Consider the following 57,671-nt stretch of genomic DNA (forward strand, 5'->3'; position numbering starts at 1 on the left):
CATTACGAAAATTTCCCTGTTGCCTCGCTCTTGCTTCCTGCCAGGCTCAGACCAGCAGTAAAAACTATCTATGCATTTGCCCGCAGTGCAGATGATATTGCAGATGAAGGCGATGCAAACCCGGAACAAAGACTTAGGCAATTAGCTGAATATGAACATGAACTCGACCGCATAGAAAAAAATACTAGCAGCGAATCACAACTATTCAAGGCACTTGCTGCCATCATCAGCAAATATGACCTGCCTATACAGTGTTTTCGCGATTTACTGTCCGCATTCAAGCAGGATGTTGTTACTACCAGATACGCTGACTTCCCAGACCTTCTTGATTACTGCGCACGCTCTGCCAATCCGGTGGGCAAGCTGATGCTGCACCTGTACGGAGAAGCCAGCGCAAAAAATTTGCAGGATTCAGATGCCATTTGCAGCGCACTACAACTGATTAACTTTTGGCAAGATGTCGCCATAGACTGGCAAAAACAAAGAATTTACTTGCCTCTCGATGACTTGAACCGTTTTGGCATAAGCGAACAACACATATCCAGCGGCATGCAAAATGACGACTGGCGCAATATGATGCGCTTTCAGGTCGCGCGCGCGCGAAATCTGATGCTGTCAGGTAGTGACCTGTCCACCCGACTGCCTGGCAGGCTGGGATGGGAATTGCGTCTTGTGGTCCAGGGCGGACTGCGCATCCTCGAAAAAATCGAGGTCGTCGATGGCAATGTATTTCAGCACAGACCCAAGCTAGGGAAAACAGACTGGCTCAAGATTGCCTGGCGCGCTACTCGCATGTAATTACAAACCACTCTAAAACCGGGCAAACGATTGCTAACGTCATACAGTGTTAAAAAGCCGCTGGAATCTTTAAATCATTCCTGTTTTCGACCAATAGCAATAGGAGATATGCAGGAATGAACTTAAAATCAATCTCTCAATTACGTTAAACAAGCTAGGCCCGACACAACGCTGATCAGAGAACGGACCTGCGATGAATTCTGGAGTCTGAATGCAAACTTGTATATGTCGTTGCACGTTCCTACTATCTTTATTGTCACTGAGCGGCTGCACCGTGATTGCGATAGCTGATGCTGCTGTTTCAACAACTGTCAAAGTCGGCAGTGCCGTAGTGGGAACCGCAGTCGATGTCACCCGTGCAGGTGTGCGGGCTGTTACCAGCAGTGACAGCGAGGACCACAGTGACAAAGCAGACAACAGCAACGATGGCGACTCAAGCAACAGCAATCACAACAAGTAAACCCTGCATTTTGTACGTTAGCCCACTCAATATCATGCCAACAGCATTGCAAATTGCCAAGCACAAACAAGTGCAGAACGCTGCCAAGACAGTACTGGCGCGCCTGGCAAGCATGATCACCGACCATGATACCGAGCAAAGCATTGCAGAAAAAGCCTATGCCATGCTTTGCGAATCGGGTTATCGCGATACCTGGTATCACCAGTGCCCTGCCCTGGTCTTGCTTGGTTCACGTAGTTGCGTCTCCATTTCTGGCAACGACTATCAACCCGGCAAAGAAATGGTCGGAACTTCTAACCTAATCACCGTCGATTTAAGCCCAAGCCATCAAGAATATTGGGGTGACTGTGCCCGCTCATTTGCTGTAGAAAATGGGAGAGTCACCCTTACTCCGCAGTCGCTTGAGTTCCGCAATGGACTTTGTTTTCAACAACACCTGCACGCCCAAATGCTGGAAACAGTGACACCAAAAACCACTTTTGGTCAGTTGTTTGACTGGGCTAATTTGCGCATACGGCAAAATGGTTTCGTGAATCTGGATTACCGCAATAATGTAGGTCATAGCATCGTCACGGATCGCGACGACAGGCAATACATCCAATCAGATAACAGACTGGAATTAGGTGAAATATCCTTTTTTAGCTTTGAACCCTTCATTCGCCTGAAAGGCGGGAAATGGGGTTTCAAACACGAAGGAATTTTTTACTTCAATGAGCAAGGCAAGCTCGAAGAGCTATAAGCCTGCAAACTTAATGTAAGTTGCTTGTTATTTGAGAATGAAAAAGGCTGGGCAGATAAATATCTGCCCAGCCTTTTTTCTTATACTAACTACAGTTAAGTCTTGGCGCAATCGACCACAATATTGGCAGACGCTGCTGGATTAGCGGCATCAACAACACCCGTACCGCCAGTCACCTTACAAGTCTGGCCTGTAGGTTGTGTATCCACGGTGACATTGAAAGGCTTACCAGTCAACCAGCTCCAGCCAAACAAATAATTGCCAGGTGCGCTGACTGCATATTTATCAGCATAGCCATCAACAGTATTCACCAAGGTCAACACTGTTCCTGCAGTCAAACCATTGACCGTAAACTTGACCGGCACCGCAGGCACGCAAGTGACTACTGACGTCAATGCTGCTGGCAAATTGGCATTACTGGCTGTACCAGTGCCGTTGGCAACCGTACAGTATTGTGAAACTGGCGGTAAGCCGACCGAAATTGCGTAAGTCGTTCCACTCACAACAAAATCGGTAAACTTAAAGCTGCCATTCGCAGTGACATTAGCTTTGTATAGATTATTGTTGAGCAAGATCATGGAAGTACCATCAGTCATGCCTGCAACCGTGCCGCCCAAAGGTACATTTGGCGTACAGGTGACAGCAATATTATTGACAGCAGCCTCGCCACTCATTTTGCCGCTACCATTTGCGACTGTGCAATTAACAGAATTTGGCTGCTGAGCAACACTAATGGTGTAATTGCCATTACTAGCTACATTGAATTGGAAAGTGCCATCTGCATACAATGTCTGAAGATAATTACCTTCATTACGCAAGGTAAGAGTATCGCCACTTCCCAAGCCAGTTACTTTTCCGCCCACGGTTGTGTAGACATACCCACCGCATCCGGCGAGAACTATGCCTGCGCCAGCTACCATTGCTGCAAATTTCGATTTATTCAAGATATTCGTCCGGATTGTTAATTTTTTCAAAAGCAGTGCTCGCTCTAAAGAGGCACAGTATAACGCGCCGCCTATTATACGTTCAGTCCTGACCAAGAAGACAGTTCTTCGTTTCGATTACACTATTAGGACTTACGCAAAACCGCCCCAACTGCGTTGCAGCTCCTAGCCGTACTAAAGTACTGTCTTCGTCGCTACGCCTTGTTGGAACAATTTTGCGTAAGTCCTTAATATGTTACGGCAAAATCATCCCTTTCCGATGTTTCAGGTCCTCGCAAAATCAGGAAATCTCATTAATTACCCTAATATCACCCTAATTTACATAAAATTATGTGTGAATATGTCGCTGAACTGTATCAGTTAATAATAAATTCATATTCTCCATGTAAACTGCGACAAACATCTCTTTAGGTGAGTCCCTTACTGATAAAAACTGCGCATGATATTTGTGGGCAGTGCCACAGTTTGTTAACATAGCTACTTTTTTGGCTTTCTCTGCCGCCACTTATTACAAAATCACGCATGTCTCCAGACGAATATTGCCAGCAAAAAGCTGCACAAAGTGGCTCCAGTTTTTACTATAGTTTCCTGTTTTTGCCCCAAGCCAGAAGGCGGGCAATTACCGCGCTGTATGCATTTTGCCGTGAAGTCGATGACGTTGTGGATGAAAGCACGGATGATATGGTGGCCCGTAGCAAGCTCGGGTGGTGGCGCAAGGAAGTCCAGGCCATGCTGGCGAACCAGCCCACACATCCCGTGACGAAGGCTTTGCTGCCGCATATGGCAGATTATCAGCTTGATGGCGCTCACCTGCAGGCGATTATCGATGGCATGGAAATGGACCTCAACCAGACCCGCTATCTCGACTTCAACGCCCTGCAAAAGTATTGCTGGCATGTCGCTGGCGTCGTCGGTATTTTGTCGGCCAGTATTTTTGGCATCACCAATCCGCAAACCCGGGAATTTGCCGAAAAACTGGGACTGGCCTTCCAGATGACCAACATCATCCGCGATGTCGGTGAAGATGCGCGCAAAGGCAGGATTTACCTGCCCGTGAACGAATTACAGCAATTTAATGTCACTGCGGCCGATATTCTGAATGCACGCCACAGCACGCAATTTGAGACTCTGATGCAATTCCAGTATGAGCGTGCGCAAAAACTGTATGAAGATGCCTTTGCCCTGCTGCCACCTGAAGACCGCAAGGCACAAAGAACAGGCTTGATCATGGCAGCGATCTATCGTGCCCTGCTGGTAGAGATACAACGCGATGGTTTCCATGTACTGAATCAGCGTATCTCGTTGACTCCCATACGCAAACTCTGGCTGGCCTGGAAAACCTACGTCCGTGGCTAAAAAAGATGCGCTGAAAAATAAATCTGTCGCCGTTATCGGCGCTGGCTGGGCAGGTTGCGCCGCTGCGTGCGAACTGGCACAACAAGGTGCGCTTGTCACTTTACTCGAATCCAGCCGAAATCTGGGTGGCCGGGCCCGTGGCGTTACGGTGCATGGACGCGAACTCGACAATGGCCAGCATATTTTGCTGGGTGCCTATACCGAGAGTTTGCGCCTGATGCGACTGGTTGGCATCGATACGCAAACTGCCTTGTTGAACTTGCCGCTACAAATGGTCTATCCAGCGCTGGAAGATGGCATGTCATTTATCGCTCCGCGCTTGCCTGCACCGCTACATTTATTGCTGGCACTGATTACCTCCGCTGGCCTGAGCTTCGCTGACAAAATGGCGCTCGCCAGGTTTTCTTCGACCGCACGCTGGATGGGCTGGCGCTTGAATGAAGATTGCAGCGTCATCGAATTACTGGAACGCTTTGATCAAACACCCCGGCTATGCCATTTGATGTGGATACCACTCTGCATTGCCGCCCTGAATACCCCGCCAGAGCGTGCCTCAGCCCAGGTATTTTTAAATGTTTTGCGTGATAGCCTGGGGGCAAACCGCGCAGCTTCTGACATGTTGATACCCCGGCTAGACCTGAGCCGCATCTTTCCGGAAAAGGCGGCTGAATACGTGCGTACACATGGCGGACAAGTTTTGCCAGCGCATACGGCAACAGGTCTTTTGCAAAACGAAAATGGCAAATGGCAAATAGAATTGAAGCAAGCCGAAGCACAAGCGCAGATCTATGATGCTGTCATACTGGCCAGTGATTTTGCCAATGCCGGCAGATTGCTGTCTACATTGCCAGCCAAAGACCAGGTAGCGCCATTAACTGTCATGGGTTACGAGCCCATCACTACCTGTTATTTGCAATATGCGCCAGGCGTGCGACTGCCAAGCCCTATGCTTGCCTTGCTAGACAATGTCGCGCAAAAAAAATGGGGACAATATGTATTTGACCGTGGGCAGCTTCAGCCAGACCAGGCTGGCCTGTTGGCAGTGGTCGTGAGCGTCTCACAAGCTGCGACAGAAATTGACAGAAATGAACTGGCCATGGATATCGCTGCACAGTTGACACAAAGCCTTGGCATGCAGGAACTGGCACAGCCAGTATGGCATCAATGTATTTCGGAAAAGCGCGCCACTTTCAGTTGCACGCCCGGCCTGAACAGGCCAGATAATCAGACAGCTTACTCTGGTCTGTATCTGGCAGGCGATTACACCAAAGGCGATTACCCTGCTACACTGGAAGGTGCAGTACGCAGTGGCATCACAGCCGCCCAGGCTATTGTCAAAGACGTGAAGGCAGCAAAAATCTAATCCTGAATTTCGCTATCAACATCGCGGATTCTGGATAAAGCTTCTTCTATCCTGTCCACACCTATGATGGTCAGGCCTTCGATTTTTTGTTTCGGCGCATTCGATTTCGGGATCATGGCAATGGAAAAGCCCAACTTGGCGGCTTCGCGCAAGCGTTCCTGCCCGCGTGGTGCTGGACGTATTTCTCCCGCCAACCCTACTTCACCAAACACAACCAGGCCGCGCGGCAGGGGTTTATTTCGCATGGAAGAGTTAATCGCCAACAGCACGGCCAGATCGGCCGCTGGTTCGGCAATCTTGACGCCTCCAACAGCATTGATAAAAACATCCTGATCAAAGGCTGCCACACCCGCATGCCTGTGCAACACAGCGAGCAGCATGGCCAGGCGATTTTGCTCCAGACCTACCGACAAACGGCGCGCATTGGGTGCGTGCGAACTGTCGACCAGCGCCTGTATCTCTACCAACAAGGGCCGCGTACCCTCTTGCGTGACCATGACACAGGAGCCGGCCACCTGGGTGTCATGTTGCGACAGGAATAAGGCGGAAGGATTGGATACACCTTTCAAACCTTTTTCAGTCATGGCAAATACACCCAGCTCATTGACAGCACCAAAACGGTTTTTTATAGCGCGCACCAGACGGAAGCTGGAATGGGTATCGCCTTCAAAATACAAGACCGTATCGACGATATGTTCCAGCACACGTGGGCCTGCCAAGGCACCTTCTTTGGTGACATGCCCAACCAGGATCATGGTGATATCCATAGTCTTGGCAACGCGCGTCAACTGGGCTGCGCATTCACGCACTTGAGCGACTGAACCAGGCGCTGAACTAAGGGCGTCAGAGTACATGGTCTGGATAGAATCAATGACCACGACCTGTGGCTTATGTTCGGCCAATGTATTCAGGATTTTTTCCAGTTGTATCTCAGCCTGCAATTGCAAGTCCTTGGCGTCCAGCGACAAGCGCTTGGCGCGCAGCGCAATCTGTGCACCGGACTCTTCGCCACTGACGTACAAGACTTTTTTAATACGCGCAAGGTTGGCCAAGGCCTGCAATAGCAATGTCGACTTACCAATACCTGGGTCACCACCGATCAGCACGACGCCACCAGCGACCAGCCCACCACCAAGCACGCGGTCAAATTCATCTATGCCTGTACCAAAACGCGGTACATCGAGCGCCTCGATTTCAGCCAGGTTCAACACTGGGGCGGATTGTGCCAGCCCCTGGGGTTTGACACTAAAACGATTACCGACTGATTCGACGATGGTTTCGACGAGCGTATTCCACTGTCCACAAGCGGGGCACTGCCCAGCCCATTTATTAACAATACCACCACATTCGGTGCAGGTAAAATTGGTTTTTGCTTTTGCCATGTTCAGACCAGGGAAATTTGCAGGGTTTACAACTTCTGCTCGCATCGATATGCCCGGCAGAAAACACTGATATTTTAACCAGTATTCAGCAAATAGCTTGCCTTATTTCACTAATTCGCCACAATTTTCATGGTATAAAGCTGCCAGAGACATTTCGTAGCAGGTAGACATAGAACATGAATAAAGCATGAAGAGCGGTTTTTACACGATCATGGCGGCGCAGTTTTTTTCTTCGCTGGCCGACAATGCCTTACTGATAGCCGCGATGGCACTGTTGACATTCATGCAATCCCCAGATTGGATGTCACCCCTCTTAAAGTTATTTTTTGTTTTGTCTTACGTCTTGCTGGCTCCGTTTGTTGGTGCCTTTGCCGACTCCCTTCCCAAGGGCAAGGTCATGCTCATCACAAACATGATCAAGGTTTTCGGCTGCGCCCTGATGTTTTTTGATGTGCATCCCCTGCTTGCCTATGCCGTCGTCGGCTTTGGCGCTGCTGCTTACTCGCCTGCCAAATATGGCATCCTCACCGAGCTGCTGCCACCAGAAAAGCTGGTTGCTGCCAATGGCTGGATAGAGGGGCTGACCGTGTCCTCCATTATCTTTGGCACGGTACTTGGTGGTGCACTGGTGAACTCCGACGTGTCTAAGACACTCATCGGCTTTGATTTCCCCTTGATCGACTTTAATATCACTACACCATCAGAAGCAGCTCTTTGCGTGATCACCGCCTGCTATGCAGCGGCAGCGTTATTCAATATGCGCATCCCTGATACAGGTGCACGCTACAAGCATCAGCAGCGCAACCCCATCAAACTGGTCACTGAATTTGCAGAATGCGTAACCATCCTGTGGAAAGATAAACTGGGTCAAATCACCCTGGGTGTTACTACTCTGCTATGGGGCACGGCGGCAACCCTGCAATTTATCGTACTAAAATGGGCAGAAAAATCTCTGCACATGACGCTGGACAAGGCTGCAATCCTGCAAGGTGTGGTCGCTATCGGTGTAGCCGTGGGTGCAGTCGCCGCAGCCCGTTATGTACCCTTGAAAAAATCCCTGAATGTCATGCCACTGGGTGTCGCCATGGGTCTGGTGGTCATCACAATGATTTTTGTGCACTCGCTCTGGGTTGCTTACCCATTGCTGATCCTGGTTGGCGCTTTGGCTGGATTCTTTGTGGTCCCTATGAATGCCCTGCTACAGCATCGCGGTCACGTGCTGATGAGCGCAGGACATTCGATTTCCGTCCAGAATTTCAACGAGAATCTGTCTGTTCTGACCATGCTGGCCATCTATACCTTACTGAATACCCTAGAGATAGACATCATGGTGATTATCGTGCTGTTTGGCCTGTTTGTGTCCAGCACCATTTATGGCGTCATGCGCAAGCACGCTGCCAATCAGCGCGAACATGACTCACTGGCATTGATAGGCGAACACAAGCATTGAACAGTGGGGGGCGTCGATGAGTCGCTCTTTTCGAGACACACGCGAGGTCTTATTGTGCGCGCTTGACCTTGACAGCGTCCGCACGCACAAACCAGTCATCCGGCAGCACCATACCCCGGCGGTATTCTTGCATCACTGCCAGACCATGCTGATCTTCCTGCATCAGCGCCAGCATGAGCGGTGTATTGGCGCTGGCAAAATAAGCCTGCATGCTATTGAGGATAGTATCTTTATCTTGCGTTGTACCCTCGCCTACCTGTGCAGGAGCCAGCCAATCCAGCCTATCCAATAGCAAGGCATGCTCAAAGTCTAGCGCTCGCACTTCTGATTGCGTCCATATCGCACCACGGTAATGATCCTGCGCCAAACCAGCCAGATGGCCATGCACAGGAATGAAGGTATCAACTATTTCTTCATCACGATAGAACAACCAGCCCAAGACCAATGCCTGCGCACTTTGCACAGCTTGCGGCAAGACTTGTTGCGCTAATGGATGCCTGGATAACTGCAATTGCTGGTCTATGATCTTGTGCAACTTCGCACCCAGACTGTCTGCCAGATTAGGGCCGAGATAGTCATACAAATCCGGTGGTGTCGCTACATCAGCATGATACAAATAGAATTTTGTCGCCAGTTCCAGATGTTGCAAGCCAGTTGCAGTCTGCAATAGAAAATCAAATTCACCTATCGTACTGGCACCCTTGTTATGCACCTGCAAGCCATGTGCATACAGCAAGCCATGGGCACGCAGATAGAATCCATAGAGCCGTTCTGCATACAGACCCAGGCGGCGTGAAGGATGTTGCTGTAACAGAAGGAGCAAGGGAGCAGGATCGCGATCAAGCTCAGCCAGCCAATCCGGCACTGCCTGCCTATTTGTGTAAGCTGCCGTTGCAAGCGTACCGTGCCAGAGAGGATCATGCTCATCCAGCAAACCCGGCGCGGTCAACATCCATGCCAGCACCCTTACATGCGGGTTATGGAGATGCTGCCACTGCCGATGAAATGCAATTTGTGCGCTCTCCATGTACGTCAACTTGCTGGCAGTGCTTTGATGGCCAGGCACAAATCTGCCCAGGCTTTGGCCTTGTCCGCTGGTTTGCGCAAGAGATAGGCAGGATGGTAGGTCGCCACTACAGGCACACCCTTGAATTGATGCAACTTGCCGCGCAATTGCCCTACTGGCGTTTCCAGATCCATGCCCAATAAGGACACTGCCGCAGTTTTACCAAGCGCCACGATGATTTGTGGTTTGATCAAGTCTATTTGTCTGTGCAAGTATGGCAGGCAAGCAGCTATCTCATCTGCGCTTGGTGGCCTGTCCTTGCCTTGTGCATCAGTAGGACGGCATTTAACGATATTGGCGATATAGCTTTGCTCTCCGCGAGGTACACCAAGCGACTTGAGCATATTGTCGAGCAACTGCCCAGCTGCACCAACAAAAGGCAAACCTTGCAGATTCTCGTTATAGCCAGGCCCCTCACCAACAAACAGCCATTTAGCCTGTTTGTCACCTGTGCCAAATACGGCTTTTTTTCTTCCCTCACACAAACCGCACTGACGACAGTTTTCCACCATGGGCTGCAATGCATCCCATGACAGCCTGGCAACCGCAGGTTCCTGAGCGATTTGCGCGATCTCATTTGCAGGCAGCACCCAGTCGCCTGGCTCCGGCATGCGTTCAAAAGCTTGCACTACCGGCTGGACTTTTGGCAGGTTCTTGGGCGGCACTACCTCAGGCTCTGACCAGGCTTTACTTACAGCCGGCGCAAGATTTGTTATTGCAGGCTCTGGAGCGTGTACAGCGACGGGCTCAGTTTGAATTTCTAAAGTGGCATGAGGCAGCACTGGCTCGGCATCCCGCAATAACCACAAGGGGCCCAAGCCTAGTTCGTGCAAGGCCCTTTGCCTGTTATAAGCATCAAAAATCTGCATCAACGCGTCCTCCGCATCACTATTGCATCTTCGCGCTGATTATCGTGCGCCGGGTAATACCCTTTACGCACTCCGATGGCCGCAAATCCTGCGCCCTCATAGACAGAAATGGCACGCACATTGCTGCGCCTCACCTCCAGCAAAATCGAAGAATAGGCTTGCTCATTGGTGTAGGCAAACAACTTGCCCATTAATAATTTTGCATAACCTTGCCCCTGGTATGACAGGTCCACAGCAAAATTAAGCAGATGCAATTCATCAAGTATCGGCATAACGACAAAGTAGGCAAACAAATCCAGTTCGACATTCCTGAAACCATAAGCTTCATAGCCACTGGAAAGAGAATCAGCAAAATTGCCGCGCGACCAAGGATGAGTGTACACCTGCTCTTCTATGCGCAGCATACGGTCAACATCGGCAAAGCCAAGCTTACAATAATGTGGTGTGATTAATTTCAATTCCATAATCAGGTCCATCAGCCTGCCGCTTTGCCAGCCTGAAGTTTGACTTGCTCACGCTCAGCCGTGGTCAGGGCGATCTTATTACGCAAGTACAGAGGTTGTGCCTGGTCAGCGGGCAAACCATGACCAGCAGCGAAATCCAGACGACCGAGTATGCCGACCTGCTTTGCATGCGGCATGCACGGCAAACTTCGATATCTCGCCTGCACAGCTTCAGGCAAAACCAGGCCATTCCCCAGCACCAATAGTGGATTCTCCAGGGTAATGGCAGCCAATGCCGCGTCCAATCTTGCCAAAGCAGGTGCACTTACCTCTGCCCACCCTGTTTCGTCATAGCAATATTGCGCCCAATACACTTCATTCATGCGCGCATCGAGTATGCAGACATACTCATTGCCAGTGACCTCTTCGCGCGCAGCTTCAGCCATGGCCAGCAAACTTACCACCGGCACGACTGGCAAATCAGCCCCGTAGGCCAGGCCCTGCACAATGCCGCAAGCTGTACGTATTCCGGTAAAAGCGCCTGGCCCGCAACCAAAAGCGATGGCATCACAATCCTGCAGGCGCACTCCGGCCTCCACAAGCAAGGCCTGTATCGCCGGCAAAATGCCCTGGGAATGTGTTTGTACGCCACTCAGTTCGCGGACAAAGAGCCCACCGTCAGCCAATATGGCTGCAGTGGCGACTTCCGTGGAAGTTTCAATTGCTAAAATTCTGGTCATACCCATATTTTACCGTGTTCCAACCGTTTCACGACTGGCTCTTTGCTTTACCTTACACCCTGAACCATCACTTCGTTTAAAATTGCATGATGAACTCGACAATGAATACCGAAGACATTTCCTCAGTAAAGGCTGACCTGGCAAAGAAAGACTGGCTGATCGCCTGTCTGTGCGCCGCCTGGTGTGACACCTGCAATTTCTACAGATCGTCCTTTGATGATCTGATGAGCAAGCATCCAGACAAATGCTTTGCCTGGATAGACATAGAAGACCAGGCGCATCTGGTTGATGAAGTGGATATAGAAAATTTTCCGACCATCCTGATCCAGCATCGCGATCAAGTCATTTTCCTGGGTACAGTCTTGCCAGACGCAAGCCAGTTACAGCGCCTGATCTCATCAATGACAGAAGAGTCCCCCAAGCAAACAGTCAAACGCAGCGCCCTTAACCAGGACGCCCCTGTGGGCTGGAATATACGGGAATTGATACTAGAGAGCTGAAACTTGCTAGCAAAAAGATGATTAACGATCTGCAGTAGAGAAGTCCTGCAGATCCAACAAGTATAATTCCGCCGCTAAAAAGACAAAAGGGACTAGATTTGCATCTAGTCCCTTAAATCTGGTGCGGCTGGCAGGAATCGAACCCACGACCCCTTGGTTCGTAGCCAAGTACTCTATCCAGCTGAGCTACAGCCGCGAAAAACAAGATTATAGCTGGACTCAGTGGAAATGAAAAGCCCCAAGCCCCAGATTATTTTTAAGCCTGACTAAAAGCCACCTTCAAACCAACACGGATCATCAGTCTTCACCCCGCCTCAAAAGCCAAAGGTAAAAAGACAAAAGGGACTAGATTTTCATCTAGTCCCTTTAAATCTGGTGCGGCTGGCAGGAATCGAACCCACGACCCCTTGGTTCGTAGCCAAGTACTCTATCCAGCTGAGCTACAGCCGCGAAAGACCAAGAGTATAGCACAGGCATTTTGATTTGATAAGCACCTGTGCCAAGTTTTTAGATTTCCACTTGCGAACCCACCTCAATGACCCGATTGCTAGGGATTTGATAAAAGTCCGCTGCATCACGGGCGATGCGCGACATGGCGACAAAAATACTTTCACGCCATGCTGCCATGCCGCTACCTGGGGTGGAAATGATTGTTTGCCGGGAGATAAAGTAAGAAGTCTCCATGGGTTCAAACGTCAAGCCATATGGTGCGCACAAGGCAAGTGCATTCGGAATATCTGGCTCATTCTTGAAGCCATAATAAACATCAATCTGATAACAGGCGTTCCCCATATCCGTCACCTTGATTCTCTCCGAGAAAGGCACCCAGGGAATCTCACGGTTATGCAAGGTCAGGAAAATCACACGCTCGTGCAAAATCTTGTTATGCGAAAGATTATGCAAGAGTGCATGTGGCACGCCATCTGCTTCGCCACGCAGGAACACCGCAGTGCCAGCAACGCGTACAGGAGGTGATACGAAAAGCGAAGCGAGGAAGTCTTCAAGGGGAATCGCATGCTTTTTCAGATTATCAAACACCAGTTCACGGCCACGCTTCCAGGTCAGCATAACAGTAAAGATCACCAGGCCAAGGAGGATAGGGAAATAGCCACCATGGAAGAATTTCAATGCGTTCGCCGAGAAAAGCGTCACATCAATTGTCAGAAAAAAGCCCGTAGCGAGAATACAAAGATAAATATTGTATTTCCAGCCATAACGAATGACAAAGAAGGTCAGCATCGAGGTCACCAGCATGGTACCGGTATTGGCAATACCATAAGCCGATGCCAGATTCGATGACGAGCCAAAACCGATTACCGCACCAACAACGACAGCCAGCTGCACCCAGTTAACTACAGGGATATAAATCTGACCAATTTCTTTGGATGAGGTATGAACGATTTCCATGCGCGGCAAAAATCCAAGAGAAATTGCCTGCTTGGTCATGGAGAAAGTGCCAGATATAGTCGACTGCGAGGCAATCACCGCTGCAGTAGTAGACAGGATAACCAGAGGATAGATACTCCAAGCCCCCAATTGATTATAAAATGGATTTTCTACCGCAGCCGGATTCATGACCAGCAAAGCACCCTGCCCCAAGTAATTTAGCGTCAGCGATGGGAAGACAATAAAGAACCAGGCTGAACGTATAGGCTTGGAACCAAAGTGCCCCATGTCAGCATACAATGCCTCTGACCCGGTAAAGGCCAGCACAACAGCACCGAGCGCAATGAAAGCAACCCAGCGATGTTCATTCAAAAATACCAGAGCATGCCAGGGATTGAATGCGCCCAATATAGCTGGCATGCGCAGGATGTTATACAGGCCCATGATGGCCAGCACGCTGAACCACAATATCATAATCGGGCCAAATAATTTACCTATGCCAGCGGTGCCTTTTCTTTGCACTGCATACAAGCAAATCAATACGATCAGGGTAATCGGAACAACCATAGGTTTAAAACTGGGGGTAGCAACTTCTATCCCCTCCATTGCCGACAATACCGACATGGCCGGGGTAATCACGCCATCGCCATAAAACAGGGATGCGCCGAACAAGCCTAATACAGTCAAAGGGAAATACAAGCGTGAATTTTTGCTGACCGACTCCAGCGCGAGTGCAGTCAGGGCCATGATACCGCCTTCACCACGATTGTCTGCTCTGAGAACCAGGGTAACGTATTTGAGGGAGACGATGATGATGAGTCCCCATACGATTAAAGAGACGATACCGAAAATATTCGCCTCAGTCAGGGGAAGTCCATGCTGCTTGGAAAATACCTCTTTCATCGTGTAAAGAGGACTAGTACCTATATCGCCGTAGACGATACCGACAGCAGCCAGAGTCAAGCCTGCCAGGCCGCTTTTTGTGTGTTGATTAGCCAATTGTGTACCTTGTTATTATTGGTGCATTGCACAATAGGTGAATTCGATCAGATTTTCAAGTAAGCACAACAAAAAAAGGACACTTGACAAGGATCAAATTCAAGCGATTGCTATTTATATCAATCTGGATTTTTGCATACCGTTTCCCGCAATTCTTATTGTTTTATAAATCCGGACGACTAGTTTATACGATGAGAGGTAAATTCAGATAGAAACTGGTGCCAGCCCCCAGGCTGCTTTTGACACTGAGCTGCCCATGCAAGATCGAAGTAGTAATGTTGTAGCAAATATTCAATCCCAGGCCACTCCCCCCTTGCCCCAGCTTGGTCGTAAAAAAGGGATCAAAAATACGCTTTTGATTTTCTTCGGGTATGCCGACACCATTATCACTGAACACAATCAAGACCCGCTGCCCATCCACTTGTGAGGCATTGATACTCATTTGCCCTGATTGCCTTTTGTCAAAGGCATGCAGGATGGCATTTTCCACCAGATTGCTGATTACCTGCCCCAAAGAGCCAGGATAACTATCCATATGAATATTGTACGGCACATTCAGCTCCACGCTATGTCCCGTCTGAGTGATGCGTATGTTCAGGGTCGCGATGATGTCGTGCAGAACCTGGCGCAAGTCAAAACTGCGTCTATGCTCTGAGGTGCGGTCAACTGCCACCTGCTTGAAACTGCTGACCAGGGTCGCCGCACTACTTAAACCACGCATCAGTATTTCTGAGGAAGTTTTGACTTCTTCACAGAAATTATTCAGATCAGAGCGCCGCAGGTTCTGTCCCGCCAGCTTGCTACTCAAGTAGCGACTACCGTCCTGTAAGGTACTGGCTACCAGCAGGCAATTGCCTATCGGGGTATTGAGCTCGTGCGCGACACCGGCTACCAGGGAACCCAGGGCAGCCAGTTTTTCTTGTGCCAGTAAATGCTCCTGAGTTTTTTGCAGACGCAGATAGGCGTCTGCATTTCCCAGTGCAATCGCACCATAGGCACAGAGCGAACGGAAAATCATCTTCTCCCTATCACCATACACATGCTGGCGCGACGACTGTATGGTCATAGCGCCCAGTACGCGGTCGCCGATGATCAGCGGCGCAAACAGCATGCTCTGCACCATTTCCGTACCAGGTATCAAGGTCAGCAATAATTCATCTTCGGACGCGAGTTCAATAGCGATTTCGCGGCGCTCCCGGACACATCGAACCGAATTGGAGACCGCACTTGCCATATAGACCGTATCAGGTTCTATAGGCATGCCGTTTTCTACACCATAAGCAGAAGTCATGCTTTGCTGATCGTCATTCATCAAGTAAATGACTAAGGCTGTCACATGTAATAAGTCGTGCACATGCCGGTTCAATGCTTTGAATACATCGGGAGCATCCAGGCTGGCCGTGATTTCCTGGCCTATGGTGCCCAGTTTTTCCAGTACGACACTGGTTTGTTGCAAGACTTCGGCACGCTGCGCTTCAGCCGCAGCCAATTGACGCAGATGTTCGCTTTCAGCCCTCATGCGTTCAGTCTGCTGGCTGAGCTGCATGGCATTCAAGCGATTGGCAGCTTCGCGGTTATGATTTTTCTCACGAGCCGCCAGGGCCAGCTTGGCACACTCAAAAGCCTGGTGAAAGTCCTGGGCAGCGGCATAGGCATCAGCAATTTCCTGGTACAACTCCGCTGGCACATTGAAGTTACTGATATTCCCGGCAACATCGAACGCCTGTCGCAAGTAGTGCAAAGCTGCGCTGAGAGCCTGCATCTCTACGGGCTCTGGCAAACTGTGGCGCATATAAAGCGCCGCAAGTACCCGTAAAACTTCGATGTGCCGGTAACTATCCGTGCTTTGCCGTGCCAGAGCAAGTGCTTCGAGCGCCGCATCCAATGCCGCCTTCGCTTGCCCCTGCATGGACAAGGCATCGGCATAACCACGGCGTGAACCTATACGAAAATCCAGGTGATTCTTTTTATCCGCCCAGGAAATCAATTCTTGGAAACTTTTCTGTGCCGTCGCATAATCCCCCATGTCCAGGGACAAATCCCCGAAATAGCGCAGTGCCAGCAAATGCGAACGCGAACCAACGACGTGCACCAATATTGGCAAAGCATTTTCCAACATCTCTTTGGCAGCTTCCAGCCGCCCTAGCCGGCGCAAGGTCTCGGACATTTGGATAAGACAACTGGCAATGCTGTTGGGCCAGCCTGCTGCTCTGGCCAAATCCAGCCCTTCCTGTATCCATTGCAAGGCTGACTGGTGATCGCTCAAGCTGTTGAATGCATCCCCTATATTGCTGGCGACACTAATCATGCGGCGCTTTTGACCATAGTTTTTGGCGAATTCAAATACCTGTATGCCACGTGCAGCAGACTGCCCAAAATCACTGGTCAGTGAATAGGTATAAATTAGAAATTCATTGATATAACTGCGCAGAACGGGATCAGTGGTCTCGTTATGGGGATTGCGGATTGCGCCCCAACACTCCAGCGCCAGAGGTAAATTGCGCAATGCCTGTTGATTTGCCAGCAAGGATTCGGCCACAATCTCTCGCATGCCATCCCCGGCCTGGCGGGCAAAATGTATCGCCAGACTGATTTCAGATTCGACAGCGGGCACCTCTCCTTTTTGCAAGCCTATACAAGCGAGTAAATAGTGCGCATCTGCCATCGTGGTGGCCGCTTCAACAGTGTCACCGTTTGCGGCAAGCCGCAATGCCAGTTCAGAGAGTTGCCCTGACTTATCAAATTCACCATACAACCATGCCGCCTCTGCTCTTACCAGTACCAGCCTGGCGCGCATGAGCCTGAATTCTACGGTACCCGAATTTGTATCAAGATAAGCAGGGAAAAAAGTATTCAGCAGTTGCTCGGCAGCGTCGCTCAGGTAAAGCGCACGAGCAGTATCACGCTGACGCAAATGCCAGGCCAGGCGCAATCGCGCTGCCAATAATTCCATGTCCTGCAAACCAGGCAGTTCGCATTCCCATTGCTTGACTTCGTCATTCGAAACGAACATTTCCATGGGATGAACTGAGTTGGGTTTGAATTATTTTCAGATTTCCAGTATTAAAGAAATAGTATCAGATCACTGGAAAATTTGAAGTTTATCCATCGGTCGGGCATTACTTTTGACTACTTTTAAACAATATTTACAAACAATGCGTCGCCAGAATAAAAACCCGTACTTCTTATCCAGAGGCACGGGTCAATTAGCATACAACAATACAAACAAATTAAACTCTAGACAACAACATCAAATCCGTACAACGCTTTCATCCCTACTTTTTGGCAACCAGGGTCAAAATATCATACGACGCCACCAGCTCATTTTCCTGATTTGTCACTTCCACATCCCAGGCCACCACACCCTGCCCCACGCCATTGGCATCTTTTTTCTGTCTGTCTATCTTGCGCTTGCAGGTCAGGCGTGCGCGGATGGTGTCGCCTATGCCTACCGGCTTGATAAAACGCAGGGTATCAAGGCCATAGTTAGCCAGGACAGGACCAGGCGCGGGAGACACAAATAAACCGGCTGCCGCCGACAGCACGAAATAGCCATGTGCAATACGCTTGCCGAAAGGGCTTTCTTTTGCAGCGATCTCATCAAAATGCATGTAGAAAAAATCACCGGACAAGCCGCCGAAGGCAACGATATCCGCTTCACTGACAGTGCGTCTGTGGGTCAGCAAGGACATACCGATCTGAAGGTCTTCAAAATAGCGGCGGAAAGGATGGATGTCGGATTCCAGCACGGCAGCACCACGTACATGCTCTGCAGTCACTGCTGCCAGCATGGTGGGCGAACCCTGCACGGCGGCTCTTTGCAAATAATGTCTGACGGCGCGGCTGCCACCCAGTTCTTCGCCACCACCGGCGCGGCCAGGGCCGCCATGCTTCAATTGTGGCAAGGGCGATCCATGACCCGTTGATTCTGGAGCTGACTCAGCATTCAATATCATCAAACGACCATGTCGTGCCGCCATATGCGGTATCGCCATGGCAGCGATGTGCGGGTCTTTGGTGACCAGTGTAGCCACCAGGCTGCCGTTGCCCTTTGCTGCCAGCGCCAGGGCTTCCTGCATGTCCTGATAAGGCATCAAGGTTGTTACTGGCCCAAAGGCTTCTATCTCGTGAACTGCTGAATTTTCCATAGGTTGACGGCAAACAATCAGGGTTGGCGAAACGAAGGCCCCTTGCTCCAGTCCCTCACCCTGCAATTGCGCTGGTACAGTACCACCACAAATGATTTGATTGCCTGCTGACAGTTGTTGGATACTCGCGAGTACGTCATTTTGTTGCGCTCGACTGGCCAGCGGCCCCATGCGCACACCTTCAAGCCGAGGGTCACCTACGATGGTTTTTTCCAGCCTCGCGCGTATTTTTTCTGCCACCACATCCAGTTGTGCAGCGGGCACCATGGCCCTGCGTATGGCAGTACATTTTTGCCCAGCCTTAGCCGTCATTTCACGCACCACTTCCTTAACATACAGTTCCAGTTCGTCATCACCAGCGACTACATCCGGGCCGAGTATCGCGCAATTCAGCGAATCAGCTTCGGCATTAAAGGGAATGGAACGGCGCACGATATTTGGATGCACCTTCAGTTGCGCCGCAGTGGCAGCAGAACCTGTGAAGGTGACGACATCGGTTTCTTCCAGCAAATCAAGCAGATTGCCAGTGGAACCGATAATCAATTGCAAGCTGCCCTCGGGTAGCAAGCCACTGGCATGGATTCGCCTGGCCAGTGCTTCGGTCAGATACGAGGTCGCCGTCGCCGGTTTGACGATGCATGGCATGCCAGCCAAAAAACTGGGTGCAAATTTTTCCAGCAAACCCCAGACTGGAAAATTGAAGGCATTGATATGCACAGCGACACCCTGACGTGGCACCAGGATGTGGGTGCCAGAAAAATGCCCCTGTTTCCCCAATGGCATGGCAGGGCCTTCGTGCACCACATTCCCGGACGGGAATTCATTCGTACCTATGCTGGCGTAGGCAAAAACAGTACCTGCGCCGCCTTCTATATCTATCCAGCTATCGCTACGCGTTGCACCGGTGTGTGATGAAATGGTGTAAAGCTCTTCCTTGTGTTCAGTCAGGTATTTGGCCAGGGCGCGCAAGATGGCTGCGCGCTGCTGGAAGTCCAGTGCCAGCAAGTTTTTCAGGCCGACCTGTCTTGCATAAGTTAGCGCTGCGCCAAAGTCCAGGGTTTCGGCATGGCTGGCATAAATCGCGCTGCCATCAATCGCGCTATGCAGGACTTGTTGAGGCTCTGCACCTGTCCACGTACCAGCTATCCAGCTTTGCAAAATTTTCATGAGCTACTCTCTCAGATATTCAAATATTCAGATCAGGACTTGGTGCCATATGCTGGCAAGCCTGCCGCCAGCGCAATACGCGGGCGGTTTTCTTCGACTGCTGTCAGGGCTTCCACTTCCTGCATGCTGGCGAGTGAGCGCCGTGTCAGTGCATGGTACTGCGCCGTACCTTCAGTCTTCCAGGCGATTTCTTCATCACGTAAGGCACGCGCTATGCGGGCTGGTGTACCCATGACCAGGCTGAAAGGTGGCACATCCATCCCAGCCTTGACAAACGACATGGCAGCAACAATCGAAGATTCACCTATCACTGCCTTGTCCATGACGACAGCATTCATGCCCACCATCGCATTCTTGCCTATACGGCAGCCATGCAACACAGCGCCATGACCGATATGTCCATCCTGTTCAACAACCGTATCACTATCAGGAAAACCATGGATGACACAGGTATCCTGCACATTCGCGCCTTCCTCCAGAACAATGCGGCCAAAGTCGCCACGCAAGCTGGCAGACGGGCCGATATAACAGCCAGGTCCGACGATCACGTCACCTATCAGTGTGGCGCTGGGATGTACATAGGCACTAGGGTGTACGACAGGTATCAGTCCATCGATTGCATATATAGTCATGCCGCGTCCTTATCTTTAAGCGCGTTCTATGATCAGCGCAATGCCTTGCCCCACACCTATACACATGGTGCACAGTGCATAGCGGCCATTGATGCGCTCCAGCTGGTTCAGTGCTGTTGTCACCAGACGTGCGCCGGATGCGCCCAATGGATGACCTATCGCTATCGCGCCGCCGTTCGGATTGACATGCGCTGCATCATCCGCCAGACCAAGATTACGTGTGACTGCCAGGCCTTGTGCCGCAAACGCTTCATTAAGTTCTATAACATCCATCTGCGCCAGACTCAGCCCAGTTTGCGCCAGCAGTTTACGTGTTGCCGGTGATGGGCCAAAACCCATGATGCGTGGTGCCAGGCCAGCCGTGGCCATGCCGACGATACGTGCACGTGGTGTCAAGCCATGCTGTTTTACCGCAGCGTCTGACGCCAGCAATAAAGCGCATGCACCGTCATTGACGCCGGATGCATTGCCGGCAGTGACTGTGCCATCTGGTTTGACCACACCTTTCAGGCGGGACAGCATGGCAATGTCGGTATCGGGCCGTGGATGTTCATCGGTTGTGAACAAAATGGCTTCACCCTTCTTTTGCGGGATGCTGACGGGGACGATTTCTCCGGCAAAAAAACCGGCAGCGTTGGCCGCCGCCCAGCGTTGCTGGCTGCGCACAGCAAAGGCATCCTGGTCAGCGCGGTTAATGCCAAATTGTTCGGCAACGTTTTCTGCGGTTTCCGGCATGGAATCGATACCGTATTTTGCCTTCATCAAGGCATTTACAAAACGCCAGCCTATCGTTGTATCTTCTATCTTTGCCGCACGTGAAAAAGCGCTGTCGGCCTTGGCCATGACAAAGGGAGCGCGCGTCATGCTCTCTACCCCGCCAGCAATGATCAGTGAGGCTTCACCCGACTTGATCGCACGCCCGCCTATACCTATGGCATCCAGACTGGAACCACACAGGCGGTTGATGGTATTGGCTGGCACATCCACTGGCAAACCAGCCAGCAATGCTGCCATCCGGCCTACATTGCGGTTATCTTCACCGGCCTGGTTAGCGCAACCGTAGTACACATCATCTACCATTTTCCAGTCGACACCAGCATTACGTTCCATCAATGCCCTGATCGGCAAGGCTGCCAGATCATCAGTACGTATGCCAGCCATGGCACCGCCGTAACGGGCGAATGGGGTTCTGACAGCGTCGCATATCCATGCTTCCATTTTCTTTCCCTTGTCTCTTATTTTTTGACTGGCTTACTCAAGCCTTTTTACGATTGTCCACCACACGCCTGGCCTTGCCAACCATGGTGCGCTCTATGCTGTTGGCTGGCAATATGTTGACATGGCAACTGACACCAATAAAGGTTTTTATGTGATGCTCAAGCTGCAGATGTAATTGCTTCACATCCTGTTCTGACAAAGTTCCCGACACTTCGGGCCGCAGTTCAGCCACGATATCAAGCTTGTCCATATGACCTTCACGCGTCACCACCAGTTGATATTGCGGTGCCAGTTGCGGGTGCTTGAGTATCTGCTCTTCAACCTGTGTCGGGAACAAATTCACACCACGAATGATGAGCATATCGTCAGAGCGACCTGTGATTTTACCCATGCGGCGCATGGAGCGTGAAGTCGGTGGCAGCAAACGCGTCAGGTCACGGGTACGATAGCGTATGACAGGAAAAGCTTCCTTGCTCAGCGAGGTGAATACCAGCTCCCCCTCTTCGCCATCTGGCAAGACTTCGCCAGTATCGGGATTGATGATTTCTGGATAAAAATGATCTTCCCAGATGACTGGACCATCCTTGCTTTCTATGCATTCGCTGGCGACACCCGGCCCCATGACTTCTGACAAGCCATAGATATCTACTGCATCAATACCGGCACGCGTTTCGATTTCATTGCGCATGGCATCGGTCCACGGCTCGGCACCGAAGATGCCTATACGCAAGGAGGTGTTGGCGGCATCTATACCCTGGCGAGTCATTTCTTCTATGATATTGAGCATATAAGAAGGCGTGACCATGATGATGGATGGCTGAAAATCCTGTATCAGTTGCACCTGTTTTTCTGTCTGCCCACCAGACATGGGGATGACAGTACAACCCAGTCGCTCAGCACCGTAATGCGCACCCAGGCCACCAGTGAACAGCCCATAACCGTAAGAGACTTGCACGATATCTCCGGCACGGCCACCAGCAGCACGTATCGAACGAGCCACCAGGTCTGCCCAATTATCAATGTCTTTTTGCGTATAACCAACCACCGTCGGTTTGCCCGTGGTACCACTGGAGGCATGCACCCTGACTACTTTTTCACGTGGCACAGCAAACATGCCGAAAGGATAGTTGTCGCGCAAATCCTTCTTGCCAGTGAAAGGGAATTTCGCCAGGTCAGCCAGAGTTTTCAAATCATCAGGATGTACGCCCGCCTCATCAAAACTGCTGCGGTAATGCTGGACGTTGTTATACACGTGCTGCAGGGTCCATTTCAAGCGCTGCAATTGCAGAGCTTGAAGCTCATCCTTGCTTGCCGTTTCTATTGCATCCAGGCCCGTTGCTATTTTTTTGTCTGTGTTGTCTGCCATGTTTTTGTCTCCTGCTCACTTATCCTGATAATGGTCTCTATGATGGATGGCTATGCACAAGCTCGTTTGAAACTGCGTTTTCTTGTAATACCAGACCGGGCACCACTTCTGCATTCAGCCTATGCGACTTGCCGCGAAACAACGCGATTATCTGTCCATGCTGATTAGTCAGACGTGCATCGTAGATACCGGTGCGGCCAGTCAGAGATTGTTCTGTAGCAGTGGCGGTAATGACGTCGCCTTCGCGCCCTGGTGACAGAAATTCTATACTGCAACCGGCAGCCACTGTCACGTGATTACGGCTATTGCAGGCAAAGGCAAAAGCACTGTCGGCAAGTGTGAACAGATAACCGCCGTGACAAGTCTTGTGTCCATTCAGCATATTGGGTTTAATTAACATGCTGAGTGTGGCAGTACCTTCTGCCACTTGAGCTATCTGCATATCCAGCCCACGTGTTACGGAATCGCTGGCGAACATGGCGGCGGCAGTGAGTTCTGCCATGTGCTGACTGTCTTTGGCAACTTGCCTGGTTTCTGCACTCATCGACGCTTTCCTTTAGTGAGTCAATTTACCTGCCAACAAATTTTGGTGGACGCTTTTCAACAAAGGCTGCCACACCTTCACGATAATCTTCGCTTTGTCCCAACTCACGCATCATATTTGTTTCCAGTGTCAGTTGCTCTTCCAGACTATGCTGTGGGCTGGCGTAGATTGCCTGTTTGGTGAAGGCCAGACCCTTGGTAGGTGCAGATGCAAAATGTGTGGCCATAGCCATGGCTTCCGTCTGCAACTGATCATCATCTACGCATTTCCAGATCAGGCCCCATTGCTCTGCTTGGTCAGCGCTGATTTTGCCACCCAGCATGGCTGCGCCCATCGCTCTGGCAGTCCCCAGTGCGCGTGGCAGGAAATAAGTGCCGCCAGTATCAGGTATCAAACCCAGCTTGCAAAAGACCTCAACAAAACTGGCAGAACGTGCTGCCAACACGATGTCGCAGGCCAGCGGCAGATTGGCACCAGCACCTGCGGCAACACCATTCACTGCACAAATGACAGGGATGGGCAAGGCACGCAAGGCCATCACCAACGGTGCATAGTATTTTTCTACGGATGCTCCCAGGTCAGGTGGCGCATCGTCGGCCGCATTGCCTTCTTTCACGGCACGATCAGATAAATCCTGACCGGCACAAAAGCCGCGCCCGGCACCGGTCAAAACCATGACCCGCACCGAAGCATCAGACCGCAATTTTTCTAGTGCATCCTGTATTTCCAGATGCATGGCGACATTGAAACTATTAAGTTTTTCCGGCCGGTTCAGAGTCAGGTGGGCAATGCCGTCACCGATGTGAAAAAGGATGTGGGAATAGTCCATTCAATTCTCGCTATCAAAATCCAGGGTCAGCGTGTCGCTGACCGGAAAGCTCTGGCAGGTCAGCACGAATCCGCGTGCCACTTCGTAATCTTCCAGAGCGTAGTTCCTGTCCATATCGACCTTGCCCTCCACAACTTTGGAACGACAGGTAGAGCACACACCGCCCTTGCAGGAATAGCGCATATCATGCCCCAGTTTCAGGGCCGCATCCAGTACCGATTCCTTATCTTTTTCCATGTCGAAATGGGTGTGGTGTCCATCCATGATTATCGTCACTGCACAAGATGACTTACCCAGCAAAGGCTTGGCGCTGGCGACATGCCGGTGCGCCGGTATGCTGGCAGCAAACAACTCGACCTTGATCTGCTCCTTGGACATGCCACGCTGTTGTAAGGCGGTACTGACGGCATGCATCATTTCTTCCGGCCCGCAGATGAAGGCGGCATCCATGTCTTCTATGCGTACCCATTGATCAAACAGGTTGAGACATTTTTCAGCGGTGATGCGGCCATTGAACAAGTCTATATCCTGCTGTTCGCGACTCATGATGTAAATCAGGTTCAGGCGTTGCAGATAGCTGTCTTTCAGCGCTGCCAGTTCTTCCTTGAACATCACCGTTGATGAAGCGCGATTGCCATACACCAAAGTGAATTTGCTGTGCGGCTCTGTCTGCAGCGTAGTCTTAATGATGGACAGCAAAGGCGTGATGCCACTGCCAGCGGCAAATGCCAGATAGTGCTTTTCATGCTCAGCAGCCAGCGGCAAATTGAAGTGGCCCATGGCAGGCATGACTTCGACATCCATACCTGGGCGCAAGCTGTCATGCACCCAGTTGGAAAATGCGCCACCTTGCACGCGCTTGATTGCTACCCGCAATTGCCCATCCTGCACGGCCGAACAAATCGAGTACGAGCGCCTCACATCTTCGCCTGCAATCTTTGCGCGCAAGGTCAGATGTTGCCCTTCGCGGTAAGCAAACTGCGCTTGCAAATCGGCGGGCACAGCAAAACTCAATACCACTGCATCACGGGTTTCTGGCCGTATCTGGCTGACTGTCAGCGGGTAAAATTTGCTCATGTATTGTCGTCTCCTTTTATTTTTATTATTCGCTCAATGCGGTTTGAAGTAATCAAAAGGTTCCAGGCAAGCCCGACATTTATACAACGCCTTGCAGGCAGTTGATCCAAACTGGCTGACCAGTTGTGTATCGACCGAGCCGCACTGAGGGCAAACGATGGCTGGCTGTAATTCGCGATAACGCCGTATGGATGATATATCCACTACCTGTTGCTGCGGCGGTGCTATGCCATAGCCACTGAGTTTTTGCTTGCCAGCTTCTGTCATCCAGTCGGTACTCCAGGCGGGTGACAATTGATACACTATGCTGGGCAGGTTGATACCATGTGAATGTAACACCTTGGTTATCTCTTCAGCAATCACATCCATGGCCGGGCAGCCAGAGTAAGTGGGGGTAATCGTGATCACGCACTCGTCCCCCTGCCATTCCACTGCACGGATAATGCCGAGGTCCGTCACGGAAATAACTGGAATTTCAGGGTCACTGACCTCACCCAGCCAGTGCCATATCTGATCCGTACTCGCAGGTGGACCCACTGTTGCCGAGACTACCATTGCGCCCCCGGATAGGCACGCTGCAAGAACTGCATTTCTGCCAGCAGGTAACCCATGTGCTCAGTGTGCACGCCTTGCTTGCCCCCTTTTTGCATCCAGCTATTGGCGTCAGGCAGACGCAAAGTGGCGGCATGCATGACGTCGGCCACATGGGTATCCCAAGCGGCTTTCAAGGCTGAAGGCAAAGGGGCGAAACCTGCAGCCTGCATGGCGACATCAACTTCATCATCCATGAACATTTCGCCAGTGAAAGGCCACAACTCTTCCAGTGCCGTCTGCATCATTTTCCGGCTCAATTCGGTTCCATCACCAAGACGTACCACCAGGTCGCTGCTGCGACGCAAATGGTAAGTAACTTCTTTCAGGGATTTTTCTGCAATGGCAGCAATCTGCTGATCAGTGGATTGTTTCAGGGCTTGCAGATAATGGTAATGCCCGGTGTCAAACAAGAATTGCCGCATCAGGGTATCGGCATAAGTTCCATTTAGCTGTTCGAGCAATAAGAAATTATGAAAGTCGTGGGCGTCACGCAAAAAAGCCAGGTCGTCTTCGGTACGTCCCTTGCCTTCAAGTTCAGCCGCGTAGGAATACCAAAGTCGTGCCTGACCTATCAAATCCAGTGCCACATTGGTCAACGCCATATCTTCTTCCAGCGCTGGTCCCTTGCCGCACCATTGCGACAGGCGCTGGCTGAGTACCATGACATTATCTGCCAGACGCAAAACATAATCGAATTTGTGATTCAGCATATCCTCTGACATCTCAATTCTCCGGAAATTAGTTGGCCATCAAGTATAGACAGGGTTCAATTACAGATTTTTGACTTCATCCGGTATGGGGAAGAAGGTCGGATGGCGGTATACCTTGCTGTTCGATGGTTCAAACAGGGCTTCCTTATCGCCAGGGCTGCTGGCAAAAATATCGCCAGCCCTTGCCACCCAGATACTGACGCCTTCATTGCGACGTGTGTATACGTCACGCGCGTGGTTGATCGCCATTTCTGCATCAGGTGCATGCAGACTACCCACATGCTTGTGTGCCAGACCGTGCTGGCTGCGGATGAATACTTCCCACAAGGGCCATTCTTTACTCATGATATGTCTCCTGCTCTCGTACTTACTTTTTTATGCGCTTTTTTTATTTTCTTGCTGCTTGTCTGCGTGTGCCTGTAGCGCATCACGAAACCATGCGCCGTCGTCATAGGCTTTGACACGGGTACGCAGGCGTTCACGGTTACAGGGGCCGTTGCCTTTCAAGACCTGGTAAAACTCATCCCAGTTGATTTCACCGAAATCATAATGGCCGCGTTCTTCATTCCATTTAATGGCGGGATCAGGCAGTTGCAGACCCAGGTATTCAATCTGCGGCACAGTCTGATCCACCATGCGCTGGCGCAATTCATCATTGGAAAAAAGCTTGATACGCCATTGCGCAGATTGCGCGCTATTCACTGATGCCGCATCTGACGGACCAAACATCATCAGCGCCGGCCACCAATAGCGGTTCAATGCATCTTGCGCCATGGCTTTTTGCTCTGCTGTGCCTCGGCAAAGCGTCATCATGATGTCGTAACCCTGGCGCGCATGGAAGGATTCTTCCTTGCAAACACGTATCATGGCGCGTGAATACGGGCCGTAAGAGCAGCGACACAAAGGTATCTGGTTGATGATGGCGGAACCATCAACTAGCCAACCTATCGCCCCCATATCAGCCCAACTCAGGGTCGGATAATTGAAGATGCTAGAATATTTTGCTTTACCAGAATGTAGATCTGCCAGCAGATCATCGCGTGACACACCCAGGGTTTCGGCAGCGCTGTAAAGATACAGGCCATGTCCAGCTTCATCCTGAATCTTGGCCAGCAAGATGGCTTTGCGTTTTAAGGTAGGTGCGCGGGTGACCCAATTTCCTTCGGGCAGTTGACCAACGATTTCGGAATGCGCATGTTGAGAGATTTGCCTGATCAGGGTTTTTCTGTAGGCATCCGGCATCCAGTCTTTGGCTTCAATACGGATACCAGCATCAATACGTGCCTGAAAAGCACGCTCGGCATCACTCAACTCTTCTGCAGTTTTGAACTTGCTCAAGCCGGTCTCGACTAATTGTGCATACATGAAACACTCCTTGGCATCCTGAGGATGCGAACATGGAAGATTGATCTGCCTCAAACAATTATATGATACAGTTTTTATTGATGTTGAAGTTTTTTTGTATCATTTTAATTTTTGAGGGATATACCCCTTATGAGCCTCACCATAGGTAAAATCTAGACAACTACCAATACTCACACATAAATAAGCCGCATGCAGACCAGCACTGCCATCCAAGCCTGGATAGACCAGCAACTCACCAATAATCCCCCAAGGGCAAAGTCACTGGTAATGACGGTATTTGGAGATGCCATTGCCCCGCATGGCGGTACGATATGGCTAGGTAGTTTAATCTCATTAATGAGTCATTTTGGTATTAATGACAGATTAGTACGCACCAGCGTGTTCAGACTGGCCGAAGAAGGCTGGCTGGAATCCAGACGGGATGGCCGGCGCAGTAATTATCAACTGGCAACGGCCAGCTATGCCAGGTTCCAGCATGCCTACAAGCGCGTATATGTGCCACAAACGGGCAAATGGGATCACTACTGGACGCTGGTTATCATGAGTGGTGACGACAACTCCAGCAGCAACAAAGCCAGCCTGAAAAAAGAACTGCTGTGGGAAGGTTTCCGCATGATCAATGCTGGTGTATTTGCCCATCCGCAGGCAGATACCGCTGCCTTGCAAAATGTGCTTGGACGCAATGGATACGCCGGATTATGCACGGTATGCCGCGCCAGCGACCTGGATTTACCAGATGCCCGCCCGTTGCCATCATTAATTTCCAGCCACTGGCAACTGGATGAAGTGAATATCGCCTACAAGAATTTTATTGCAGAATTCTCGCCACTAAAGAGCCTGGTGCAAGGGCAGTACCTTCCAGAACCTGCGGCTTTTGTCATACGCAGCCTGCTAATACACAGCTTTCGCCGTACTCAACTGCACGATCCTAACCTGCCAACCAGCCTGCGCCCCGAAGCTTGGCTGGGTGACGAAGCATATCGCCTTTGTCGCGATTTGTATCGGGCCTGCTTTAAGCCTGCAGAAGATTTGTTGAATCAGGTATTAGATCCAGAGCATAGACAGGATAGCAGCCTGATTTTGCACGCAAGATTTGGCGGCATCTTGTGAAGGATAAAGGCCAGACATCCTTACTTCGAGATACTTCTGGCAAACGAACATGCCTTCCGGCAATACCCAACTCCATACTGTCTTCACCAAACAAATTCTGGCTGATGCGTCGCATTGAACAAAGCAGCGAGAATACATCGCCACTCCCCACCGGAAAGGTAGGCAAACAGCCGCACCACATTGCAACTTCACTCAGGCAAGTATAGACTTTAGATGATATGCAGACAGAACATCAAAGTATTACGAACATAAAATTTACGGTCCCAACATTGTACTCATCGCCGTTTCGGATGCATGTGCTACGACTTAATTTTAAGCAATGACAATTATTTAGCCCTTAACACCAACACACTCTTCGCGTTGCCCGCAACATCGTTGACACTCAAATGCTGTGGCACATATGTCCCAGCCGCAAATCCTGCGGCCTGATCATTGTAGTGAGCATCAAACAAAACCCCACTCTGCCCCACCGGATTGATGCCTAAAGCTTTCGAGGCATCTGCAAAATCGATCAAACGTCGCGTCGATGGCCCGTACACCACATCCCATGGAGCCGGTCCGATTGCCGCTGCCAAATTATTTGGTACTTCACGCGCACCAGCTACTTCAAACGGGCCGATATTGAATATTTTGTTCAGCGGCTTTTTTTGAGATAGCGGATGCTTGTGCGTCAGCGTATGCGCCTTGCCCCAGGCCCATTGCTTGCTGTCATTACCAAAGGTATTTTGCAAATGGGCGATACTGTCGCGCCATGCCAGTATTAGGATATCGTCGCGAGTTTCCATCGGTGCTGTTGAGCGATTATCCCACCAGGGTGATTTTGCATCAGCCAGCAGGCGTGGCAAAGCAAAGTCCAGTGCGCGTGTGCGCAAGAGGTTTTTAAACTGCACTTCCCCCACGTCATCTGCCATCGCCGCATAGATGATCTGATACAGCAATTGGCTGAAGATGGTGGGCGCTATGCTATTCGCCTGGTAACTGCCATCCCATTTTTCCAGTTGCTCCAGCAGGCGTTTGCCGTCCGCATCAGCTACTTGCTTGCGCAGGGTGGGCAATATGGACGGCAAAACCTGTGCGGCATAATCGGTCTTGCTATCGAGCTGCAAAGCCTGGCTGTTTTTTGTGTCCCACTTGATGCCGGGTTGCGACAACAAGGCCTCCAGTCTGCGTGCGCGTTCGTGCAGATTGTAGTAACCGGGAATGGCAAAATCTGCTGATGGCAAAGGCTGCTGATTAGCAGAGACGATAAAGCCACGTGCTGGATTAACTTCATGAGGGTTATCGGAAAAATCAGTAAAGCCCGGCTTGTCAGCTTCTGCCGTGCCGCCATCAAGGATGAAGGCCGGGTTCACATTCGTCGGCCGTCTGACCAGTTTGGCCGCTGCCCACCAGGCGATATCGCCTTGCGCATTTGCCCAGAGCACATTCAAACCCGGTGCATGGATTTTGCTGGCGGCATTGGCCGCAACATCTATTGTGCTGGCACGATTCAATTCATAAAAAGCGTCAAGCACAGGATTTTCAGTTTCCAGAAATGCCCACCACATGGCGATGGGCTTGGCGGTCTGATCTTCGCCCCAGGTTAGCCGGAAGGCATCGCTGATGATGGGGCCACGAGGGGATGTTCGCAATTGTAATTTAACTGCTTCCGCTCCTTTGACCTTGAGGATTTCTTCGCGATTTTGTAAATCCACCCATTGCCCTTTGACCCAGACTTGATTGGGATTTTGTGGGTTGATTTTTTCAGCAATAAAATCAACATCGTCATTCTGGAACATGGTCAGGGTCCAGCCAAAATGCTGGTTATGACCCAACAGAGCAAATGGATTGAGTGCCTGGTGATGGCCATATAATTCAAAGCCTGGCATTTTGAGATGCGCCTCATACCAGACTGCTGGTGCCGAGTAAGCGATGTGCGGATCACCCGCCAGCAAGGGTTTGCCACTGGCGGCATTTTTGCCAGCCACCACCCAGGCATTACTACCCTCAAACTGTGGCAGGCCAAACTCTTCCATGACTTGCTGGCTGGTCGTTGCGATACGATTCATCCTATCCCAGTCTGTTGCGCTCAATTGCAAGGGCTTGATGACGCCTTCGGGATACCAGGTAAAATCAAAAATGCGCAAATAATCTGCGCCTAGTTTGTCGCGTATTTGTGTCAATACTGGTTCGGAACGGAAGGCCGCAGCGAAGCTGTAGGCCATGTAACCGGATACAGCGACCGTATCTTCTGCAGTAAATGGGCGCTTGGGTATGCCCAGCAATTCAAATTCCAGCGGCGAGGCATGCCCGGCCTGATATTGATTGATGCCATCGAGATAGGCATCCAGGGCTTTGACTGCGGCAGAATTTTTATCGAGTCTGGCTGCATAATCAGACGCATGTTTGCGCAAACCCAGAGTACGGAACAGGCGGTCGGTATCCAGCAGTTTTGGGCCAAGAATTTCAGCCAACTCACCATTGGCCAGGCGACGCACCATTTCCATTTGAAACAGCCTGTCCTGTGCATGTACATAACCGAGGGCACGATACAGGTCTGCTTCATTTTTTGCTTCTATATGCGGCACGCCACGCTCGTCATATTGCACCGTCACTTCGGCTTGCAAGCCTGTCAGCACCTGGTTACCTGAACGCTGCACACGCTTACCAAACAAATGGACAGTGGCTGCGACAATGGCGATCAGTAGCAAAGCGCTCAGTAAAATCAGACACCATTTCAGCAGGCGTTTCATTGGTTAGCTTTCAACTTGAGATAGTGTCAGATTCTACACTCAGTATAAAGAATCGCGCGAAAGATCTTTGCAAGTTCAAATATTATCAATAATTTACTCTTTTAAAGAGCCATGTAGACTATTGATTTTGGCTCACATATCATCATCTATACCTTTTGCTATTTGCTTAGCCCACGCTTGCCCACTATTCTGGACTGCGCATGACCAACCCAATCCCCTCGCCTTCTCCTGCCACTGAAATTTCTCAGCGCAGTAGCTTGCAAACCCTGAAAGGACTGCTCCCCTTCCTCAGGCCTTATAAGACACAATTTGTATTGGCTGGTATCGCTTTGCTGGTGGCGGCAGGTGCCACATTGGCCATACCTTATGCTTTTCGCCAGATGATAGACCTGGGTTTTGGTGGGGGTGATCACAGCATCAAGCATGTAGATCTGACCTTCATCGCCCTGTTTGGTGTGGCTTGTGTGCTGGGCATAGCCACTGCAGCCAGGTTTTACATGGTGTCATGGCTGGGGGAGCGAGTGACGGCAGATATACGCAATGCCGTGTATTCGCATGTGGTCACGCAAAGCCCGGAATTTTTTGAAACCACGCAAACCGGTGAAGTACTGTCGCGCCTGACGACGGACACCACGCTGATACAAACCGTGGTGGGCACCAGCATCTCCATGGCTTTGCGTAATTTTTTGCTGTTTCTTGGTGGTCTGGTGATGTTGTTCATCACCAGCCCCAAACTATCATCCATCATCATCGTCATGCTGGCGGTGGTGGTTTTACCCATCATCCTGTTTGGTCGGCGTGTACGCACGCTGTCGCGTGATTCACAAGACCGCATTGCTGATGCATCAGCAATTGCAGGTGAAATACTGAACGCCATGCCAACCGTGCAAGCCTTCACCCATGAAAATATAGAAGCCCAGCGTTTCTCTGGTACGGTGGAAGGAGCGTTCAAAACTGCCATGCGCCGCATACGTGCTCGCTCACTGCTGACAGTCATGGCTATCTTACTGATCTTCGGTGCCATTGTATTTGTATTGTGGCTGGGCGCGCATGCAGTCATGCAAGGTCGCATGAGCGGTGGTGAGCTGGGTCAGTTTATTTTGTATGCGTCTATCGTGGCGGGTGCAGTTGGCGCACTCTCTGAAGTCATGGGTGATGCCCAGCGTGCAGCAGGCGCGACCGAGCGTTTGCTGGAATTGATCGAAGTTAAGTCACCGATACAAAATCCAGTAAAAGCACTGAGTTTACCTACCCGTGCAGAGCATGATCCCAGAGGTGCGGCACTTTCATTGCAAGGCTTGGAATTTCACTATCCTTCGCGCCCCAATACTGCAGCCTTGTTGAATCTGAACCTGGAAATACAACCTGGCGAAACTGTCGCCATCGTTGGTTCTTCCGGTGCGGGCAAGACGACGCTGTTCCAGATGTTGTTGCGTTTTTATGATCCTCAGCAAGGCAGGATCACTCTCGACGGTATCAATATCCGCGAACTGAATCTGCATGAATTGCGCGGCGCAATTGGCGTGGTGCCGCAAGATACCGTTATCTTCTCAGCCAATGCCCTTGAGAATATACGCTATGGTCGCGCCGATGCCAGCGATGTAGAAGTAATAGCGGCAGCGAAAATGGCTGCCGCGCATGAGTTTATAGAAAGACTGCCAGAAAGCTATCAATCCTTCCTGGGTGAACGCGGTGTGCGCCTGTCTGGCGGGCAAAAACAAAGGATAGCGATTGCCCGTGCCCTGCTGAAAAACCCGCCGCTATTGCTATTGGATGAAGCCACCAGCGCACTGGATGCAGAGTCAGAACGCCTGGTGCAAGGCGCACTGGAAGTGGCAATGCAAGGCCGCACGACCCTGATCATTGCGCACAGGCTGGCAACCGTACAGCGCGCCAACCGCATCATCGTCATGGAACATGGACGCATCGTGGAAACTGGCACCCACTCTTCGCTGGTAGAGCAAGGTGGAGTCTATGCGAAACTGGCGGCATTGCAGTTTGATTTGCACAGGAATGAAGAATAGCAATAGCTTAATAAACCATGGCAAAATAGCCAACTCATCACCCACACATAAAGGAGACAATGATGATAGGCTACATTACCCTGGGCACCAATGATGTCAAGCGTGCCGCCGCTTTTTACGATGCGCTGCTGGCAGAAATCGGTGCCAAACGTACGATGGAATCAGAAGGTTTTGTCGCCTGGGGAGTCAGCCCCAAACATCCCGCGCTAGGCATTATCACGCCGTTCAATGGCGAAGCGGCGACTGTAGGCAATGGCAGCATGGCGGCTCTCGTCGTCAAAACCAAAGAACAGGTTCAAGCCCTGCATAACAAGGCTCTGGAACTCGGTGGTAAAGATGAAGGTGCGCCAGGACCGAGGGGTGACAGCGGCTTTTACGCTGCTTATTTCCGCGACCTGGATGGCAATAAATTGAATGCCTTTTGCATGGGCGGCTAGAGTTTCGGCGAGCTGTTGCAAGTCATTCTGATTTGCAGCAGCCTGCTTTGCAACACCTACTATAGGCATTTAGTCCCCCGTAGTTTCAAGTGCTGTCGCGACCGCACCAAGAATGCGTCGGGAGAATTCTTCATCTTCCGCCACTCGCGCCAGCACCACCGCGCCCACCATGCTGGCCAAAGCCAGCATGGCCTTGTCTTCTCTTTTCTCTTTCGTTTCACCAGGCAGCAAGTCCACCAGGACAGCCATCAGGTCATGCGCGCCTTTGTCGGCAGCTTTGCGCACTATCTCGTTTTGCCTGGCCATGTCTGATCCCAGAGCAGCAAGGGCACAACCCCTGCCTGGCTTGTCCCTGTGTGCAGGAGATAGGTAATCATTGGCAATACGTGACAAGGCAGTGTCTGGAGATTCTGCCTGCCACTTCTTCCAGCGCTCTGCTGAGCGACCCAGGCTAAGTGCGCAGGTTTGCGCAATCAGGTCTTCTTTGGAAGAAAAGTTTCCATAAAAGCCGCCATGGGTCAGGCCAGCGCCTTTCATCAGATCGACCACGCTGACGCCGTCATAGCCGCGCTCCCGGAATAGCTGTGAGGCCACATCAAGGATGCGCTGGCGATTTTCATTTGCCTGCTCTCTGCTGACTTTCATGAAACTACTCCATCAATAAATTCTCTTGACATTATATATTATAAACGTAATATATATAATAATGATGATCATCATTTAAAATCATATCCGCCCCTTCATTCACGGAAAACAATATGGATACCAAGAACAATCTATTGAACAAATATCCAGCTATCTGGCTGGTGCTGCTGGGTACAGCTGGCACTTTTGCCCTGACCATGGGGGTGCGGCAAAGCATGGGGCTGTTTTTAAGTCCCATGAATACTGCCACTGGCCTGGGCGTAGGCAATATCAGCCTGGCTTTCGCCTTTGGGCAATTGTGGTGGGGTCTGACACAGCCATTCGCTGGCGCCTTTGCCGACAAAATGGGGGCTGGCCGTGTCTTGTGCGCTAGTATTGTTTTGGTGGCGCTGGGTACTTTCATCACGCCACTGATGACGACCACGGCAGGCCTGATCTTTGCCATAGGTATGCTGGCAGCAGGCGGTGCTGGCATGGCGGGGCCTGCGGTGTTGATGGCAACTGCTACCCGCATGATCCCGGCAGAAAAGCGCGGTATTGCAACTGGTATCGTGAATGCTGGTGGCTCTTTTGGTCAGTTCCTGATGGCACCAATCGCCATCACGCTCATGGGTTTGTATGGCTGGAATAATGCCATGCAGATCATGGGCATACTGGTGTTGCTGGCCCTGCCCGCTGCTTATCTGTTACGTGGCAAACCTGTGCAAGCTGTCATTGCAGGGCAAGCGCCTGTCAGCACTTCCAAAGCGATCGCTATTGCCCTGAAAAATCCCAGCTACCTGATGCTGGCCGCAGGCTTTTTTGTATGCGGCTTCCATGTGGCTTTTCTGGCCACCCATTTACCCGGCATAATCAGCCTGTGCGGCTTGCCCGCAGAATTTGGCGGCTGGGCGCTGGCCATGCTGGGGTTGTTCAATATTATAGGCAGCATCTCCATGGGTTGGGCAGTCGGCAAATGGCGCATGAAATCGCTGCTGTCCTTGTTGTACGCGACACGCGCACTGGCCGTCATCCTGTTTTTGCTGGCGCCTAAAACTGGCGCTGTCGTACTGGTGTTTGCTGCCGTGATGGGCCTGACCTTCCTGTCCACCGTGCCACCGACAGCTGGTCTGGTAGCGAAGTTCTTTGGACCTGCAAATATGGCCAGCCTGTTTGGCATCGTCATGCTGACACATCAACTAGGTGGTTTCCTGGGTGTCTGGCTGGGTGGCAAGGTGCTGGAGGCAAATGGCAATTTCAATGTGCTCTGGTATATCGATATCACCCTCGCAGTGGCTGCGGCATTGGTACATTTGCCTATACAGGAAAAGCAATTGCAACTGCAGGCGGCATAAACCGCACTGCAATCATCATAAAAGCCGGGTTTATCTAGTGGCTGAATAAACCTGCTTGCCTGCTACCCAGGTTTGCAAGACCTTGATCTTGTAAATATCCTTGGCGGGCATATTCAGCATATCCTGGTCAATGAGGATAAAGTCTGCCCACTTGCCCGCCTCCAGTGTACCCAGAGTATTTTCTTGATGTGCAGCATAGGCAGCATCAAGGGTAAAGCAACGCAAGGCTTCCTGCACAGTCATTGCTTGATTGACATACCAGCCCTGCGCAGGTTTGCCTGCCATATCCTGACGGGTGACCGCTGCATGGACACCCCAGAATGGATTGGGAGATTCTATCGGGAAGTCTGAGCCACAGGCGATGCGTGAACCCTGCTGCAAGAAACTGCGCCAGGCGTAAGCCCCCTTGATACGCTCTGCCCCTACCCTGTCTTCAGCCATATTCATATCTGAAGTCGCATGAGTCGGCTGCATGGAGGGCAAGATCCCCAGTTGTTTGAAACGCGGAATATCATCCAGCGCCACGACTTGCGCATGCTCTATGCGATGGCGCAAGTTGGCAGATGTCGCTGGCAAGCGGGCAAAGCCGTCCAACATCTGGTGGTTACCGGCATCGCCTATCGCATGCACATTCACCTGATAGCCCTTGCTGGCAGCTTTTTCTATCATGGTGTGCATCTCATCTGTAGTTTTGAACAGCAGGCCATGGGTATGTGGCGCATCTGAATACGGTGCCATCAAGGCCGCGCCACGACTGCCTAGCGCACCATCAGCAAACAGTTTGACTGCACGCAGAGAATAAAAATCTTGTCCATACGTCAGTAAAGGGCCTTGCAGTGAGACCTTGTCGAAATAGCCATCGGTGCCACGTAACATGCCATAGATGCGTGTCGTCAACTTGCCCTTGTCTGCATATTCACGGAACAATTTATCGGCAGATTCTGAAACGCCAGCATCGTGCACACTGGTGACACCGACCTTTGCTAATTCCAACAAGGCCAGATCCAGGGCAGTTCTCTGCTCAGCATTCGATGCTGGCGGCACTACCTTGCTAACCAGACTCATGGCCGCATCAATGAGTATACCGGTGGGCTTACCGTGAGCATCTTTTTCTATTTTTCCGCCGCTAGGATCTGGTGTATTTTCAGTTATGCCTGCCAACTGCAAAGCCTTGCTATTCGCCCAACCGGCATGACCATCTACCCTTGATAGCCAGACTGGTCGATCTTTTACCACTGCATCAATTTCCTGCGCAGTTGGAAAGCGACCCAACTTCCAGTTAGCCTGATTCCATTCGCCACCGATGATCCATTGATTCAAGGGGAAGCGGCGCGCGTAGTCAGCAATTGTCTTTTGCGCTTCCGCCAGGTTGGCGGTGGCACGCAAACCCAGCTGCATCTGACTCGCGCCCAAACTAAGCACATGACCATGAGCATCGATCATGCCTGGCAATAAGGTTTTACCCCCACCATCCACACGCTTGGCCATGGGGAGCCTGGCGGCCAATTCTGCTGATTTTCCTGTTGCAATGATCTTGCCAGCATCATCAAAAGCCAGCGCTTGAAATTGCTGCAATTGTGTCCCAATCAGAGTGTAGCCAAGGACATTATCGATAATCGTATCGGCCGTTGCCATACCTGGACTCAAACTCATCATTACCAATGCCAAGTACTTCAATTTGGTGCACATAAATCAGGCCCGAAAAATAATGAAAGAAGATACATTGTATTTCAATATGCATGGGCAATTTAGATATAGCAAAGCACAACACAGACCTGACTTCATTGTTGTCATATGATAAAGCAGCATATTATTACCACAAAGAGAATGCATACTTAACAACCATTGAGCGATCTTGACGAATTTTTATATCAATTTAAATGAACTTAACATCACTTCCCACAAAGAAAAAGTGAAATCCTGGGACGTATCCATGTAACAGATGTAAAACTTGTCATATAACTGACATTTACCTTGACGCTGCAAACAGCACTTGCGTACACTCACACGATTCTGCAATCCACGTCGACCATGGTCGATTAGACAATTAATTGCCTATGAAACGATTCCGACTTAACGCACCAAGCATATTGACCGCCGCTTTACTAGCTAGCCTGGCTCCTCGAATGTGTCTTGCCGATGCCCCCGCTCCTGTTTTCGCCCTGGTCTCTGCACCAGAAACCACCAACTCAGCACAAGTTACCGCCAGTCAAGCAGTCAATCTGGAATTACCCGCTGACGTAGCCAATTTTGATTACACCGATAAAACAACAGATCTGTGGGAGCGAGTACGCGCAGGTTATGCCATACCCGATCTGGAAAACCAGCTGGTGGCAAATCAACTGGCCTGGTATGGCACACGCACAGAATATATTTTGCGTACAGTGCAACGAGGCTCCCGCTACCTCTATCATGTAGTGGAAGAGCTTGAAAAGCGCGGCATGCCGACTGAACTGGCCCTGCTACCATTCATAGAATCTGCATTTAATCCACAAGCGATTTCCACTGCTAAGGCAACTGGCATGTGGCAATTCATGGCGGCGACAGGTCGGGACTTCAACCTCAAGCAAACCATGTTCAAGGATGACAGACGTGGTGTGCTGGACTCCACCGATGCCGCCCTGAATTATCTGGAAAAACTGTATGGCATGTTCGGCGACTGGCAGCTGGCGCTGGCAGCCTACAACTGGGGCGAAGGATCAGTCCAGCGCGCGATCAAGAAACAACAGGCACTGGGCTTGCCGATAGACTTCCAGAGTCTGTCCGTGCATATGCCAAATGAAACTAAAAACTACCTGCCAAAGCTGCAGGCCGTCAAAAACATCATAGGCAATCCAGAGCAATTCAATCTAGCCCTGCCCAAGCTGAATAATCAACCCTACTTTGTCAGTGTTGAAAAGACCCGCGATATTGATGTACGTGTTGCAGCGCAACTGGCTGAGTTGCCCATGGATGAATTTACAGCACTGAATCCGCAATTCAGCCGCCCCGTCATTGCTGGCGGAAGTAACACCAAGATCCTGCTACCCACCGACAATGCTGCCCTGTTCAAAGAAAATCTGAATAAGTGGCAAGGCCCGCTTTCGAGCTGGTCTGCCCATACTGTTCAAAAGACCGAGCGCGTTGAAGCACTAGCGACCAAACTGGGACTCAAACCTGAAGTTGTGCGCGAAGTGAATTTCATTCCGGCAAAAATGATGGTCAAGGCAGGCTCGACCTTGCTGGTGCCAAAATCCTCGAAAACTCCAGACCATGACATCTCGTTGGAAATCGCAGAAAAAGCGCAGCTCGTCATAGAAAAAAATTCGACCCGCCAGGTCAGCTACAAGGTCAGCAAACACGATAACCTGGCTGGTATTGCCAAGCGCTTCCGCGTCAGCGTCGCAGAGTTAAAATCCTGGAATCAACTGAAACGTGACAGTGTTGCCAATGGCCAGACCTTGCGTATACAAACTCCTGTCGTCACGCGAGTAAATCAGACCAGCATCCTGGCAAGCACCCGTCGTGCAACAGCGCCCAAAATTGTTCGTCACACAGCCACACCGACACGCAATGGTAAAACCATCGTAGCAAACCTGAAGGCAACACGCTTCAAATAGCAGTCTTCTAGTTTTGTGCAGCACCAATAAGAAAAGGGGTTCCAATTTACATTGGAACCCCTTTTTACTTCTGAAGCAGCTTCTTAGAAACTGTAGCCCAGTGCCACGCAATAAACAACAGGACGGAAATCGATCGTCGTTTTACGTTCGATACTGCCAGTCGTCGCCGTCATGTCAGTTTTGACTTTGGCAGCTGCGATAGTGCCAGTGACCGACCAGCGTTCATTGAACTGATATTTTACGCCCATCTGACCAGCCAGACCTATCGAATCCTTCAAATCAATCTTGGTTGGTCCACCGGTTGCAATATTACCTATCGCAGTCGACTTCGCATCGAAGAACTGTGTGTAATTCAAACCAAGGCCTACAAAAGGACGCCAGCTATCAGTCGGCTTACCAAAACTGTAATTAACGAATAAAGTAGGTGCACGTTGTTTTACTTTGGAAATCACTCCGTAAGGCGCTAAAGTGCCGCGACCTACTACTTCGTGTTCTGGCGGGATACCCGCAACGAAATCTAATTCAAAATGATCATTGATACGGCGAGAGTAGCCCAAAGCCAGCGTGTTTGCGTTCTGAACCACCAAACCGGCTGGTTGTGGTGTCAGGAATGCGGGGCCATTGCTGGTAAAATCAGGTGATTCAGAATGCACCTGTACATTGATGAAACCGGCACGCACTGTATTTTCATAGGCATGCGCGGAGAGACAAGCCAGGCCGAACAAGGCACTGACGGCGAAATGAATTTTTTTCATGATGGCATCCTCTCTTATTTAGCCAAAACTTGCTGGAAGAAGGCGCGGGATGCGGCGTGACAGAACGGTGGAACCAGGGTGCCGTGATAAACAGCAGCAACCGCTGCTGCCGGGTCCTGCTTGGCAGCTAAGGCTGCATTAATCGTAGCTGTTTTGCTTTGACCAAACCCTACTTTTGCTGCGGCAAATGGATCAGCAGCACTCGTAGGCGAAGAATCCACATCCAGCACCGTCAACGCTGCTGCAGGCAAACCCTTGGCCTGGAAGAAGCCTGCTGTTGCCTGGGTGCTTGCAAAGAAGACCGTAGGGTCAGCATTACCGCCGCACAGGAAGACCGGCACATTAGGAACATAATTGCGCAAATCATTTTTCACGCCAGCCTTGCGGAAAGGATTGGCAGGCGTGCAGCTCAAAGGATCAGCTGGATTGACGTTACAAGGATTTTTCTGCGCATCGGCTAAATAAGCATTGCGATAGCTGGATTTGATCAGATTGCCGTCGCCAAAAAAAGCGCCGAATGCTGGAGAAGATGGGCCTGGCAATGAGTCCTTGGCAAACATCGCATATGCTGGCAACTTGCCGGTAGTGAACAATTCATTGAAAGTCAAAGCGCCTGGCAACAGAGACTCTATACCAGCAGCATATTTGTCTTCAAAGACTTCATTCGGACTAGTGTACAGACCACCATAGGATTTTTGCCAGCTGGATGTCAACAAAGGCAGGAACACTGTACCGCCTGCGTTGGGACTACCTGCAAAAGTTGCATCACCCAACAAGGACATTGCATAAGGACCGGACATGCCAGCCAATGCAGCTACCTTGAACTCTGATGCGTAGGTTGTTTGCATGGCGCGTTGGGTAGCCATGGCCACATGACCGCCCTGAGAATAACCACTGACCACCAGCTTGCCAGAATCCTGTGCGCCGATCGTAGCGAAAGCCTTACGTGCAGCACGCAGGGAATCAACCATATCATTGGCTTGTTGCTCTGCATTCAGGTAAGGATGATATGTCAGTGCAGAAGTGTCATAACCGGCATAATTAGGAGCAACGACGATGAAACCTTGCGCTGCGTACATGGCGGCCAACAAAGTAGACTCTGAGTTATCCCGTAGGTTTGCCATATTGAAGGATTTTTCTACTGTCGTCCCATGCGCATACAGAATGACAGGACGTGGGCCGGTACATGCTGGATCGCTGCCAGAAGGCACCATGATGGCACCGGTCGCGTCTGTCATTTCATTCGCACCGCCGACGGTGATGTACTTCATGTAATAAGTACTGATTTCGCATTTTGGCGCACCGGTAAGCTGTGTCAGACCAGGTTTGGCTGCATCCAGAGAAGCTTTGAAAACGACAGGGTCAAGCTTGGTCAATGCCGGGCCACTAGCCTGGGGGATAGGCACCAATACTGGTGGGTTGGCGACCAGCGTGCCGCGGGTAGGTGTATTGTCGATGACTGGACCAGCACTACCGCCACCACCGCAAGCCGATAAAACGGCAGCGGACAGCAAGCCCAGCGCTACATGAATTTGACGCATTGTTGTCTCCTGTTAAGTATTTTTATGCAAGTCAGTAGAACCCTCATAGCCATCTTTAAAAATGGAACGAGCGTTCTAAAACTCAGCAAGTAGTATGTCATTTACGCAATTTGCTGAATAGCTAAAACTACGCAACTAGAGTAAACACTCTTAAAAAATTTGTCTGAATTTGCCCCGGTTTTTTTCATGAGGGACAAATACAACATTCCTGAAAGTTCTGGGGAAAGATTAAATAATTTACGGCCTTTTTCCGGGCGGCAAGTATAACCTCTATTTACCAATGTGCAAGACTCAACACATAAATTTTAATGGCTCGCCGCCTTTGTTTTCACGGTAGCCGGGGTCAAGACTTTCTCTGACTCATCTTGAGCAAAATACGCTTTTGCCTTTTTGCCAAAGTTATCCAGATAAGTATAGGCGATCGGCACCACCAGCAAAGTCAGCAGCGTTGATGTGATGATGCCACCGATGACTGCTCTGCCCATGGGCGCTTGAGTCTCTGCGCCATCACTGATACCCATGGCCATCGGCATCATGCCAAATATCATCGCCAATGTTGTCATCATGATGGGACGCAAGCGCACCTGACCAGCGGCCAGCACGGCATCAAACTGGCTCATACCCTGTTTTTGCGCCTGATTGATAAAATCAACCAGCAAAATCGCATTTTTTGTCACCAGGCCCATCAGCATGATGAAACCGATGATGGAGAAAATATTCAGGGTGCTGCCCGTAATCAACAACGCCAGCAATACACCAATCAGGGAAAAAGGTAGCGCCGTCATGATGGCCAATGGTTGCAGGAAGCTGCCAAATTGCGAAGCCAGTATCAGGTAAATGAAGATGACTGCTATGCCAAGCGCAGCCACGGCAGCACTAAACGATTCTTGCATTTCCCGGGTCTGGCCACCAATATCAAAACGGTAGCCAGGTGGTAGTTCTATCGTTTTCACCAGATTTTGCACTTCAGTACCTACGTCGCCAGCAGGCCGTCCCTCTACGTTTGCATAAATCGCTGCCCTGCGCTGCAAGTCCTGGCGTTTGATGACGCGCGGACTGGTGCTAGGCAAGAATTGCACCACTTGACGCAAAGGCACCATCATTGGCTTACCATTCGCATCCAGCCTGCTACTGGCCAGTGAGAGCTCGGCCAGGTCAGAAATTTTTTGCCTGCCTGATTTAGGCAACTGCACATTGATTTCATAATTTTGCCCGTCTGGCGCCAGCCATTGGCCCAAAGTATCGCCGGCAACAAAGGGGCGCAAGGCTGCACCGATTTGCTGTACCGACAAACCCAGATCATTCGCCAATTCATTATTGACCTTGACCAGCACCGTCGGATTGGCCCCAGTCAGGCTACTCTCCAGATCGGTAATACCTTTGATAGTCGCCATTTTTTTCATGACGCCATCAATCACATTCTGCAATTTGTCAGCATCCGGCCCAAGTATGGCCACATAGATGGGCTTGTCAAAACCCACGGCCATTTCTATACCTGGTATGCTTTTCAAACGCTCGCGAATTTGCATCTCTATCTGTTTTTGAGATTTACGGTGAGAAACACGCTTCTCGCTGAGCTTCATATTAATTTCTGCGGCATTTCTCTCATTCTCTACGCCGACCGAGGTATTAATGGTCTCGATATCTTTCATCTCTTTAAGAATAGCTTCAACCTGTCGGGTTTTATCGTCCGTGTATTGCAGACTGGAGCCAACCGGAGTTTTCAGACTGATGGTGATCTGACCTTCGTCCGCCGCTGGTACAAATTCAGTACCGATCAAGGGCAGCAAAAAGAAGCTGCCGATAAACAAGGAAAATGCCAGCAACAAGGTGGTCTTACGTTTGCGTAAAACCACGTGCAATAATTTTCCATAAATCACATGTAGCTTCTCTATGCCATGCTCTATACCATCCATGAATTTCGCCAACCAAGGCAAACGCTTGAAGCGGTTATCTTCCGGTTCGCGCCATACTGATGACAGCATGGGGTCCAGAGTAAAACTGACAAACAGCGACACCAGCACAGCCACGGTAACCGTAATGCCAAACTGGAAAAAGAATTTACCGATCATGCCCTGCATGAAAGCCACGGGCACAAATACGGCAACAATGGCAAAGGTAGTGGCCGTAACAGCCAGGCCAATTTCATTTGTACCGTCTTCTGCTGCCTGCTTGTGTCCTTTTCCCATTCCGAGGTGGCGTACAATGTTTTCGCGTACCACAATCGCATCATCAATCAGCAAGCCTATGCAAAGGGACAAGGCCATCATGGTCAGGAAATTCAGGGTAAAACCAAAAACCTTGAGTGCAATGAAGGTAGCGATGACCGAAATAGGCAGGGTCAAACCAGTGATGATAGTACTGCGCCAGGAATGCAGGAACAGGAAGACAATCAGCACAGTCAGTCCTGCACCTTCAAGTATGGTTTCTTTCACACCATTAAGAGAGCGCTTGACAAAATCAGCATTGTTTTCACTAACTGTCATTTGCACATCTTTGGGTAAGCGTGTTTTGAGATCAGCAATCGCTTCAATGATACCGTCACCAACCTGGACGACATTGGCATCTTGTATCTTGCTGACTGCGATGGCGACCGACCTTTGCCCATTCACGCGTGAGATGGAGTATTCTTCTCTTTCACCATCCATCACCTCAGCAATCTGCTCCAGATAGACTGGCGCACCGGCACGGCGGGCAACAATGATTTTATTAAAACCACGCGTGTCCGCGATTTTTGCTTCCAGCCTGACTAGTTGATCTTGTGCGCCACGTGTAATCAAACCTGCAGGCATGTTTTGATTGGTACTTTGTATCGCTGCCAGGACTTCATTAACACCAATGTGATTTGCTGCCATACGGTCAGGCAAGAGCTTGACCTGAACCTGACGCACAACGGCACCACGCACATCCACCCGTCCCACACCTGGCACGCTCTGCAATTTCTTGACGATAATCTGATCTGTCATATTCGACAAATCACGCAAGCTACGCTCCCCAGAACTGACCGCCATTTGCACGATCGGACGACCATTTTCATTGCCACCCTTGACGATAAAAGGGTCTTTCACATCCTTAGGAAAGCTGGGGCGTATCTGGGCAACCTTGTCACGCACTTCCTGCAAGACCTTGTCGCCATTTACTGACAAATGAAACTCTATCCAGATGCCAGCACGACCTTCATACGAGCTGGCCATGATGCGCTTTACACCACTGATGGTATTGACGACATTTTCTACCGGCTTGGTGATATCGTTCTCGACAATCTCTGGCGAAGCCCCCGGATACATGACTTCCATCCAGACACCTGGCGACTCTACATTGGGCATATTTTCCAGGCCCAGGCCTTTGTAGGAAAAAATACCCAGCACCATCAGGCCGACCATCACCATGGTGGCGAAGACCGGGTTTTGTATACTAACTTTGGTCATCCACATGGCTTAACCTTTTGTCGCTGCATTTGCCGAAGGCATCTTTACCTTGCTACCGGCTTTGACACTATCGAGACGTGCAGAAATCACTACGGCCCCTGCTTCCAGCCCTTGCACGATCTGCACCCGTCCCTCATCTTCGCTAAGCAATCCCAGTTTGACGGTCTGCATCTTAACCAGATCGTTGACAATTTGATAGACCACGTCCGCACCATTCACTCGCCTAATCGCCGTCAGTGGCACAGTCGTGCTTGCAGCTGTTTTCTCCAGCACCAGTTTACCCTTGGCGAACATGCCGCCTTTCAACGCAGCGTCGGCATTGTCAACAGCGATATATACCATCAAGGAACGCGAACCAACCTCTGTAGCTGGATTAATACGCGCGACTTTACCCTCAAATTCGCGACCGCCATACCCATCAACGTGAAACAAGACTTTTTGCCCGGTCTTGACTCTGGGAATTTCACTGGCTGGCACTTGCGCTTCCAGAGTCAGGCGACTCAGATTGACGATGCTATACAACGCGGTATCTGGAGACACTTTTTCACCCGGCTGCACATAACGCTTGCTGATGACACCATCCAGCGGCGAGCGTACCTGCGTATCCGCCAGGGCCAATTGTGCGACCTGTTTTTGCGATAGCGCTGACTTCAGGCTGGCTTGTGCCAGTTCCAGGCCATTGTGGGTCGTGTCGTATGCGTTTTGTGAAATGTAATTTTGCTTTAGCAATGCTTCATTGGAGAGACGATTCTTTTGTGCCAAACCCAGTTTGGCTTGCGCTTCATCCACCGCCGCTTCCTGAGTCGTAAGTCGCGCATGTAAGTCATTAGCAGTAAAACGGGCGATGAGCTGGCCTTTTAGAACTGCGACGCCTTCCTGCAACGCAGCTTCTGCCACTTCTGCACTAACTTTGGCGCGTACAGTTACCTGACTTTCGGGAACCAGTGAACCAGAGATAGGTAATTGTGCCGACAATTCCTTGATCTCCGCACTGGCGATATCTGCCGTCGCCAACTCATAGACCACGTCTTTTTCGGTCAGTTTTTTTTCATTAGTACTGGCCTGCGCCGTAGTTTTACTGGAATAGGCAAACCACAGCGCGCCGGAAATTGCCAATACCGCAGCAGCAATAACAGGCGTGCGCCATAGTATTTTTCCTTGAGCATTACGGAAGTAAAGTTTGTTTTGCATGATGAACTTATTCAAGTGAGATTCTGCGCTATATCCGCTCTGCCGCCAGGCAGGCCAGACTTTGTTTTGCATTTGACAGGACTAATGATAATTAGTTCAACAAAGAGTGGCCACAAAAAAGGGCCTGGATTTGCCAGGCCCTGATTTTCTATACTCAATTTGCTACACAGTCTGCTCACTCAGCTTGATTGCTGTTCAGCTTCCTTGCTGCTTGCGCGCTTTTAACCATGCATCAAGTGACAATTTGCCGGGGCCAAAACTGACCAGTACCAGCAACAATATCCCCCAATAAAAATGCGCATCCACTGCTGCCGGACACTCCAGTTCAAACAACTGCGGGTAAGAAATGACGGCCATCAGGTTCACGGCAAACAAAGCCAAGGCAGCTGGGCGGGAAAATATTCCCAGCACCAGCAAGACTGGCAGAACCAACTCGCCCCCCGCCCCCATCCAGGCCGCTAGCTCTGGCGGAATGACAGGCACCATATATTCTTCGCGAAACAGTGACAGTGTGGATTGCCAATCGGCTATTTTTACAAGGCCAGCTTTAAAAAACTGCCAGCCAATATACAGCCGCAGTGCCAGGCTAAGGGCAGAACCGCCCCAGACGCTGAGCTTGTCATCAAAACGGGTGCTTAAGCCATGAAAGTATTGCAGGGTGTTATACATCAATATTCTCCAGTGATCTCCTGCATCTTAGTCAGCTTGCCGGGGGGTTCCTTACAGCTTATCTCCAGGAAATCTGAACTGGGCAAACAATCCCGCAGAAAACCAGGATTGCAGGCTGGCATTAATCGGAAAGTCTGCATCAGCCTCCAGGGCCAGTTCCAGCGCATCACCCAAGCTGCAGCCTTGCTGCAAAGCCCTTAATGCCAGCCAGCCAGCTTTATCTATTCTTTGCACTTCGACCAGCCACTGGCTTCTGGCAATCAGCGCAAAACTGACATGCCCGACGTCCTCAGGAAATCCCGATTCAGAATTTAACTGATGTGCTTCCCAGATCCCCACACTATCGCATGCCGAGTCATACAAACTGGCTGCCGGATGAAACGTCAATTGCATGGCCTGTACATCCTGCCCACAAGCAGAAATCGTCTGCAGCACTTCATGCAGACTGACGACCTCTGCATCAGCGGCATAGTAGGCAGCATGTGTCTGCCATTCCAGAGCAGCGACATCTGAAAAATAAGGATAATCCACTGCATCTGGTATCGTCTTCAGAAACTCAGGAAGTTTTTCGCCAAATTGGTTCAGGTCGCCAGATTCTGATGGATAGACACGGCCAAAGGCACGCGCCACTTGCTCGAAATATTCTTCACCCACTAATTGGTGCAGAACAGGATAGGCGTTCTTTAAAGCTGAAGTCCAGATGGCGGTCAGGTTTCCCCGATACAAAGCCAATCTGTCGTCCTGGTAGGGGTGCGTATTAAATAAGGCAGCAGCTTGTGCCACCCGGGACGGCTGCAACAATGCATGCGCAAATTGCTCTTGAATTTCTGCGAGCGTATGAAAAACCATCACGCAGCCACTCTACTTTGTGCAGTCGACGCTACCAGAATTTCCCTGGCCTTATGCGCCTCATTCAACAATACGGGCAAGTCCGGGATGGCTGTATCCCACTCTATCAACACTGGAATACCTGCGGGTAGGGTCTGCACTGCTTGTCTGAATAATTCCCAAACCGGGCCAGCCACCTGGCTGCCATGATCATCGACCAGGCAGATATCTGTCTGCAAGTGACCGGCAAGGTGTATTTCACCGATCGCGCCGACTGGCAAGCCTGCCATGATACTCAATGCCTGCTGTGCATCTTCACGATGGTTATGTTGATTCACATACAGATTGTTAATATCCATCAAGATACCGCAGCCAGTACGCTTGACCAGAGCAGCAAGAAATTCTGCTTCCGACATATCGTCCTGGACAAAGCGCAGATAAGTGGAGACGTTTTCTATTAACACCTGTCTTCGCAAGCGGCTCTGCAGCTCATCCACGCGCTGAACCACCAGATCAAGCGCGCTATGCATCAGTGGTAAAGGCAAGAGGTCATTCAAATGCCTGCCCGCAATAGCGCCCCAGCACAAGTGTTCAGAAACCAAAGCGGGTTCGGTACGTTCGATCAAACGCAGCAGGCGAGCAATATGGCGCTCAGAAAAGCCCTGAGCTGATCCCAGGCCCATGCCAACACCATGCAGGCTTAGAGGATAATCACGTCGCAAGGTTTGCAGTACATGCAAATCATAGCCGCCGTCACCAAAATAATTTTCTGAATGCACCTCCAGCCAGTCGGCAGGTGCTGGATCGATTGCAGATGCATGCAGAAAATCACGGTAGTGTGGAGTGCGCAAACCCACGCCTACCCCTTGCAGAGCAGACGTGGGTTGAGAATTTGTGCGAGCCGTATCAGTCAAAATAAATTAGTCGACATCAAACAACATAATATGGCTCCCTCAAAAAGAAATGCTCAGGATTTAGGTGAATCCAGTTTGCCACCCATTTTTTCGCATGAACCAGCCGGGACTTTTTTCCATTCCGCTGGATCATTGTCTTTTTTGGATTGTCCAGCGCAAGAATGGGAACCTGATTTAGTTGCGCAGTCATTTTGACCAGCCTTGGCAATGCCAAAGCATTTCTCTGTCTTGGCTGGCTCTGCGGCCATTGCCATGCTGGAACCCAACAAACCTGCCAGTGCGACTGCAACCATTGCTTTATTACTCATGTCTATCTCCTGTTAATTGATTAAATGTGCCACTCAGCAAAACATCCCACCTGGGAAAATGTGAAACTACAGCTTATAGTCGATGCAGATAAGGCAAACTTACAAAGTTTCTGAAAAATATTTTAAGTCGCGCTACCCACATAAACTTATACGTCCTGCATTTTCGATTGGATTCAAGCCGCGATCAGATTATCCTACTAGCTTATGATATTTTTTCAAGTTAAAAGTTTCTATATGCTCAAGTTCATCGAAGAATTGCAACAAAGCCTCCAGGATTTATCAGCAGAACAAATCAATATCACCCTCTTTTGTAAAATCTGGCGCGGTCAGACTAAATTGTTGATAGCCTTGCCGCCACAGTTTCGCGAAGTCATGGAAAATCTCTTGAGTCGACTTGAGTCAGGCAGCCTGTTTACTGAGGAAAGTTACTCTTTTAGCCAGACAGACTTGATTGCCCAGTTGAGAATGTGGCTGGATAAAGCAAAAGCAGCCGTCACTCGCCTACCACCTGGAGAAATAGTGTAAGCTGCGTGCCTTTTATTGCAGCATCAAAGGGATTTATATGCAAAACCCGAGTTTTAGCCTGGAAGGCGAATATGTAGAACTCAACCAGTTATTGAAACTGGTTGGTCTGTGCGAGAGTGGCGGCGCTGGCAAAATGATTGTTGCCAGCGGTGACGTCAGTGTGGATGGTGAACAGGAATTGCGCAAGACTGCAAAAATCCGTGCTGGACAGGTCGTCAGCCTGGGCGATATAGAAATCCGGGTTCAGGCTGGCTGAGTTTGCACAGCATTGACAGTAGCATCGGCAAGCTTTTCCGGATTGCTTGCCATGAAGCGAGCCAGCATATTATCCATGGTATCGACATGGTGCTCGAACCATAATGGCAACTCTTCAGCCAGGCGCGTCGCCAAATCAGCTTCACCCAACTCCACCCTGCGCCTGACTTCCTGCATGACTTCCAACACAGCCTCATGTTCTTGTCTGTGGCAACCAGCTGGAGGGAAGGCGGTTTCCGCCATCCACTGATTTTCTTGTTCGAAATGGGCGATAGAATGCACGATCAGTGCATCCAGCCTGGCCAGAAAGGTAGCAGGATTATCTTCAGACAAGGCCGCACAGAGCTCCACAAACTCTTTGTGAGTATCGTCCATAGGTTCATAGCTGAGGCTAAGGCGTTCTGACCAGCCCCAAGAATTTTGTTCCATACTGAAATCCTGATATTAAGAGAGCGAATAGGCGAGATTATCGCTGATAGGCAAACAACTTGCTTGCGTTAAATCAGCCTGCCATCGCAAAGAAATCAAAAGGAACCCAGAGAAACCCAAGAACAAAAAAGCGCGCCAACAGCGCGCTTCCTGAAATTTTTGTTTGAATATCTACTTACCAAATACCTGAAAGGCAAACAACAAAATCACGCAGTGGTATTGATATTTCTACCCAGATTAGGTGGTAAATTGGCAATAGACTTATTATCTGGTATAGCCTCTATCAGTGCCGTTGCACTTTCAGCCGAAATATCGATGGCTTTTTTCAGCACCGCAATACTTACAGCCTGACTGGTACCCACATCAGCCAATGTTGTTGCCGCGTTGGCAATACCGGTTACGTCCATGACATTTCTCCTTATCCGTCTACATCAATTAACGACTGCTTTTGAGAAGTCTTTAGGAATATTTCAGATTTTTTTGAAAATCTTGTTTTGCATCGCAGCAACTATCCACTCCAGCACCAGCTGCGGCTGATTCAAGTCCAGCCATTGCAAACCAGGTCGCAAATTTGTCGGGGCTGGAGCGTCGGAAGCGACCAGCAAGACATGGCCATCTTCAGGATAAATAGCTGATTTACCAAGAGATGGCCGAAAGACTTCAATTTTTGGCATGGCTTCCCACTTATATCCTTCTACTAGCGTCAAATCTGCTGGCGAGAGACGTGTCAAGAGTTCATCCAGCGATGGTTCAGCCTGTTGTCGCAGCTCATGCGCAATCACATATCGATAAGGCGACACCAGCAATACCTCCTGAGCGCCAGCAAGACGCAAACGTGAACTGTCTTTTTGTGGTGGCTCGATGATGACATCGTGATGACTATGTTTGACCACGTTGATCTTGTGGCCTGTTAATGTCAATTCGGTAACCAGATATTCAAGCAAGCTGGTTTTGCCACTACCTGACCATCCTATGACACCCAATATTTGTCCAGTCGCCACTACAAAACCCTCCCATCTACAGAACCGAATATAAACATATAACTTACAAATATTAGCCAGCTGAAAGCCGCGTCATTCCATAGTCATAATTAAATGTAACAATTGTTACATTGCAATATTTCAAAGGTAATCAGTATGTTTTCCCTAGTCAGACTCTGGACTTTCTGCTTTGCCCTGCTATGCAGTCTATTTGCTTTGAATGTACAAGCCCAAGGGAACACCATCGTCGTTGGACAGGCTATCGACTTGTCCGGACCGAATGGTAGCATTGGCCGTGACTATGTGGCAGGTATCACCACTTACTTTGATAGCATCAATGTGAATGGTGGAGTGGGTGGCAAACGGATTAAGTATCTGGTACGTGATGATCAGGGCAATCCTGCACAATCAGCTCTAGCAATCAGCGACTTACTGGAAAAAGACAAGGCAGACTACCTGCTGGGTGGCATTGGATCTGCCGTGACTGACGCAGTACTGGGCAGCGCCAAGTTTGCGCAGAGCGGGCTGACTTTATTTGCCCCCCTGATTGCCTCAGTCAAGACCTACAATTCCCGTGTCTTGTTCTGGCGTCCAAGCCCGGAACAAGAAATGCAGTATATTTTCTCGTACTTCGATAAACTTGGCATCAAAAGCGTAGGTATTGCTTATCAGGAAAATGCCTTGAATCAGGACATGTATCAATACGTCGTCGCAGAGTTGCGCAAGCGCAATATGCTCATGAACGGCCTGGTGCGCATCGGCACTTCTGCAACTGATATGGAAAGAGAATCAGCCATCCTGGCCAAATCCAATCCTGGCATCGTCATTGCCATTGCAGATACCCTGGGCACAGGCATATTTCTGAAAGAATTCAGAAAACAGGCACCGCGCACCTTTGTGGCTGGCATGTCATTGATTAACCTGGAAACCCTGGCTGAAGTTGCAGGACCCAAGGCATTGGAGTGGACGGTTTTTTCACAGGTGGTACCAAATCCCCTGAGCAAAAAATCCCTGGTACAGATAGATCATAGCAATATGATGAAAAAATTCAGGGATGAAGACTTGTCTGCACTGACCTTTGAAGGTTTCATGGTAGCAAAGACACTGGTCAAAGCCATACAGACCGGCAAACCAGGACGCGATGCCTTGCAAGCCCTTGCTGCACAGAAGAGCGTCATCGATCTGGGCGGCGTCACCCTTGCTCCTTCAGACACTACACATCGCATGTCCAATTATGTTGATATGGCGCTTTTCAGAAAAGGTGGCGGCTTACTATTTTAAATGCAACAAATTGCTTTCCATGCATACATATCGAAAACTGTATGTATGATTGGAAATCAAATAAGGTTTTTTGACATTTTGATGATTTTAGAATAAAATTTTGCACTGCAACATCAGAATTTCACATTTGTTTGTTTGACATATGAAGAAATCACTGTTGCTCTATCTAAAATCAATCAGGTACAACATGTTAAATAAAAAAATTATCGCCGCTGCTCTGGCAATCTCTGGTCTGTTCGCTGGCGCTACAGCAAGTGCACAAGTTTATGTTGGTGCTACAGTTGGTCAAGCTCGCTGGAATATGGACTGTGCTGGCACAAGCAGCTGCAAAACTAATGACACATCCTTCAATATCCTGGGTGGTTACAATCTGAATTCCAACTGGGGTGTAGAAGCAAGTTACTACTCTCTGGGCACAGTCAAAGCAAGCGCCGGTGGTCTGTCTGCAGAACTGAAAGCGACTGGCATCGATCTGGCTGGCGTATACCGTGCGCAATTGAATACCAACTGGGGTGTGTTCACTAAACTGGGCCTGGCCTACTCCAAAGGCGAAGCAACTGCTTCCTTCGGCAACCTGCGTGGCTCCACAAGCGAGAATTCTGCGCAAGTTATGGCTGGCGTAGGCGTGACTTATGCATTCACTCCTAATTTTGCAGCTCGCGCTGAAATCACTACACGTAAAGTTGATTTCGTTGGTTCAAGCGGCAACATCACAAATCTGAATGTAGGCGTTCAAGCTGCATTCTGATTTTGCGCTTGACTTGACCAGTTTTGGCTCAAGTTAAAGCTCAATAAGCAGGGCTTATGCAAAATATTCCAACGCAAGGAGCTGGCAATGGTTATACCAATTGCTGCACCAGGGTTGCACGGGTTTTGCATAGGCCCTTTTATTTCCAGTCCAGGCTTTGCAAGTACATACTCAGCACCTGCCAACTCTTCAAGCAGATATCAATATCTAACGACCTTATCGCCTGAGTAAAGTTCGTTTTTTAATATTCCCCATCCTCTACTTAGTATCCTGACTAGCCTGATTCTTAGTCACAAGCTCCCTTCTCTTACGAAGCCCTTACGGCAACTATTTACAATTCGCAATTTGCTTGCCTGATTGTCAGTTCTGTCGCTTTGCTTTCAGCAACATCATACAGCTCATGAAATGGTGCCCCGCTATCTCATTGCTGCCATGCCTGCATTTGTTTCCTATCCAAGAAATTGCTCACCATGACCCTGTTCCCCCATACCAATTCGCAAGAGGAAAAAACTGGCGTTGACCCGCAATTGCCTACCCAATTGTCAATGCCCCTGGCTACTTCAAATGCAATGGCTTCTGCGCTAAACATTGATCAACATTTACAGTCAGCAGTTGTGCAAAAGTCCATGATTTTCATCGATAGCCGCTTGCCTGACTTCCAGCAAATCGTTGATGCCGTCAAGCCCGGTTCGACGATCGTGGTGCTGGACAAAGACCAGGATGGCGTACAGCAGATTGCCGATGCACTCAAAAATCACAAAAATGTGGACTCCATCTCCATCATCTCGCATGGTGACGAAGGCGTCATGCTACTGGGTAGCGCCGTTTTGCACGCGGGCAACATGGCAGCTTATCAAAGTCAACTGCAATCCATAGGCGCATCCGTGAAGCCAGGTGGAGACCTTTTGCTGTATGGCTGCAATGTAGGTGCTGGCACTAATGGGCAAAGCTTTATCAAAGACCTGGCAGCGATAACTGGAGCTGATGTGGCGGCATCCACAAATGACACCGGGACTGCAGGGCGTGCTGGTGACTGGGTACTGGAAATTTCTACCAATAGCATAGCAAACACTTCATCAGTTCTGGATACACAAAAGCTGGCAAACTGGAATCATCTGGCAGCAACCCTGTCGGCATCTGACCTGGCCAGCCTGCAGGCTGCCATGGCAACCGCGAATTCCAACGGTGCCGATGACATTTTGACACTGACCAGTGATATTCTATTTACGTCAAGCAGTAACACGATCAACATCGCCGCTGATTCTGGGCATTCTCTCACTGTCATTGGCAGCAAGAACAATGCAGGCGGGGTAGTCACCATTGATGCAGGGAATTTAACACGCGTTATTGATGTCTCCACAGGAGCGACGGCAACACTGCAAAACCTGACCATCACCAATGGCCTGGCAGTTGGAAACGGTGGAGATAATACGGGCAACCTGGAGGGGCCTGGCAGAGCCGGTCTTGATGGCGCAGGCGGCGGGATACGCAATGCTGGTACTTTAACCATCAGCAACAGTACGATCACTGCCAACAAAGCGTCAGGCGGTGGTGGTACAGGTGGTGGTTACCCCAAAGGAGGCGGCGGCGGCGGCGGTGGTGGCTATGGTGCTGGCTTGGGTGGCATTGGCGGAATGGACCGGATTGGCGAAGCACCCACAGCACCAAGTGCTGGTCATGGGGGTAACGGCTCTGGCACATCTGGCGGGCAACGTGGCGGTTACGGCGGCAGTACCACGGGCGGTGCGGGCGGCGGCGCGCACGTGCAGTTTCTCGGTTCATCCTATACATTGGGAGGTGCGGGAGCGTCGGCAAGCAACGGCGCGATCTCTATTGGTGGTGGCGGTGGCGGAAGTGGCGGCATTTATGTTGGAGGTACCGGCGGCAATGCGGTTGGCGGTATCTTTAACAGCGGGACATTAAGGATAACAAGTAGCGTCATCACCAATAACCTTGCTGCCGGAGGTGGTGGCGGTGGCGGCGCAGCTTCCAACTATACAAATCACGGCAACGGTGGTCCTGGCGGAAACGGCATAGGTGGTATCTGGTCAACCGGCACCCTATTGATGGATACAGCATCAGTCGCCAGTTTAAGTACTGGAAACAAAGGTGCTGGTGGCTTTGGCGGCACCGCTTCGGGAACTGGCAATATTGCTGGCACCAATGGCAGCAGTATTGATGCCAGTTTGGGCACGATTACTGCCTATAGTACCCCCGCGACTGTGAATATAGCTTTGTCCAAACCCACCCTGAAGGCTGGCGATACGCAAGATGTGACATTTACATTCTCCGAAGCCGTCTCTGACTTTGGAACCGCCGATATCTATATTGCCAACGGCATACTTTCAGGCTTGCAAACCGCCGACAACATCACTTTCACAGCAACTTTTACACCGAATACCAATTTTGAAAGCGCCAGCAACGTCATTTCAGTCAATTTGCCTGGTACCTATAATTCGACTCATACGCCCGGCGTAGGCATCACCAGCAGCAGCAATTTCATTGTAGACACCAAGACGCCAACACTTATCATCAGCAGCAACGTCAGCACTCTCAAAGCTGGCGAAACGGCGACAATTAGCTTCGCCTTCAGCGAAGTTCCAACTGGTTTTACTGCGGTTGACATTTCGGTTGCAGGCGGTAGTTTAGGCAGTCTCAATGGTACAGGCACAACGCGCACTGCGATATTCACACCAGACCCGGCAACCAATGCCAGCACAGCCAGCATCACCGTTGCGTCAGGCACCTATACCGATGCGGCAGGTAATAGCGGTGGTGGTGGCAACAGCCCTGCGCTGACTTTTGACACGGGCATACCTGCTGTCAACGCGGTCAGCGTACCGGCAAATGCAAACTATGCAACCGCACAAAATTTGAACTTCACCGTCAACTTTAGTGAAGCCGTGACGTTGACTGGCACACCCAGCTTACCCGTCACACTGGATACGGGTGGAACAGTTGCCGCTACTTATATCAGTGGCAGCGGCAGCAGCTCACTTCTATTTGGCTATACCATCGTTGATGGCAATCAGGACAGCAACGGTATTTCTGTCGGCGGCAGCGTCGCCCTCAATGGCGGTACCATCAAAGATGGTGCAGGCAATAATGCTGCTCTTAACTTGAATGGAATAGCCAGCACAGCCGCAGTCAATGTTGATGGCATTGCCCCTGCAGTCAGCACTGTCACAGTTCCCGCCAACGCCATTTATGCGCCTGGACAAGGCCTGAATTTTACGGTTAATTTTAATGAAGTCGTCAACGTTACGGGAACACCAACTATTCCAGTGACGCTCGATACCGGTGGCACCGTAGCAGCTTCTTACGTGAGCGGAAGTGGCACTTCCGCACTCGTATTCAGCTATACGGTTGTCAGCGGCAACCTAGATACCAATGGCATCAGTCTGGGTAGCAGTATTACTTTGAACAGTGGCAGCATCAAAGACACTGTAGGAAATAATGCTGCTCTCATTCTGAATAGTGTCGGCAGCACGAATGCTGTCATGGTGGACGGCGTAGCCCCAACTATCAGTACTGTCGCAGTTCCCGCCAACGCCACCTATGCGCCTGGACAAGGCCTGGATTTTGCGGTTAATTTTAATGAAATCGTCAACGTTACAGGAACACCAACCATTCCAGTAACGCTCGATACCGGTGGTACTGTAGCGGCTACTTATGTGAGTGGAAGTGGCACTTCCGCACTTGTATTCCGTTATACGGTTGCCAGCGGTAACCTTGATGCCAATGGCATCAGTCTGGGTAGCAGTATTGCTTTGAATAGTGGCAGCATCAAAGA

General features: G+C 50.3%; 50 protein-coding genes and 2 tRNA genes (2 of these 52 cut by a window edge). 17 read left to right on the forward strand and 35 right to left on the reverse strand.

Going from position 1 to position 57,671, the window contains the following annotated elements; translation table 11 throughout:
- From hpnC to H8L47_RS20790, 3 genes are all read left to right on the forward strand, one after another.
- A protein-coding gene (hpnC, locus tag H8L47_RS20780; RefSeq protein WP_186955507.1) for a squalene synthase HpnC crosses the window boundary here: on the forward strand, positions 1–798 show its 3' portion. It extends 12 nt beyond the left edge of the window; only the last 798 of its 810 coding nucleotides appear in the window; its start codon lies off the left edge, out of view; the stop codon is at positions 796–798.
- A 274-nt stretch (positions 799–1,072) separates the two neighbouring features.
- Complete coding sequence (locus H8L47_RS20785; RefSeq protein ID WP_186955572.1) at positions 1,073–1,258, forward strand: hypothetical protein; 186 nt, start codon at positions 1,073–1,075, stop codon at positions 1,256–1,258.
- A 34-nt stretch (positions 1,259–1,292) separates the two neighbouring features.
- Positions 1,293–1,997 (forward strand): M24 family metallopeptidase, encoded by a 705-nt coding sequence (locus H8L47_RS20790; protein WP_222616623.1) that lies wholly within the window; start codon positions 1,293–1,295, stop codon positions 1,995–1,997.
- Between the two features lie 95 nt (positions 1,998–2,092).
- On the opposite strand, the gene H8L47_RS20795 is transcribed toward H8L47_RS20790, so the two are convergent.
- Positions 2,093–2,941: a hypothetical protein gene (locus tag H8L47_RS20795; protein ID WP_186955508.1), complete on the reverse strand. Its 849-nt coding sequence runs from the start codon at positions 2,939–2,941 to the stop codon at positions 2,093–2,095.
- Positions 2,942–3,463: 522 nt separating this feature from the next.
- Here H8L47_RS20795 and hpnD point away from each other — a divergent pair.
- Positions 3,464–4,297 carry a presqualene diphosphate synthase HpnD gene (gene hpnD / locus H8L47_RS20800; protein ID WP_186955509.1) on the forward strand — a complete coding sequence of 278 codons (834 nt, stop codon included), beginning with the start codon at positions 3,464–3,466 and terminating at the stop codon, positions 4,295–4,297.
- Positions 4,290–5,660 (forward strand): hydroxysqualene dehydroxylase HpnE, encoded by a 1,371-nt coding sequence (hpnE, locus tag H8L47_RS20805; RefSeq protein WP_186955510.1) that lies wholly within the window; start codon positions 4,290–4,292, stop codon positions 5,658–5,660. The genes hpnD and hpnE overlap by 8 nt, the downstream gene beginning before the upstream one ends.
- Here hpnE and radA read toward each other — a convergent pair.
- On the reverse strand, positions 5,657–7,042 hold the full coding sequence (radA, locus tag H8L47_RS20810; protein WP_186955511.1) for a DNA repair protein RadA: 1,386 nt from the start codon (positions 7,040–7,042) through the stop codon (positions 5,657–5,659). The genes hpnE and radA overlap by 4 nt on opposite strands.
- 187 nt (positions 7,043–7,229) lie before the next feature.
- Between radA and lplT the strand changes: the two genes are divergently transcribed.
- On the forward strand, positions 7,230–8,492 hold the full coding sequence (lplT, locus tag H8L47_RS20815) for a lysophospholipid transporter LplT (protein ID WP_186955512.1): 1,263 nt from the start codon (positions 7,230–7,232) through the stop codon (positions 8,490–8,492).
- 49 nt (positions 8,493–8,541) lie between these two features.
- Here lplT and H8L47_RS20820 read toward each other — a convergent pair whose 3' ends face one another.
- The 4 genes from H8L47_RS20820 to tsaB are packed head-to-tail and all read right to left on the reverse strand — an operon-like array spanning position 8,542 to position 11,610.
- On the reverse strand, positions 8,542–9,558 hold the full coding sequence (locus H8L47_RS20820) for a DUF1853 family protein (protein ID WP_186955513.1): 1,017 nt from the start codon (positions 9,556–9,558) through the stop codon (positions 8,542–8,544).
- Positions 9,525–10,427 carry a uracil-DNA glycosylase gene (locus H8L47_RS20825; protein WP_186955514.1) on the reverse strand — a complete coding sequence of 301 codons (903 nt, stop codon included), beginning with the start codon at positions 10,425–10,427 and terminating at the stop codon, positions 9,525–9,527. The genes H8L47_RS20820 and H8L47_RS20825 overlap by 34 nt, the downstream gene beginning before the upstream one ends.
- Positions 10,427–10,891: a ribosomal protein S18-alanine N-acetyltransferase gene (rimI, locus tag H8L47_RS20830; RefSeq protein ID WP_186955515.1), complete on the reverse strand. Its 465-nt coding sequence runs from the start codon at positions 10,889–10,891 to the stop codon at positions 10,427–10,429. The genes H8L47_RS20825 and rimI overlap by 1 nt, the downstream gene beginning before the upstream one ends.
- 11 nt (positions 10,892–10,902) lie before the next feature.
- Positions 10,903–11,610, reverse strand: a complete 708-nt coding sequence (gene tsaB, locus H8L47_RS20835; protein WP_186955516.1) for a tRNA (adenosine(37)-N6)-threonylcarbamoyltransferase complex dimerization subunit type 1 TsaB — start codon at positions 11,608–11,610, stop codon at positions 10,903–10,905.
- An 86-nt stretch (positions 11,611–11,696) separates the two neighbouring features.
- On the opposite strand from tsaB, the gene H8L47_RS20840 reads away from it, so the two are divergent.
- Positions 11,697–12,110, forward strand: a complete 414-nt coding sequence (locus H8L47_RS20840; protein WP_186955517.1) for a thioredoxin family protein — start codon at positions 11,697–11,699, stop codon at positions 12,108–12,110.
- 119 nt (positions 12,111–12,229) lie between these two features.
- On the opposite strand, the gene H8L47_RS20845 is transcribed toward H8L47_RS20840, so the two are convergent.
- From H8L47_RS20845 to paaA, 15 genes are all read right to left on the reverse strand, one after another.
- Positions 12,230–12,306 (reverse strand) — tRNA-Arg (locus H8L47_RS20845).
- A 177-nt stretch (positions 12,307–12,483) separates the two neighbouring features.
- A tRNA-Arg gene (locus H8L47_RS20850) sits at positions 12,484–12,560 on the reverse strand.
- Between the two features lie 57 nt (positions 12,561–12,617).
- Positions 12,618–14,495, reverse strand: coding sequence for a potassium transporter Kup (locus H8L47_RS20855; RefSeq protein ID WP_186955518.1), 1,878 nt, complete (start codon positions 14,493–14,495; stop codon positions 12,618–12,620).
- A 184-nt stretch (positions 14,496–14,679) separates the two neighbouring features.
- Complete coding sequence (locus H8L47_RS20860; RefSeq protein WP_186955519.1) at positions 14,680–17,514, reverse strand: tetratricopeptide repeat-containing sensor histidine kinase; 2,835 nt, start codon at positions 17,512–17,514, stop codon at positions 14,680–14,682.
- A 256-nt stretch (positions 17,515–17,770) separates the two neighbouring features.
- Entirely contained in the window at positions 17,771–19,810 is a 2,040-nt protein-coding gene (gene paaZ / locus H8L47_RS20865) for a phenylacetic acid degradation bifunctional protein PaaZ (protein ID WP_186955520.1), read from the reverse strand.
- 32 nt (positions 19,811–19,842) lie between these two features.
- Positions 19,843–20,442: a phenylacetic acid degradation protein PaaY gene (locus H8L47_RS20870; protein WP_186955521.1), complete on the reverse strand. Its 600-nt coding sequence runs from the start codon at positions 20,440–20,442 to the stop codon at positions 19,843–19,845.
- A 15-nt stretch (positions 20,443–20,457) separates the two neighbouring features.
- Positions 20,458–21,660 carry a 3-oxoadipyl-CoA thiolase gene (gene pcaF / locus H8L47_RS20875; protein WP_186955522.1) on the reverse strand — a complete coding sequence of 401 codons (1,203 nt, stop codon included), beginning with the start codon at positions 21,658–21,660 and terminating at the stop codon, positions 20,458–20,460.
- A gap of 37 nt (positions 21,661–21,697) precedes the next feature.
- Complete coding sequence (paaK, locus tag H8L47_RS20880; RefSeq protein ID WP_186955523.1) at positions 21,698–23,026, reverse strand: phenylacetate--CoA ligase PaaK; 1,329 nt, start codon at positions 23,024–23,026, stop codon at positions 21,698–21,700.
- A gap of 37 nt (positions 23,027–23,063) precedes the next feature.
- On the reverse strand, positions 23,064–23,570 hold the full coding sequence (gene paaI / locus H8L47_RS20885; protein ID WP_186955524.1) for a hydroxyphenylacetyl-CoA thioesterase PaaI: 507 nt from the start codon (positions 23,568–23,570) through the stop codon (positions 23,064–23,066).
- A 25-nt stretch (positions 23,571–23,595) separates the two neighbouring features.
- Positions 23,596–24,399: a 2-(1,2-epoxy-1,2-dihydrophenyl)acetyl-CoA isomerase PaaG gene (paaG, locus tag H8L47_RS20890; RefSeq protein ID WP_186955525.1), complete on the reverse strand. Its 804-nt coding sequence runs from the start codon at positions 24,397–24,399 to the stop codon at positions 23,596–23,598.
- Positions 24,400–25,476: a 1,2-phenylacetyl-CoA epoxidase subunit PaaE gene (gene paaE, locus H8L47_RS20895; protein ID WP_186955526.1), complete on the reverse strand. Its 1,077-nt coding sequence runs from the start codon at positions 25,474–25,476 to the stop codon at positions 24,400–24,402. It lies immediately after the preceding gene.
- A gap of 33 nt (positions 25,477–25,509) precedes the next feature.
- Positions 25,510–26,031 (reverse strand): 1,2-phenylacetyl-CoA epoxidase subunit PaaD, encoded by a 522-nt coding sequence (paaD, locus tag H8L47_RS20900; RefSeq protein WP_186955527.1) that lies wholly within the window; start codon positions 26,029–26,031, stop codon positions 25,510–25,512.
- Positions 26,025–26,792 carry a 1,2-phenylacetyl-CoA epoxidase subunit PaaC gene (gene paaC / locus H8L47_RS20905; RefSeq protein WP_408057728.1) on the reverse strand — a complete coding sequence of 256 codons (768 nt, stop codon included), beginning with the start codon at positions 26,790–26,792 and terminating at the stop codon, positions 26,025–26,027. The genes paaD and paaC overlap by 7 nt, the downstream gene beginning before the upstream one ends.
- A 48-nt stretch (positions 26,793–26,840) precedes the next feature.
- Positions 26,841–27,125, reverse strand: a complete 285-nt coding sequence (paaB, locus tag H8L47_RS20910) for a 1,2-phenylacetyl-CoA epoxidase subunit PaaB (protein ID WP_186955528.1) — start codon at positions 27,123–27,125, stop codon at positions 26,841–26,843.
- 30 nt (positions 27,126–27,155) lie between these two features.
- Positions 27,156–28,145, reverse strand: coding sequence for a 1,2-phenylacetyl-CoA epoxidase subunit PaaA (gene paaA / locus H8L47_RS20915; protein WP_186955529.1), 990 nt, complete (start codon positions 28,143–28,145; stop codon positions 27,156–27,158).
- A 189-nt stretch (positions 28,146–28,334) separates the two neighbouring features.
- Here paaA and paaX point away from each other — a divergent pair, with 189 nt between their 5' ends.
- Positions 28,335–29,255, forward strand: a complete 921-nt coding sequence (gene paaX / locus H8L47_RS20920; RefSeq protein ID WP_186955530.1) for a phenylacetic acid degradation operon negative regulatory protein PaaX — start codon at positions 28,335–28,337, stop codon at positions 29,253–29,255.
- 326 nt (positions 29,256–29,581) lie between these two features.
- Here paaX and H8L47_RS20925 read toward each other — a convergent pair whose 3' ends face one another.
- Positions 29,582–31,987, reverse strand: coding sequence for a penicillin acylase family protein (locus tag H8L47_RS20925; protein ID WP_186955531.1), 2,406 nt, complete (start codon positions 31,985–31,987; stop codon positions 29,582–29,584).
- Between the two features lie 200 nt (positions 31,988–32,187).
- Between H8L47_RS20925 and H8L47_RS20930 the strand changes: the two genes are divergently transcribed.
- Positions 32,188–34,011 (forward strand): ABC transporter transmembrane domain-containing protein, encoded by a 1,824-nt coding sequence (locus tag H8L47_RS20930; protein WP_186955532.1) that lies wholly within the window; start codon positions 32,188–32,190, stop codon positions 34,009–34,011.
- A 62-nt stretch (positions 34,012–34,073) separates the two neighbouring features.
- Entirely contained in the window at positions 34,074–34,448 is a 375-nt protein-coding gene (locus tag H8L47_RS20935; RefSeq protein ID WP_186955533.1) for a VOC family protein, read from the forward strand.
- A gap of 69 nt (positions 34,449–34,517) precedes the next feature.
- Here the strand turns inward: H8L47_RS20935 and H8L47_RS20940 are convergent, their stop codons facing one another.
- On the reverse strand, positions 34,518–35,093 hold the full coding sequence (locus H8L47_RS20940) for a TetR/AcrR family transcriptional regulator (protein WP_186955534.1): 576 nt from the start codon (positions 35,091–35,093) through the stop codon (positions 34,518–34,520).
- 113 nt (positions 35,094–35,206) lie between these two features.
- Between H8L47_RS20940 and H8L47_RS20945 the strand changes: the two genes are divergently transcribed.
- Positions 35,207–36,427 carry an MFS transporter gene (locus H8L47_RS20945; protein WP_186955535.1) on the forward strand — a complete coding sequence of 407 codons (1,221 nt, stop codon included), beginning with the start codon at positions 35,207–35,209 and terminating at the stop codon, positions 36,425–36,427.
- A gap of 30 nt (positions 36,428–36,457) precedes the next feature.
- Here H8L47_RS20945 and H8L47_RS20950 read toward each other — a convergent pair whose 3' ends face one another.
- Positions 36,458–38,080, reverse strand: a complete 1,623-nt coding sequence (locus tag H8L47_RS20950) for an amidohydrolase (RefSeq protein ID WP_230413844.1) — start codon at positions 38,078–38,080, stop codon at positions 36,458–36,460.
- A 404-nt stretch (positions 38,081–38,484) separates the two neighbouring features.
- Between H8L47_RS20950 and H8L47_RS20955 the strand changes: the two genes are divergently transcribed.
- Positions 38,485–40,026, forward strand: coding sequence for a transglycosylase SLT domain-containing protein (locus H8L47_RS20955; RefSeq protein ID WP_230413845.1), 1,542 nt, complete (start codon positions 38,485–38,487; stop codon positions 40,024–40,026).
- 83 nt (positions 40,027–40,109) lie between these two features.
- Here H8L47_RS20955 and H8L47_RS20960 read toward each other — a convergent pair whose 3' ends face one another.
- The 8 genes from H8L47_RS20960 to H8L47_RS20995 form a co-directional block, all read right to left on the reverse strand.
- The gene (locus H8L47_RS20960; RefSeq protein ID WP_186955537.1) at positions 40,110–40,781 is read right to left on the reverse strand and encodes an OmpW/AlkL family protein; all 672 of its coding nucleotides are present in this window, start codon (positions 40,779–40,781) and stop codon (positions 40,110–40,112) included.
- Between the two features lie 14 nt (positions 40,782–40,795).
- The gene (locus tag H8L47_RS20965) at positions 40,796–42,322 is read right to left on the reverse strand and encodes an alpha/beta hydrolase (protein WP_186955538.1); all 1,527 of its coding nucleotides are present in this window, start codon (positions 42,320–42,322) and stop codon (positions 40,796–40,798) included.
- Positions 42,323–42,627: 305 nt separating this feature from the next.
- Complete coding sequence (locus H8L47_RS20970) at positions 42,628–45,750, reverse strand: efflux RND transporter permease subunit (protein ID WP_230413846.1); 3,123 nt, start codon at positions 45,748–45,750, stop codon at positions 42,628–42,630.
- Between the two features lie 9 nt (positions 45,751–45,759).
- A complete protein-coding gene (locus H8L47_RS20975; RefSeq protein ID WP_186955540.1) occupies positions 45,760–46,941 on the reverse strand; it encodes an efflux RND transporter periplasmic adaptor subunit in 1,182 nt (393 codons plus the stop codon).
- Between the two features lie 195 nt (positions 46,942–47,136).
- Positions 47,137–47,610, reverse strand: coding sequence for a DoxX family protein (locus H8L47_RS20980; protein WP_186955541.1), 474 nt, complete (start codon positions 47,608–47,610; stop codon positions 47,137–47,139).
- A 51-nt stretch (positions 47,611–47,661) separates the two neighbouring features.
- The gene (locus H8L47_RS20985; RefSeq protein ID WP_230413850.1) at positions 47,662–48,459 is read right to left on the reverse strand and encodes an HvfC/BufC N-terminal domain-containing protein; all 798 of its coding nucleotides are present in this window, start codon (positions 48,457–48,459) and stop codon (positions 47,662–47,664) included.
- Positions 48,459–49,295 carry an MNIO family bufferin maturase gene (bufB, locus tag H8L47_RS20990; RefSeq protein WP_329605477.1) on the reverse strand — a complete coding sequence of 279 codons (837 nt, stop codon included), beginning with the start codon at positions 49,293–49,295 and terminating at the stop codon, positions 48,459–48,461. The genes H8L47_RS20985 and bufB overlap by 1 nt, the downstream gene beginning before the upstream one ends.
- Before the next feature lie 110 nt (positions 49,296–49,405).
- Positions 49,406–49,660 (reverse strand): BufA1 family periplasmic bufferin-type metallophore, encoded by a 255-nt coding sequence (locus H8L47_RS20995; protein WP_186955544.1) that lies wholly within the window; start codon positions 49,658–49,660, stop codon positions 49,406–49,408.
- Between the two features lie 234 nt (positions 49,661–49,894).
- Between H8L47_RS20995 and H8L47_RS21000 the strand changes: the two genes are divergently transcribed.
- Together H8L47_RS21000 and H8L47_RS21005 are read left to right on the forward strand one after the other, a co-directional pair.
- Complete coding sequence (locus H8L47_RS21000; RefSeq protein ID WP_186955545.1) at positions 49,895–50,185, forward strand: hypothetical protein; 291 nt, start codon at positions 49,895–49,897, stop codon at positions 50,183–50,185.
- Positions 50,186–50,222: 37 nt separating this feature from the next.
- Positions 50,223–50,441: an RNA-binding S4 domain-containing protein gene (locus tag H8L47_RS21005; protein WP_186955546.1), complete on the forward strand. Its 219-nt coding sequence runs from the start codon at positions 50,223–50,225 to the stop codon at positions 50,439–50,441.
- On the opposite strand, the gene H8L47_RS21010 is transcribed toward H8L47_RS21005, so the two are convergent.
- From H8L47_RS21010 to mobB, 3 genes are all read right to left on the reverse strand, one after another.
- A complete protein-coding gene (locus tag H8L47_RS21010; protein ID WP_186955547.1) occupies positions 50,429–50,869 on the reverse strand; it encodes a hemerythrin domain-containing protein in 441 nt (146 codons plus the stop codon). The genes H8L47_RS21005 and H8L47_RS21010 overlap by 13 nt on opposite strands.
- Before the next feature lie 206 nt (positions 50,870–51,075).
- On the reverse strand, positions 51,076–51,276 hold the full coding sequence (locus H8L47_RS21015; protein WP_186955548.1) for a YjfB family protein: 201 nt from the start codon (positions 51,274–51,276) through the stop codon (positions 51,076–51,078).
- A gap of 63 nt (positions 51,277–51,339) precedes the next feature.
- On the reverse strand, positions 51,340–51,870 hold the full coding sequence (gene mobB / locus H8L47_RS21020) for a molybdopterin-guanine dinucleotide biosynthesis protein B (RefSeq protein WP_186955549.1): 531 nt from the start codon (positions 51,868–51,870) through the stop codon (positions 51,340–51,342).
- A gap of 135 nt (positions 51,871–52,005) precedes the next feature.
- Here mobB and H8L47_RS21025 point away from each other — a divergent pair, with 135 nt between their 5' ends.
- From H8L47_RS21025 to H8L47_RS21035, 3 genes are all read left to right on the forward strand, one after another.
- Positions 52,006–53,130: an ABC transporter substrate-binding protein gene (locus H8L47_RS21025; protein ID WP_186955550.1), complete on the forward strand. Its 1,125-nt coding sequence runs from the start codon at positions 52,006–52,008 to the stop codon at positions 53,128–53,130.
- A 187-nt stretch (positions 53,131–53,317) separates the two neighbouring features.
- Positions 53,318–53,878 (forward strand): porin family protein, encoded by a 561-nt coding sequence (locus tag H8L47_RS21030; RefSeq protein ID WP_186955551.1) that lies wholly within the window; start codon positions 53,318–53,320, stop codon positions 53,876–53,878.
- 470 nt (positions 53,879–54,348) lie between these two features.
- Positions 54,349–57,671, forward strand: the 5' end (the start) of a protein-coding gene (locus H8L47_RS21035; RefSeq protein WP_186955552.1) for a DUF4347 domain-containing protein. Its footprint extends 3,406 nt past the window's final position; 3,323 of the gene's 6,729 nt are visible here — the first part of the coding sequence; it begins with the start codon at positions 54,349–54,351; its stop codon lies beyond the right edge, outside the window.

The organism is Undibacterium umbellatum, assembly GCF_014284125.1.
Taxonomy (GTDB): domain Bacteria; phylum Pseudomonadota; class Gammaproteobacteria; order Burkholderiales; family Burkholderiaceae_D; genus Undibacterium; species Undibacterium umbellatum.

Coding starts and splice junctions, on each gene's coding strand:
- H8L47_RS20790 (WP_222616623.1), top strand. CDS start 1,293: ATGCCAACAGCATTGCAAATTGCCAAGCACAAACAAGTGCAGAACGCT.
- hpnD (WP_186955509.1), top strand. CDS start 3,464: ATGTCTCCAGACGAATATTGCCAGCAAAAAGCTGCACAAAGTGGCTCC.
- radA (WP_186955511.1), bottom strand. CDS start 7,042: ATGGCAAAAGCAAAAACCAATTTTACCTGCACCGAATGTGGTGGTATT.
- lplT (WP_186955512.1), top strand. CDS start 7,230: ATGAAGAGCGGTTTTTACACGATCATGGCGGCGCAGTTTTTTTCTTCG.
- H8L47_RS20825 (WP_186955514.1), bottom strand. CDS start 10,427: ATGCAGATTTTTGATGCTTATAACAGGCAAAGGGCCTTGCACGAACTA.
- rimI (WP_186955515.1), bottom strand. CDS start 10,891: ATGGAATTGAAATTAATCACACCACATTATTGTAAGCTTGGCTTTGCC.
- tsaB (WP_186955516.1), bottom strand. CDS start 11,610: ATGACCAGAATTTTAGCAATTGAAACTTCCACGGAAGTCGCCACTGCA.
- H8L47_RS20840 (WP_186955517.1), top strand. CDS start 11,697: ATGATGAACTCGACAATGAATACCGAAGACATTTCCTCAGTAAAGGCT.
- H8L47_RS20860 (WP_186955519.1), bottom strand. CDS start 17,514: ATGGAAATGTTCGTTTCGAATGACGAAGTCAAGCAATGGGAATGCGAA.
- paaZ (WP_186955520.1), bottom strand. CDS start 19,810: ATGAAAATTTTGCAAAGCTGGATAGCTGGTACGTGGACAGGTGCAGAG.
- H8L47_RS20870 (WP_186955521.1), bottom strand. CDS start 20,442: ATGACTATATATGCAATCGATGGACTGATACCTGTCGTACACCCTAGT.
- pcaF (WP_186955522.1), bottom strand. CDS start 21,660: ATGGAAGCATGGATATGCGACGCTGTCAGAACCCCATTCGCCCGTTAC.
- paaK (WP_186955523.1), bottom strand. CDS start 23,026: ATGGCAGACAACACAGACAAAAAAATAGCAACGGGCCTGGATGCAATA.
- paaI (WP_186955524.1), bottom strand. CDS start 23,570: ATGAGTGCAGAAACCAGGCAAGTTGCCAAAGACAGTCAGCACATGGCA.
- paaG (WP_186955525.1), bottom strand. CDS start 24,399: ATGGACTATTCCCACATCCTTTTTCACATCGGTGACGGCATTGCCCAC.
- paaE (WP_186955526.1), bottom strand. CDS start 25,476: ATGAGCAAATTTTACCCGCTGACAGTCAGCCAGATACGGCCAGAAACC.
- paaD (WP_186955527.1), bottom strand. CDS start 26,031: ATGGTAGTCTCGGCAACAGTGGGTCCACCTGCGAGTACGGATCAGATA.
- paaC (WP_408057728.1), bottom strand. CDS start 26,792: ATGTCAGAGGATATGCTGAATCACAAATTCGATTATGTTTTGCGTCTG.
- paaB (WP_186955528.1), bottom strand. CDS start 27,125: ATGAGTAAAGAATGGCCCTTGTGGGAAGTATTCATCCGCAGCCAGCAC.
- paaA (WP_186955529.1), bottom strand. CDS start 28,145: ATGTATGCACAATTAGTCGAGACCGGCTTGAGCAAGTTCAAAACTGCA.
- paaX (WP_186955530.1), top strand. CDS start 28,335: ATGCAGACCAGCACTGCCATCCAAGCCTGGATAGACCAGCAACTCACC.
- H8L47_RS20925 (WP_186955531.1), bottom strand. CDS start 31,987: ATGAAACGCCTGCTGAAATGGTGTCTGATTTTACTGAGCGCTTTGCTA.
- H8L47_RS20930 (WP_186955532.1), top strand. CDS start 32,188: ATGACCAACCCAATCCCCTCGCCTTCTCCTGCCACTGAAATTTCTCAG.
- H8L47_RS20935 (WP_186955533.1), top strand. CDS start 34,074: ATGATAGGCTACATTACCCTGGGCACCAATGATGTCAAGCGTGCCGCC.
- H8L47_RS20940 (WP_186955534.1), bottom strand. CDS start 35,093: ATGAAAGTCAGCAGAGAGCAGGCAAATGAAAATCGCCAGCGCATCCTT.
- H8L47_RS20945 (WP_186955535.1), top strand. CDS start 35,207: ATGGATACCAAGAACAATCTATTGAACAAATATCCAGCTATCTGGCTG.
- H8L47_RS20950 (WP_230413844.1), bottom strand. CDS start 38,080: ATGAGTTTGAGTCCAGGTATGGCAACGGCCGATACGATTATCGATAAT.
- H8L47_RS20955 (WP_230413845.1), top strand. CDS start 38,485: ATGAAACGATTCCGACTTAACGCACCAAGCATATTGACCGCCGCTTTA.
- H8L47_RS20960 (WP_186955537.1), bottom strand. CDS start 40,781: ATGAAAAAAATTCATTTCGCCGTCAGTGCCTTGTTCGGCCTGGCTTGT.
- H8L47_RS20965 (WP_186955538.1), bottom strand. CDS start 42,322: ATGCGTCAAATTCATGTAGCGCTGGGCTTGCTGTCCGCTGCCGTTTTA.
- H8L47_RS20970 (WP_230413846.1), bottom strand. CDS start 45,750: ATGACCAAAGTTAGTATACAAAACCCGGTCTTCGCCACCATGGTGATG.
- H8L47_RS20975 (WP_186955540.1), bottom strand. CDS start 46,941: ATGCAAAACAAACTTTACTTCCGTAATGCTCAAGGAAAAATACTATGG.
- H8L47_RS20980 (WP_186955541.1), bottom strand. CDS start 47,610: ATGTATAACACCCTGCAATACTTTCATGGCTTAAGCACCCGTTTTGAT.
- H8L47_RS20985 (WP_230413850.1), bottom strand. CDS start 48,459: ATGGTTTTTCATACGCTCGCAGAAATTCAAGAGCAATTTGCGCATGCA.
- H8L47_RS20995 (WP_186955544.1), bottom strand. CDS start 49,660: ATGAGTAATAAAGCAATGGTTGCAGTCGCACTGGCAGGTTTGTTGGGT.
- H8L47_RS21000 (WP_186955545.1), top strand. CDS start 49,895: ATGCTCAAGTTCATCGAAGAATTGCAACAAAGCCTCCAGGATTTATCA.
- H8L47_RS21005 (WP_186955546.1), top strand. CDS start 50,223: ATGCAAAACCCGAGTTTTAGCCTGGAAGGCGAATATGTAGAACTCAAC.
- H8L47_RS21010 (WP_186955547.1), bottom strand. CDS start 50,869: ATGGAACAAAATTCTTGGGGCTGGTCAGAACGCCTTAGCCTCAGCTAT.
- H8L47_RS21015 (WP_186955548.1), bottom strand. CDS start 51,276: ATGGACGTAACCGGTATTGCCAACGCGGCAACAACATTGGCTGATGTG.
- H8L47_RS21025 (WP_186955550.1), top strand. CDS start 52,006: ATGTTTTCCCTAGTCAGACTCTGGACTTTCTGCTTTGCCCTGCTATGC.
- H8L47_RS21030 (WP_186955551.1), top strand. CDS start 53,318: ATGTTAAATAAAAAAATTATCGCCGCTGCTCTGGCAATCTCTGGTCTG.